Here is a 57,671-nt window from a genome sequence, read left to right on the forward strand (position 1 = left end):
CCAACACGCCTACCATTACCAACACCCCCACCATCACCAACACCCCCACCATCACGCTGACGCCTTCGAAGACGCCCACGCGCACACCCACTCCCACGCGCACCAACACGCCTACCCCGACGAACACCTTCACCCCCACACCCACCCTGCGGTTCACGCTGACCTATACCATCGCCCCGACCAAGACCCAGACGCCCACCCCCACCAAGACACCCATCACGCCTTCGCCCACCATCGGTTGTCCGCCCGACCTGCCGTGCCCGTGATGAGGTAATCACTCCTTCAGGAGTGTTCCCCCGGTATTCTCCGGGGGAACACTCCCCCGAAGGAACCAGACTACTTTTGATAGAAAGGCAGACTCACCCGCCGGGGCCCTACTCCGGTGCCACAGGCTGTGCCCATGAACCAGGCCCTTCCGTCGTACAGACTTTCCTCACTCACCGTGCCCGTCATCGCGGCAGGGCTGGCGGTGGGGGCCGGTTTGCTTGCCGCCCCGCACCTCCCGATGCTCGAGCTGTTCCACCTGCTCACTTCACTGGCTTATCTCCTGCTTCTTTTCAGCGTCATCACACTCGCCACGGCGCTGGGCGCGTTGCGCGCCCGCATCGGCACACCCTTTTCCTTCCCCCTCCTCCTTCTGCTGGGATATGCCCTGCCTGCTCTGGCCGGCTGGCTGCCGGTGCTCCTGCTGGAGCGCCCCATTCCCCTGGCCGGGCCGGGCCTGCTCTGGATTCCGGCCACCCAGGCCGCCGCGCTGACGCTCCTCTTCCCGCTCCTGCCTCCCGCTCCCGTCGTGCCGGAAAACCGGCCTGCGGGGTCTTCAGCCCGGGCGCTTTTCTGGGGGCTGGGGTTAGGGCTGGCATTCGCTTTCCTCTTTCAGCTGGCCGGAACCGGGTTACCCGCCCTCACCCCGCCCGGAGAGCGGCTTTCAGGCCTCCATCTGACGCTGGCGCTTCTGGCGGCGGTCGGGATGGCCTTTCACAGCGCGCGGTTACTGCGCGGGCAGTGGCTGCGCCGTCCCGCCGGTTGGTTGCCTCACGCTCTGCTGGCAGGCGCGCTTACCTTTCGGCCTCTGACCTTCCTCCCGGCGGCGGTCGCCGCCTGTCTGTTTTCCTGGCTGGCCGGTCAGGAAGGCCAGGTGTGCCCGGCCATGCTGGCTCACCTGGCCTTTAACCTGAGCGCATTGCTCCTGTCCAGCTCTTTGATCCATTGAATCCGGAGTCGAACCCATGCGATTGAAAATCTCATCCTCTCACCTCTTCCGCGTCCTGGCGGCGGGCCTGCTGGGTGCCACCCTCACCTCTGCCCTGCCCGCCCGGGCCGCCCCCGCATCCGCACCCACCCCGCCTTCTCCGGCTCCCATTTATCTCCAGGGAGGCCCTCCCCTTGCCGACCTGAAGCTGGGGATGTACTCGGGCTTCACCCTGGGTGATATTGATGGCGACGGCGACCCCGATGCGCTGGCAGGTGAGATGAGCGGCCGCCTGGTGCTTTACCGCAACGCCGGCGGTCCCAATGTGGGCGCCGCATTTTACCGCCTGCCCGATAACCTTTACCCCGGCGGGCTCCTTGCCATCGACTACGCCCCTCCGGGCTCTTCCACTTACGTCCACCCCGAGCTGGTCGATAACGACCGCGACGGCGACCCCGACCTCTTCATCGCCGCGGTAAACCGCACCCAGTCACCCCCAAAACTGGTCATCGAGTATTACCAGAACGACGGCGGCACCTTTAATAAAGTCTCCGGCACCACCCCCAATGTACCTTCTATCGTCGGCATCACCGAAACCGGTTCACCCGGGCTAAACTGCCGCATCACCAGCCCACCGGAATACGATAGCAACAACTGGAGCAAAGAGATCATCACCCTGGCCGTCGGCGATCTCACCGGAGACAATATTCTGGATGCGGTCGTGGGAGTGATTTATTCCACCGACACAGGCGCACAATACGAACTGCTCATTTATAAAGGCGTGGCGCCAGGGGTCGACCGGCGCTGCCCGGTTTTGATCAGCAATTACACCAGCCAGCCGCAGGAACTGCGCCTGCCCGGCGCGCGGCCCTTCCCTGAGCTCTTCGACGCCGATAGCGACGGCGACCTGGACCTCTTTGTGGGCCTCGCCAGCGGCGTGGTGCGCTACTTTGAGAACACCGGCACCCCCACCAGCCCCACCTTCACCCTGCGCACCGGCCCTGCTAACCCCCTCAACCCCCCCGGCACCACCGACCCCCTTGCCGAGCCCGACTTTGGCGCCTACGTGGTGCCCGAATTCGGCAACCTGACCCTCGACCGCCACCCGGATTTCGCCGCCCTCTCTGGCGATGGCCAGGTCTTTGCCATGCGCTACGACCCCTCGCCAGAGGTCAAGCACTTTGTCCCCTGGCTCACCCCGGCAGATTTTCTCATGCCGCTCGATTCCGGCGGGCGCATCTTTGGAGTGGATGAAGGGGCGGGTATGGTCACCTTTGCCGACCTCGACGGTGACGGCGACCCCGATGCCCTCACCGGCGGCAAGGACGGGGCCATCCGCAATTACAGGAACCTGCTGAAGGAAACCGGCGAGCGCCGCTTTGTAGAACTGAAGGGCAATGCGCGCTGGTTCCCCGCCGACCCGGGGGCTTTCCCCTATGGCGCACCTCTCCTGGCGGACTTCGACCACCAGCAGGGAGGATTTGACGATTACGACCTGGTCATTGCCGCCCAGTTGCCCGATGGTCTCTGCCCGGCGATCTCCACCGCGCCAGCGGGCACCGGAGGCCTGCCCGGCAGTACGGGCGCACTTGCCACCGAGGGTTTCTCTCTCTCCACCGAATCGCGCCAGGCTTCCCCCCTGCCACCGGATGTGCCGCTTGCCACCGGGGTTACCGGCGGGGTGACAACCCAGGGCACAGGCGTCTGGCGGCTGTGCTACTACGAGAACGAGGGCACCGCCTCTCAGCCCAACTTCCAGTTGAACGCATCCGATAGCAGCGGGCGCTACGACCCGTTTGTTGACCCCAACACTGGCCAGCCTCTCTCCATCTCCGGCGAGTACCTCGCCCCGGCCGCAGTGGCCGCCGACGATTACGAAACCTACCCCGACCTCATCCTTGGTACCAGAGCCGGTGGATTAATTTATCTGCACAACCTGGGTGGAGACGATGGCCCCCTCTTTGAAATCGGCAACCCTGCAGACCTCGGCCTGGACACACTCTCCATTCCCTTCGGCACACCTGTCTTCCAGGACCTCGATGGCGACACCAGCCCTGACCTGGTCATCGGTACTGCCGATGGCCGCGTGCGCGTCTTCCACAACGACCAGACACCCGATGATCCCGGCAGCAACGCCAATTACCCCATCGGCCCCTTCACCGAGATCACTGGTGCCGATAACCCCTTTGCTTTCCTTGAACTCGGGCAGTACGCCGCCCCCACCTTCGCCGACCTGGATAGCGACGGCGACCCCGACCTGATCACCGGCAGTGTGCTCAACACCTTCCGCTTTTATGAGAACGTCACCCCTGCTGTGCCGCCCGCCAGCCCCCTGGCCTTTGTGGACTACCGCTTCAACCCCCTGGGAGCGGTTATCCCCCCCAACCAGTACGAAGCCTTCTATTCTCGCTCGGTCAACTTTGGCGACGTGGACGGCGATTCTGATCTGGACGCCTTCGTGGGCAGTGACAGTGGTCTTGATTACTATCGCAACCTCGGCACACCCACGCGAGCGGTGTTCCGCCTTCAACCCCCGGAGCGCAACCCGCTTTCCTCCATTCCCACTCCTTTTGGGGTCAGTAACGTTACTTTTGCCGACACCCACCCCAATTACCCCGGAACCGAGGCTTATGTCAGCGGTTACTTGAATGGGAAAGGCTATATCCGCGGATATTATTACGATACCAGCGCCGGGAGCTTCACCCCCCTTCCCAGCCAGCCCTTCCCTTCCACCAGCACATCTTTCGGGTTCTACACCAATTACGAGGTCGGCACGCGCATCACCTTTTTCCCCAGCGAGAGTTACCCCTGTCTTGACGCCTTCATCACCCTGGGGTCTTTTGCTTCCAGCGGATACAGCTCCTATTATGCCGTGACCCAATTCCTCTGCGGGGGATTGGACTCGAACAGCGAGCCAATCTATACCCTTCCAACAAGCGTCTCGGAATTTGAAGAAAATATTGCTGTGGTTTCTAACCCCTTCTACTACCTCAACTGGCGCCCGCAAAATACGCAAGCTCCCTTCAACAACCAGCCCTATTTCGACAACGGCGAATGGAACGGCACCCTCGCCGGGCCTTCTACCTGGTGGTTTGGCAACAACCTGGGCGAAGTGCAAACCCTGCTTCACGCCTTCTACGATGCGAACTCCGACGCCTATTACATCAACCGCGTGACCGACAACCGCGATCCCTTCCGCGGCGTGCGCCTCCCCAATCCCACCGTGCCCACCGCCGCCGATACCAACGGCGATGGCTTTGTGGAGGCTTACATCGGTTCAGCCAGCGGCGCCATCCTCTACCTGGAGGGGAGTGCCACCCCGCCGCCTTCCGAACGGAACGTGTACCTCCCTCTGATTCGCAAATAAGCCGGAGGGAATGGCAAAACGGTGGGGCGCCGTGACCATACCAGGGCAAAGCACCGCGCCCCACCACTTACAGCTATAATACTTTTTATGGCGGCTAACCGATCTCCTCGTCTGAATCTGCCGGTAGCCGGGCTGGTTTTTCTGTTCATCCTTTACCTGGCCTGGCTCCTCTGGGCAGATCCTGACCCCCGGCAGGCTTTTTTAACCGGAGGGCTCACCCTGTGCTTCACGGCCAGCCTGCCGGCAACCTTCGCCTGGCAGACGTGGCGTGTACTTCCTTCCGGGCGTTTGCGGCGTGCCTGGAGATGGGTCGCCTTCGGGCTGGGGTTGTGGGCACTGGCTGCCGCATTGCGCCTGGGAATGGCCGCTCTCTGGCCGTCAGGGGTGAGTAACCGCTTCTCCCTCCCCGATATCCTCTGGGCTGGCGGGAATGCGCTCCTGGTGGTTGGCTGGCTGCTCTGGCCAGAGCAGAGTCGCTCTCTACACAGCCGATTGCAGTCTCTTTCGGCAGGGGTCATCACCTCGCTTTCAGCTCTGGCGCTGGCCTGGCTGGTGGTTCTTAAACCGCTTGCCAACGTCCCGGCACCGCGCCTGCTTTATCCTGCGCTTGATCTGGCACTCCTCATCCTCCTGCTCGATCTTTCTCTGCTTAAACGCGGCCCAACCTCTGGCCTCAGCCTGGCCTGGCTGGTTTCTGGCCTGGTTGCGCACACCATCAGCGATTGGAGCCTGGCTCTACTCACTGCCGAAACAGGTTATCCCTTTGGCAGTCCCATCGGCATCGGGTGGGTGCTGGGCAACCTGCTCCTGCTGGGGTGGGTGTGGCAATCTGCCCGCGCCGTACCCGCCAGTGAAGAAGTTCCCGCGGGTCAACCCTTCCTCCAGCGTACCCTGGCCGGAGCGCAGGCCCTCGTGCCGCTTGTCCTCACCATCACCCTCGGCTGGTACACCCTCATCGAATGGCAGATCAACGGCCAACCCGACCCCATCGGGCTGTGGGGTACCATCCTGCTGGGCATGGCCCTCATCGGCAGCCAGGGACTGCTTGCAGGCGAGCTGGAATACCAGAAATATGCCCGCCTGGTAGAAAGCCTTGCCGAGCCAGCCTTTATTTGCAGTGCCACAGGAGAACTCAGGCTGGTCAACCCCGCCTTTTTAGAGGTCTGTGGAGCCAGCCCGGAAGCACGCCTGCTCGGCCTTCCACTGGGGCAATGGGTGCAGCCCGCGCAGGCCGTGCCCGCCATGCTTCAGGCCGGTCTGCGCGGAGGCTGGTCGGGTGAGGTAACCCTGCAACGGGCAGATGGCACGCCTGTGCCGGTGATGCTCTCCCTGCGCCCCCTGCTGTGGGGGCGGCGTGAACAACTTGCCCTCGCCGGCACCGCCCATGACCTGAGCGAGATTAAACGCCAGCAGGCCGCCCTGCAGACCGCCTATGAACAGGTGGCCAGCGCCCACGCTGAACTGGGCCGCATGAACCTCATCCTCGAGGAGCGGGTGGCCGAGAAGACCGCCAGCCTCACCGAAGCCTATGCTCAACTGGAACGTCAGAACCTGGCCCTGCAAAACCTCGACCGGTTAAAATCCGATTTCGTCTCCCTCGTTTCACACGAACTGCGCGCCCCGCTCACCAACATCAACGCTGGCATCGAGCTCCTCCTCGCCCGCCCCCGCAATCTGCCCGTCGCTGTACGCCGCACACTCCAGCTGGTGCAGGCCGAAATTCGCCGCCTGACGCACTTCATCGAAACGATCCTCGATCTTTCCGCTTTAGACGCCGGTCGCGCTCCCGTCTACCCTGCTCCGCTGGATATCCATTCTGTCGTCAGCGCCATCCAGCGCCAGATGACCCACCTTCCCGGCGCTGAGCGCATTCACTGGAATCTCCCCTCCGCCCTGCCAGACTTTCTAGCCGATGAACGCGCTCTGACCAGTGTGCTTTTCCACCTGGTGGATAACGCCCTCAAATACGCTCCTGAAGGGCCGGTGGAGGTCACCGCCGGGATGCAGGACGGTCTGGGCTGGCTTTCTGTGCGCGATCACGGCCCGGGTATCGCCGAAGCTGACCTTCCCCTGCTCTTTACCCGCTTTTTCCGCGCCCGCTCTTCCGATGCGCAGACCGTCTACGGCCACGGGCTGGGTCTGTACATGGTTCAGCGCCTTCTGGAAGCGATGAATGGTACAATTAGGGTAGAAAATCATCCCGAAGGGGGTGCCCGTTTTATCTGCTGGCTGCCCCTCGCCCAGGAAGAGGAATCAGGGGAAGAACATGAGCTGGAAAATTCTGGCCGTGGATGACGACCCCACCCTGCTGCGCTTTCTGGAGGATTACCTCCGCGGGGAAAAATATGAGGTCTTCATTGCCAACAACGGCCCCGATGCTCTGCGCATCGCCTACCGCGAACATCCTGACCTGGTAGTGCTGGATGTGATGATGCCTGTCATGGATGGCTGGGAAGTGTGCGCGCGCCTGCGCGAACTCTCCGATGTGCCCATCATCCTTCTCACGGCCAAATCCAGCGAAGCCGATAAACTCCGCGGCTTTCAACTCGGTGTAGATGATTACGTCACCAAGCCTTTCAGTTTTGCCGAGCTGACGGCGCGCATTCAGGCTGTGCTCTCCCGCACCCGCGCGCGCCAGACCAGCGAACGCCGCCTGCTTTATTTTGGTGAGTTCACCCTTGACCTTGACAAACGCGAGGTCTATCGGGGCAGTCAGCCTGTTCCGCTCACCCCCACCGAATATCGCCTGCTGGAAGTGCTGGTGCGCAACAAAGGGCGGGCAGTATCCGAAGACGAACTCAGCCAGCAGGTCTGGGGAGATTACTATCAGGGCGAACGCCCCGCCGTGCGGCGTTACATCTGGACCTTGCGCCAGAAATTTGAGGCCGATCCCAGCCACCCGCGCTGGATTCGCACCGTGCGAGGGTTTGGTTACCGTCTTGGCACTGGCACGGGTACCCTCCAGTTACCGGAAGAACCATGAAACAGGAGTGCTATGAACTTAACGTTACACAACACCTTCCCGGACAGCCTGGAAACCGACTGGAACCGGCTGGTCGAGCAGAATCACGTCCACGTTCCCTTCTTACGTTACGGCTACCTGCGCACCTGGTGGCAAACCCACGGCGGCGGAGAATGGCCCGAAGCGCAACTCGCCCTGGTCACCGCTGAGGAAGACAGGCGCCTGGTGGGGATTGCCCCGCTCTTCTACACTCCGGCGCATCAGGGTCTTGCCCGGTTGATGCTGGTAGGCAGTGTGGAAGTATCCGATTACCTCGACCTCATCGTCGCCCAGGGAAGGCTAGAGCCTTTCCTCCAGGAGCTTTTACCCTTCCTCAAGACAGCCAACCTGCCAGCCTGGCAGGCGCTCGACCTTTATAATATCTTTGATGACAGCCCCACCCTGCCAGCGTTGAAAAACGTCGCCAGCCACCTCGGCTGGAGCTATGAAGCCACACGTGTCTACCATTGCCCCTACATCCCCATCCCCGGCGACTGGGAAGCCTACCTGGCCAGCATTGATAAAAAACAGCGCCATGAAATCAGGCGCAAAATTCGCCGCCTGGAGACTTCGGGCCTGCCCTTCCGCTGGTACCTAGTAAACGATCCGGCCACGCTGGATGACGAAATCACTGCCTTCCTCGCCCTCATGGAACAGGACGAAGAGAAAGCGCGCTTTCTCACCCCACCCATGCGCCAGTTCTTGCGCTCGGTCATCTGGTGGGCTTTCCGCGAAGGTTGTTTACATCTGGCTTTTCTTGAAATTGCGGGGCAAAAGGCCGCCTCCCAGCTCGCCTTTGACTACCTCAACCGTCTATGGGTGTACAACTCGGGTATCTCCGTAGCCCATATTGAATTCTCCCCGGGCTGGGTGCTGCTCGGCTACCAGCTTAAATGGTGTAACGAAACTCACCACGAAGCCTTTGATTTCATGCGCGGGGATGAGGAATACAAATACCGCTTCGGCGCCATCGATCGCTTCCTGGAACGCGCCATCCTGACCCCGCCCATTTGAGAGACCGGGCCGGGAGCCTCAGGGTTTCCCGGCCTTCTTTTCTTCTTTCTGAAGCTCCTCTAAAAGCTGTTCTTCCTGACGCAGGTTACGGTGGCGCACCACCAGGCTGACAATGTAGATCAGCATGACGCCAAAGATAACCGCATAACCGGCGATCATGTAAGCCACTGTATTGGCAGGTGTATCCATAAAAACCTCTTTTCGCTTTCCCGTGCTCACTCAGTAAGCTTCAACTTCATCTGTTCCACCCGTGCACCCAGCTGCCCCAGGCGAATGCGGTGCCACAGCAGGCTGGCAAAGAGGAATGAAAACGCCACCAGGCTTACCGCAAACGTCGCCCCCATGGCCGGAGTCATGGAAAATGAACCCGAAACCGTCGGGTCACCGCCGCCGATTACCACCGGGTGAATGGTGCGGTAAATGCGGATCGAAAAGAAGGTAAGCGGCACACTGATGAACCCAATGATGGCATACACCGCCCCAAAACGGGCGCGCCGTTCGGGGTCTTCAATGCCCTGGCGCAGCATCAGGTAAGCCGCGTACAGCAGCTCCATAATCGTGGCAGTCGTCAGGCGCGGGTCCCACGTCCACCAGGTGTTCCAGATGGGGCGCGCCCAGATGGACCCCGTGATGATGTTAATCAGCATGAAGGTGAGCCCAATTTCAATTGCTCCCAGCCCCACCAGGTCCCAAACCGGTTTGCGTGAGACGAGGTAGGCAACCCCGGCAACGACCGCAGCCAGGAAACCAAGCATACCTACCCAACCAGCGGCCACATGGAAGTAAAACACTTTCTGCACTGCGCCCATCACCCGTTCGATGGGGGCATACCCGAAGACCATGTACGTGGCAACCGCCATCACCAACACGGTTACCACATCCAGGCCGATGAGTAAACGAGGTTGAGATTTCATTCATTCCTCCACAACAGACTCAAACACCATGAAAGCAATGGAAGTAAAGATCACATCATAGGCCAGCAGAAGCTGTAACCAGGGGAGAATTTCTTCCATGGGCAGGCGCTGAAGATACCCACTGCTGGCTTTCACAGCCGCCACCAGCACCGGAATCACCACCGGGAACAACAGAATCGGGAGCAGAATATCGCGGGTGCGCGCCTGCACCGCCATGGCGGCCAGCAGTGTGCCCACCGCGGTATATCCTTCAGCACCCAGGAAAATGACCCACAGTAGCCCCCCCTGCGCAAAGAGGTTGACGTTGTAAAGAATGCTGTAAACCGGCAATACGATGGCCGCCACCACCAGCATGAAAACCAGATTTGCAATGGCCTTGCCAAAATAAATCGCCGTGCGATCTACTGGTGCCAGCAGCAAGCCATCCAGGCAACCCCGATCTTTCTCCACTGCCAGCGACCGGTTGAGCCCAAGCGTGCCGGCAAATACAAAAGTCACCCACAACACCCCTGAGGTAACGTTTGCCCGCGCGACCGCATCCAGTTCCAGCGCAAAATTAAAGATGAAGATCACCAGCAAGGCAAAAACAAGCATGGAAGAAAGCAATTCCCGGCTGCGTAATTCAGCCGCCAGGTCTTTCCACACCACCGCCCCCAGAGCCCGCAGGAACCCCCTCATAATGCCTCCTCCACCGGGGGGGTCGCTTCAGCCAGGGCACGGCGATAAAAGGCGAGCAATCCATCGGGGGGGAGGGCATCGCGCCGCACACTGGAGCAGATTCTCCCCCGGCTGAGCACATCAAACCGCGAGGCCATTTCCTCCACCCGCGCCAGGTCATGCGAGGTCATCACCACCGTTCGCCCTCGCGCTGCCACCTGCATGAGCACCTCATCCAGCATTTCACAGGCATCCTGGTCCAGCCCTGTGTGCGGTTCGTCCAGTAAAAGCACCTCCGGGTCATGAAGAATGGCCCGCCCGATGGCCAGGCGCTGCTGCATGCCTCTGGAGAATGTCCGCACCAGGTCGCGTCGGCGTGAGGTTAACCCCACCAGGGTAAGCACTTCGCCCACCCGTTTTTCGAGGGCATCAACGCCATACATGCGGCCGTAAAAGCGCAAATTCTCTTCAGCGGTAAGATCGCCATAAAGGAGAGGAAGGTGCGAAACAACCCCCAGCTTCTGGCGCACTGCGGTGGCCTGGCGGGGCAGGTCGCAGCCCGCCACACTCACCCGCCCGGCCGAAGGCGCCGAAAGAGAAGCCAGAATACGCAAAAAAGTGGTCTTTCCGGCGCCATTGGGGCCTAAAAGCGCCACAAATTCGCCCTGGCGTACATGAAAATCCAGCCCGCGCAGAACAACCTTCGGCCCAAAACGCTTCAGCAACCGGGAGACTTCAATGAGGGTAGAATCTTGCATGGGCTAAATCAGGTCAGTGGGTGCCACGCAGCCGGCGTAAGCGTTCTTTGAGTTCTGCCCGGCGCAGGGTGTAGGCTTCTTCAGGTAATTTACCGGCCTGGTACAGATCGTCCAGCGCCACAATGGCATCCAACAGGCTCTCTTCACTCTCCTCAGGCGGCTCAACCTCATTCTCCACCACAGGTGTAGCAACCCCCTTCTTCTGGCGCAACAACCATACCCCTGCCCCCACCAGAGCCAACCCAAACGCTCCCAGCCCGATCAAGAGGCCAGTGTGACCATTGCCGTTTGCCGGGGTTCCAGCAGCTTTGCCTGAAAGCCGCATCCGCAAAGGATCTTTCGCCGAAAGCCCGGAGGCGGTGTATAGTTGAACGGTCATTCCCTGTACATCCCGTGAACCTGCAGCCATCAGCTGATCACTTTCCAATTTTACCCCGCCCGGAGGCAGCATGACTACCGCCGCATTCACAAACAGAGGCAATGGAATCGCCAAATCGAGCTTACGGTCGTATGGAAGATCATAAGAAAAGAGAACCTGGTGCGGCTGTGAACCCGGAGCAATGGGTGCCAGATCGCCAAAGCCATCGGCCGTTTGGACGAATCGATCTCCCAGGGCACCGCCGTCAAGCTGAAGGTTGGTTGCCCCCTCCGGCAAAGAGAAAACCAGCGCGGGTTGGTCTGGGGCCGCTGGCACAATCAACTTATCGGTCGGGTTAGCGATGATAAACAATTCCACCACCTGCACCTTGCCGGCCAGGCTGAAATCAAAGAATACATGCAGGCGGTCAACCATCAACTGCGAAGGATCAGTGCTCGTCTCATACACGGTTACTGGCAGGTCGGCCACCTCTCCGCTGACGTCTGAGGGATGCAAAATATCCGAATTGAAGGTGTAGCCGTCTTTCTCAACCCGCACCATGAAAGCCGTCCCCGGTTTGACCTGGACATCTTCGAATTGATAACTCCCGTCCGCGCCGCTCACCGTCGTCGTTTCCGAAACCTGGTTCATGCCTTCGAACCCTATTAAGGTCACCTTGAGGCCAGCCGGAGGGGTCACGCCTCCCGGGCCGGTAATCCTCCCCCGAATGGTGAGGCTGCGTGTTGTTCCCGGGGTGCCCTCCGCCACAGGAGCTTCTCCCTGAGGGGTTTGCTTCGCTTCAGGGGTAGTCTGCGCCTGTTCCCCTCCCCCGCTACTGGCATAAGTCAGGGAGCGAATGTAAGCCACCACGGCGGTGCGTTCACTCGCCGAAAGCTGATCCCCGAAAGCCGGCATACTCCCCTGGCCCTCGACCACGGCCTTTTCCAGTTCCTCGTCCGACAACCCGGCCAGTCTTTGCTGGTTGGTCCAATCAGGTGCATTCTCTGCACTGCCCTGCCCGCGATCGCCATGACAGGAAGCACAACGCGCCTCGTAAACCTGCTTTCCTGTGCCCAGGTCAATCGACTGTCTGCTCAGCGTGAACACATAGGCCACCACATCCCAGCGCTGACGATCATTGAGGCTGCCCGAAAACCCCGGCATAAAGCGATCAAGCCGGCCCTCGCTGACCACCGTGAACCAATCTGCCGGGCGTGCCTTGCGTGCCACCTCAGGGCTACCTATGGCTGGTGGGGTGGCAGGCAGATTACTCGCCTGAGGACCGTCTCCCATGCCCGTCGATCCGTGGCAGGGTAAACATTTTTCTTCATAAATCACCTTCCCCTGCGCAGGATCCGGTGGCAGAAGCGGAAAAGCCGTGCTGACGGCCTGCACCTCTGAAGGCTGGGCCGCGGTCGCATTTTGAAGGTTGGGCGGAGGGGTGATATCTTCTGCCAGTGAAATTCCACCACAGCCGCTTATGAACATCAGCGTAATCAGGCCGCCGAGCAGCCAGAACCATTTTCTCATCATTCTTTTCCCCTGAAGCCGCTTAATCATGGAGCCTGGTACCACAGTTCGAACAGAAAGCATCCGAGCGCTGCACCACCTGCCCGCATTTCGGGCAAAAACCGGCGGCCTTGTCCTTCCGTTGCGCCCGCCGGCGGGCAATTAACTCTTCCAGTTCATCTTCTTGAGGAATGGCGTTCTCTGCCGCTGCCACCCTCCTTGAAGCCGCGTCAGCGCGCCGTGCGGCCACCTCGCGCTCGATTCGCTCTTCCACAGCAGCCTCGGCCGGGTGACCTTCCAGAGCATCCAGTTCGCGCAAGACCCCAGCCGCATGGCGCAGCAATTCCGCCCGTTGCACGGGATAATCTTCCTCTGGGATTTTCCCCAGCGCAAAATCAAAATCCAGGTCCTGTAATGCTGAAAACAACCGATCTCGTTCGGCAAGTAACGCCGAACGACGGTGCTCCACGCTATCTACCCGGGCGGTATCCAGTAAGGGAGTTCGGTTGTTGAATGAACGGAAAAAAGGCTGGCTGATGAACAAACCCACCAGCACAGCCAGTGCCAACACAAGAAAAACCGTTCCGATATCCATGCCGCGGTGAACCCTTTTCTAGTGGATCAATGGTTGAATGGTTTGGATTATCTCCTGGGTTGACTGGAAGGGGCCAATTTTCACCGCCGCCAATCGCCCATCACTTCCGATAATATACGTCTCAGGTACGCCGCGAATGCGGAACATCTGCGAGACGGTCGTGCGTAGATCGGGGCCATTGGGGTAAGTAATGCCGAATTTTTCCAGGTAGGCTTTGGAATTTGGCTCGGTGTCCACATAGGCCAGCCCCAGGAAAACCACCTTTCCCGAATCCTTGAAATACTGGTAAGCCTCTTCCAGCTCGCGGGCTTCCTGCTCACACGGCTTGCACCACGAAGCCCAGAAATTGACCACGATGACTTTCCCGGCCAGGTCGCGGCTGTGAATCGTCTGCCCATCGAAGGTGATCATTTGAATATCCGGCACCCGGTCTCCCACGCTGATCGGACCGCTCATAGAACGCCGCAACCCCCAGGCAATCAGCGCCAGAAACCCCAGAAGAAGAACAAAAGCCAGCACAATCACCACCGTCGGCAGGCGCCGCGGGGTAGTCTCTGACACACTCATAACCTCTCCACGATCCATCTTCCTCACCTCCCGGACTTTTCCGCCCGCTTCAGCTCTTCTTCAACGCGCTTCAGATATTCATCCTCCGGTGAGAGGAGAACCGCTGGAGCAGCCTCTGCCGGTGTGGGCTTTGCCTGCATCCTTCGCAGGATGCGGATCACCAGCACCGCCCCGGCCAGAATGGCTACCGGCGGCAGGACATAAATGAGCCAGTTTAAACCGCGCTGTGGCGGCTCGGCCAGCACCCGGTCTCCGTATTGCATGGCAAAGTATTCTTTGATCTGCTCATCGCTCCAGCCTTCAGAGAGCTTCAGCCGAATCAGTTCCCGCCACTCCTGACAGGCCGTGGTCGGGCAGACGTCCAACGGAACATTTTCACACACCGGGCAATAAAGCTGTCGCGCCACCCGGTTGACGTCGTTATCCGAAGGGGTCGGTTGTTGTGCCTGCACCCTCTGGGCCAGCCCCCCCACCAGCGCCGCAACCATCATCAGAAGAGAAACCAGCAGAAACACCTTCTTACTCATCAAAAACGTGCCTCTCATTCCTAGGCTGTCTGCCGAGCCAACCGCTCACGCCCCACTGTGCGCGCCTGTTCTACCTCGGGGTCACGGTCGGGCCAGGCAGCTACCAGGGTACCAAAGATCAACCAGATACCGCCAATCCATACCCAGTTGACCAGCGGGTTATGGAACACCTTGAAGGTAGCCCCTTCTGCCGAAATCGGACGCCAGTCTACCAGCAACACATACAGGTCGTCCTCCAGCGTACTGCGTACACCGGGGATGGTCATGGGCTGCTGTGAGGCATAATAGTAATCCCGCCGGGGGTGAAGCTCTCCCAGATAACGCCCGCCACGAGAAACATCAACCACCGCCCGGGCCACATTGCGTCCATCGGGAGCATCGAACTCGTCCAGCTTGCGGTAAGTGACCGTATACCCCGCCAATTGAATCGAATCTCCGGCTTTGAGTGTGCCTTGCGTCTCCTGCTGGAAAATTTCAATCCCGATGATCCCAATCGCCATGAGTACGATTCCCAGGTGAATGGTGTACCCACCATACCTGCGCCGGTTCCGCCCGGCCAGATTCCAGAAGGCCATCCACAGGTTCTCGCCCGTACGCCGTGCGCGCGCCAGCACCGCCCGCCCATACTCATACAACGTCACGGAGGCGGTGAAAGCCACCAGCCAGAAGCCCAGGAGCGCCCCAAAGGAACGCACCCCAGCCAGCAAAACCAACCCGAGGACTACCACAGAGACGAGCGCTGGCTTCCATAAAGCCCGCCCCAGCGTGCGGATGGTAGAATGCCCCCACGCCGAGAGAGGCGCAACGCCCATCAGGAACAACAACCCCACAAAAAGCGGCGCTGTAGCCCGCTCATAGAAGGGGGGGCCAACTGTCACCTTCTGGCCAGTAAGCAACTCCGAAACGAGCGGGAAAATTACCCCTGAAAAGCAAACTACGAGGATACCCATGAAGAGCAAATTATTAAAGAGAAACAACGACTCGCGGGAAAGCAGCGAGTGCATGTGACCTTCGGCTTCCAAATCGGTCCAGCGGTAGAGAAGCAACGCCAGTGACAGGATAAACATCACCCCGATGAAACCAAAGAACATCGGGCCGATGGCGCTCTGAGCGAAGGCATGCACTGAAGACAACACCCCCGAACGGGTAAGGAACGTGCCGAAGATCACCAGGCAGTAGGTCAGGATAATCAGCACCATGTTCCATCGCTTGAACAGCCCACGCTTCTCCTGAATCATCACCGAATGCAAAAAGGCCGTCCCGCTCAGCCACGGCATGAAAGCGGCAATTTCTACCGGGTCCCAGCCCCAGTAACCGCCCCAACCAAGCACGTCATACGCCCAACGCCCTCCCAGCACCAATCCCAACGAGAGGAACAACCAGGCCACCAACGTCCAGCGCCGCGTGAGGCGAATCCAGCGGTCATCGGTGCGCCCCGTCACCAATGCGGCAATGGCAAACGCAAAAGGAATGACAAACGATACAAAACCCAGGTAAAGCATCGGTGGATGAATAATCATTCCCGGATGCCGTAATAATGGGTTAAGCCCGCGTCCGTCGGACGGGAAAATCGGCACACTGTTGGCCGGCTGGAAGAAGGCTTCCACTTCACCGGTTGGGGTAGCCCAGAAGCGGTTGAACGGGTTCTCAAAGAAGATCACCAGCGCCAGGAAAAACGCCACCGTCACCAGACTGACCACAATCACCCAGGGAAGAAATTCGCGGTCGCGCTCCCAACGGCGCAGGGTGACTGCCGTGGTAAACGCAGAAAGCAGCCAGATCCAGAAGGTGAGTGAACCGGCTTGCCCACCCCACCAGGAGGTGATCTTCAGATAGAGCGGCATGGCATTACTGGTGACGGAATAAACAAAACTGACCTCATAATGCCCCGTAACAAGCAAATACACCAGCGCCCCTGCCGCCAGACTGACCAGGGGGAAAGTCAACTGCTGAGCATGCCGTGCACTTTCTACCCAGGCGGCCTTCCCACTGCGCACCCCATAAACCGCCGCGCCAATGCCATACAGGGATACAAGAAAGGTAAGCACCAGCACGCCAAAACCAAAGCTAGCAATCATGGAATTCTCCTCAACCTTAAAAAGGTTTCGATGAGTTACCGTCCATCAAAACCTTTAAGGATCCATCCTCTTACCAGTAGAAACGAAGGAAAACTCACTTCCCTGCGTCAACCTGGCCGGGAACGGCCTCTTCGTATCGCGTAGGGCATTTGAGTAAAAGCTCATCGGCGTAAAACAGCCCATCTTCGCCCATTTTGCCCGTCACAATGGCCTGGGCTTCATTACGAAGCAAGTCAGGCATGACCCCGTGATACACAACCGTCAGCCGGGAGCGGGCAGGGTCAACCACCGCCGCATGGAGCACGGCCGCCATCCCCCCCTGCGCGTCGACTTCTTTCTGGCTGCCCGGGGTATGAGCAATGGTGAAGGTCAGCTTCAGGTTTTCGGAGTCGTATTGAATGGTATCGCCAACTACCGCACCCGACACCCGTAACTGCCGCCCCACCAGAGCGCTCCCTTGGGCCTTCACCTCATCTACCGTCATAAAATACTGGGCATTGGCCGTAGCCGATGTCCAGATCAGATATACAATCGCCGCGACGATCATCAGTCCGCCGATGAGAAATTTCCATCGACCCGCCGCCGCAGGCCTGGAAGAACTGCCCACCTTCAAAGCTGACCGTTCCGCAATATCCATGTCAAAACCTCCGACGATAGCCATTAAGGATCATCATGATTTCATTCTGTCAGATCAGGATTAATTCAGAGTGAGAATCGGGCGTTATTTTTCACTCCGGGTAGAAATCAGGAGCCCTCTCCGCTGCCAGGTTCCTCACTCGCTGAGAGGAAACCCTGACACCCTTTGAATGCCTCCCGGCCATTCCTGATGTCGGCGGAATTATACCAGATACAGGAGTGAACTGATCAGATTAATCGCCTAACGTGTGGATCTCTTCGAGTTTTTCTGCACGCGTCTGATCTGCCCCACCTGCATTTCTACCGGCATATACCTTTTACTGAGCAATTCGATCAACACACGCACCCGCTCTGTGCCCGGCAGGCGAACATCGAAAATCGCCTCATAACCAGCAAAGGGGCCATCAAAAATGTACACCCGCGACCCCTTCTCCATCTCCTCAAATTCTATGCCCCCTGCCTCATTCACCTCTTGCACCCTCTGGCGGATCGCCTGAATCAGGTTCTCTGGCACCATCGCCGGTTCGTGATCAAAAGCCACCATCCCCCGAGAGAACGGCATATACTGAAAGAAAGAATAACCGACCTTTTCCAGGTCAACATGCACAAAAAGGTAGCCAGGGAAATAGGCTTTGATCTTCCTGGCCCGTGGATTAACCGGGTTGACTCGGATACGCGGGAAAAAAGCTTCCACCCCGCGGGTTACCAGTTCTTTATACAGCGCGTCCTCGCGGTTGGGCTTACTTTGCATTGCGTACCAGTGCTCAGCCATTTTTATCCTGTAAAAAACCTAACCACACCTTCGTCCAACACCCCTGCGCTTAATGAAACACCAGCCTGAAGTCCGTAGTCTCCTCCAACCATCCTTCCCAGGTCCATTCCCCAGGCTGTGGGCCGCTACGCCACCCATCCGCAGGCTTCATCTTCATCCCTTCCGGAATCTGAACGATCAGGCGTAGCCCCGACCGCACCACCCCAGGTTGCTTTTGGACTCGCAACTCATAAACCCATCCTTCTTTTGTCTGCCGTACCACTCTTGAAGGAAGTCTCCAGCTCAGAATGGCTGTCTGGCGGTCACCCGCGGGGAGCACCAGAAGCCCGGCAAATGCTATTGTACCGCCTTCTGCTGGAGATGATTGTACCATTCCATCGTACCCTTTTTGGTTCAGCATCCTTTCAGGTGGCACAGCAGGCACCTGGGCAAAAAGCAGTTCACTATCCTTCGGCACCAGAACCCGCCAGTAATTCCAGTAACAGCGGTTTTGTAAATCGGCATACGTAAGCCCGTACATTTCCTTGTGCACACAGGCCACCCCAGGTTGAGCTCGACTGGTATATTCCAGAACAAGCGTCGCCTGAGGGTTCTGGAGTACACGGGCATCCACCCGGTAGGTAACCGTTCTCTCAATCAAAGCATCGGCTTTATTAAATCCGATGTTTGAATCGACCGGCATGAGAAAATCCCCTTCACCAAGACGAACAGCTCCATCTAACCCGGCCTTTGCCAGCGCCATCTGCGCCCCAGAATCTTTTAAATACATCAGCAAATGTCCCTGCCTCAGCATCTGAAAGATCACCGTTCCAGTTTTAAAAAGGGTCCTCCCATCGCTCGTACCTGTAAGCCGTTTGAGAATGGCCGCTCCGAGATGCCCCATAAAATCCTTCCGTTGAGACCACCACTCCCCTGTTACCCCTTCCTTCGGGTCAGGCTCCCACGCTTGTTGCATCCAACGTACCACATTCTTTGCATGAATCGCCTCAGAGGCACCTTCCACCGTAAGCGGGCCAATGGCAGCCAACAGCTGAACAATAACCTGCTGATCGATAGCCAGCACGCCATCGACCTCTACCCCGGTAGAGAGCGTGTAAAGGTGGGCAATCTCCTCTGCCGCGGTTGGAAAATCCGGCGACCAGTTTGCATCGCGCGGCACCCAGATGCCAGCCAGCATGTAGGTTGCCAGAGGTTCAGGAGGAAGAGGATACCCGGCTTCCAGACGATCTACCGAGTAGGAATCTTTCACATCAAACCGCACAACCTCACCCCTGCGCACCTGAAGCAAACCAAAAGCAGAAATAAAGCCACCTGTGGCGCGTAATTCATCGCTGTTTTGCACCACCAGTAAATAGGTCTGTCCCCGTTCCTCACCAGCCAGCGCTGGTAAATAGGGCAACAGCCCCACCCCGCCAGCTACAAGCGAAAACTGCCGATCCATAGAGCGCAGTCTCTCCCCCAGGTTTCCTGACAGGAGATTAAAATCGAGCCCTGCGCGTGCCTGAGAAGCCGCTTCAACCGCTTGAAGGGCTTTTCTGAGGTTCTCCTGGTGCGTCTCCACGTGGTTTAACCACTGTCTCTGAAAGACCCCCCCGTTTGCCGGAAATTCTAATCCATCCAGGAGCCAGAATCCCACCTCAGCCAAACCTTTCCCATACAACAGCAACGCCTCGGACTGAGACAGATACCCTCCTACCCCCGGCACCCAGTCTGTATTGTGGAAGACCGGAAACAACGGTGCCATACCCCAAAGCAAATGATCGGCATGGCGATTGATTCGCTCCAATTCTTGCACTGCCACCTGCAAACTCTCATCACTCACACCATTACCAACCGTACGTTGGATCTTCCGCAATGAAATCATCAACCCGGCCCCATGCCACGTGAGTACCCCCAGCCATATCAAAATTCCCCCCATCACCCCCAGGAGTAACCAACTCCGTAAAGCGTTCTTTTTGAAAGGAAATTGCGACTCTTTCACTGTATCACCCCTTATAGAATCATGCTATTATTATGACACGTTTTGTAAACGGATTTCAGGGAGCAGAACAATATGGCGGGGAGAAAAAACCAGGTCTTTCTGGCCGTTGGCATCATGGTGCTCATTCTGACGTTGGGAGCCATTACCGGCACAGGTGAAGCGAGTTTCCGGGGACAGACGGTCCCCACGCTCAGCCCCACATCGACCCCTCCCCCACCCGAACCGACCAATACCTCTCAGGTCATTGAACCCACCCAGGCGACTCAACCCACTGTTGTCCCAACGCTGGCGCCAACTGAGCCTCAAACGGCATCAACTGCAACCACAGGTTCTCAACCTGCCGCTACAAGCACCACGGCAGGGCAAATTCCGGCCACCCCCACCCTCGGCCTTGAACAGCAACCATCACCAACCCCTGTGCCTTCTGCAACTCAGGGCACCCTTAAAACCGTATATTTTCTTGCCTGTGGTTTAGGGTTAATTGTAGCCATTGGGCTTATCCTGCTCCTGGCTATTCGAAAGCCTACAACACCGCCATCCGGTTCCAATCATCCGTAATCCCATACCACCCTTTCTCAGGGTGAGGGGGCAATTTCTTTGGGGGATGTTCCTATGAGAAGAAAATCTTTTAATTTCTTGGCCTTGGTTGTGGCAAGCCTTCTGCTTGCGTTGCTCCTTTTCAATCGATCTCAGACGCCTGCGCTTGCCCAAGATCCAGATCCTTCTAACGTCTACCTTCCGTTGATCATTAAACCACCCGTTGTTCTTTGCCGGTTTGGGATTGCCGCCGTATCTGGATTACCAGGCTACAATACCGATCTCGGCCCGCTGAAGGTTGGGGCTTTCATCGACTGGGGCACAGAACCAGCGCGCTCTTTGCCCCCAGAAGTAGATTACATTCACGTCATCAGTGTTCGCGGAGACAGCTTCGATGACACAGACAGAGCGGCACAGGCAGCTGCTCTGGCTGCCGCCAACCCTGGTGATTACTGGCAGGTTGGCAATGAGCCAGATACCTCGTATTACGGGGGGAATGGGATCACACAGGACAACATCACCGCCGAAACCTACGCCCACCGATTTAGAGTGATCGCTGAAGCCATCAAGAATGCCGACCCAACGGCAAAAATAGGTTTTGGCTCCATCGTCCAACCTACCCCCATTCGTCTGCGTTATTTAGACCGCGCCTGGACGGCTCTGCTCATTGAAACCGATTCCTACGCTAAAACCAATAGCCTGGTTGATTTCTGGAGCATCCATTCCTTCATTCTCAACGAAATTCCCGGCCAATGGGGCACAGGTATTCCTAAAGGTTTTGAAGATGACTACTCCGATGCTGTAGCCATCACCAACTTTGCCGATACTTACTCCATCTCTCTGTTCCAGGAACGGATTCTCGCTATGCGCCGCTGGATGCGCGACCGCGGGCAACGTGAGAAAGCCTTGTGGATCACCGAATTTGGCAGCCTCTTTCCACCTGTTGACCAACCCGGCGGCCCCAATAACGTCAACGTTCCAGATTCTGTCACAGCCAATTTCATGGTGCAGACATTTAACTACCTGAACACCGCCACCAGTTCATCTCTGGGGCTACCCTCAGATGGAAATCGCCTGGTACAGCGCTGGTTTTGGTATAGCTTGAATGATCACCGCTATTACTTCGGTGGCAGCCTTTACGATCCAGACGACGGAGGTGCAATCACCCCGGTCGGAAACAAATTCATTCAGTATGTTACTCCGCTCACACCAGAAATGAACTGCAAACCATAAGTCAAGCGGAGAAAGTTGCCAGGGCAGGCAACCCCTCCTCCAATTCATGAAACTGCTCAGTGACCCGCTGTTTGAACCAAAGCGGCACTGGCTGTTTCATCGGCGGGTCGGGGTTGCCTTATTCCTTTTCCGATTGGGGCAAAATGGGAGGTGGAGAGATTACCGCCCAAAGGATTCCCATCATCAACGCAAGCGCCCGCACTAGCGTCATCGGCAGAGCCAGCCAGAGCACGGGCCAATCATAACCGGCAATAAAGGCGAGAAATGGAAAATTGCTCATCAAAAATGCCGCCAGGCTGAAGATACTCACCCACACTGCAGGATGAAAAACCACCCCGACGACCGCCGCGGCGAGGGATAATCCCAGAAGGATGATCTGCCAGCGTTGTGAAGGTGGAGTGTGAGAGTCACCCAAGGCTTTTTCTGGCAGCCACTTAAGCATCACCGCTTTCCAGTAACCGATCCCAAACTTACGACGGGCATACTCACCCACGTGCCGGTCATGGCGGTGCAACACCACCGCCGCGGGGCAAAAGGCCAATCGATACCCCTGCCGCGCCAGACGGAAGGAAAATTCCTGATCTTCTACCGATGGGACGGGAAAAACCGGATTGAACCCCCCATGTTGCAGAAAAACCTCCCTTCGATACGCCGCTGAATACGTGTCAATAAAATCAATGGTTTCTTGCCTGGCAAGACGTTGATATTTATAGGCATACTCGCACTGCACAAACCGGGGTACCCACCCCTTCTCAACCGTTTGATAGATACCCTTGGCCCCCGCCACCCGTGCATCGGTGAAAGCTCCCATCAACGCCTTCAGCCATCCCGGCGTGGGAATACAATCGGCATCTGTGAAGACAAGCAGCTCACCTCTTGCCTCTCTTGCACCATGGTTTCGCGCTGAAGCCGGCCCCGCATTGGCCTGTCGGGCTACCCTGACCCCCATGTTGGCCGCAATTTCTGCGGTAGAGTCTGTGGAACCATCGTCCACAACGATCACCTCATAATCTACCCCAAAGCGCAACCCATCCTGGTGGAGAACCCCTTCCAGGCAGGCAGATAGAGTCTGTGCGGCATCTTTTGCCGGAATAATTACCGAAATCACTATCCTCCTCGTTTCAACCACCGGCTCACACCCACAAAAACCCATCCTAGCAAAAGCGGTGGGAGAACAACAATGGCGTGCAAAAGCACGGCAAATGCCGCCCGTTCTGAAGTGCCAATTCCGAACGGAGCCAGAGCAAGCATGGCCAAATAATAAAAAGGCCCCACATTCCCTGGCATGAGGGCAGGTGCCAGTCCAAGATAAACCAGAACCAGCACCAACCCCCCGGTTCGCAAATCCACCGGAAGGCTTAAAGCCTGCAGAACAAAGAGATTGGTAGAAAGCATGACTCCCCAGAGAATCACACTAAACACCATCAGAGTAAGCACCCTTCTGTCAGACCTCAGCAAACGAAGGCTGCGTACCCAGCTTTCAATTCGTTCCGCCAGACCAGCCCATCGCTTCGGCCATCTCTGGCTGATCTGTTCCCAGAGAAACGGTGCCGCCCACAGCCCGGCTGCCAGAGCTAAAGTTGCCCCCGCGCACAGCGGCACCAGCCAGCTTCGGCTGGTGATCAGGGCCTCCACGGGCAACACCGGCCCAAGCCAGGTGACCAACCCCAGAAGAATGACCAGATCAAAATATTTTTCGAGAAGCACTGAAAAGGCCGTTAAGAAAGCATCCTGTTGATCATTCACAGATAGCCACCCCACCCGGGCAAGTTCCCCGGCCCGCAGTGGGAATAAAATATTAACCGCCTGACCAATAAAAAAGGCCCCCCCGAGGTGTAAAAAACCCGGTTCGCGCTGGATTCCCAATCCGAGCAACAACCAGCGCCAGCGCAAGATTTTCATGAATGAGCTGACCAAAACACTTAACAAAGCAATCACCAGCCATCCACATTGAGCATGAACGAGGTGATATACCAGGCCTCCCCAGTCCACCTTCCAAAGCGAAAGTGCCAGCAAAGCCAAGCCAAGAAACAGCCTGAGAAACCTTTCCAGAACCAGCCAGAAGGTCTTTCTCTGGGAGGCATCAGCGACACTCATACCGCACCTGTATTTGATATTCTCTTTCCACATGAGTACGGCAAACCGGGCGCCCGGCATTCAGCCCTGGTAAGGCCTCTCCCCAGGCACTCCCAGCCAGATCATCCGTCGATGGCCAGTGCAGATCGGGGTAAATATGCCGGAGCGTTTCTCGATACCACAAAAACTGGGTCAAAGGAAGAACGATGATCTGCACATCCGGTCGCTCACCCAGCCCAAAGTGCGCATACCAGAGAGGGAAGGTATCTTCATCAGCCTCGGTGAGAATTAACGCTCCAGTCGGCGCTTTTTGAAGAACTTCTCTCGCAAACTGTTCCACTTCCGTTTCCATTCGCGGGTCAACCTGCCGGGCTGTCTCAGGAAGGCGCCCCAGCAGAAAGACCAGCATCCCGATGCTAACAAGCCAGCCCAGCCGCCAGCCACGCCAGTGCCATTGAAAAGTCAGCATAGCACCCTTCCCGACCCATACGGCCCCGGCCAGAAGAGCAGGGATCAGATACACCAGAGAGTCCGGCGTGTCATAACCTATGGCAAAGGCTGAAAACGAACCAAAAACCCATAAAAGCAATCCCTGGAAACGGTCAACCTTATCATGATCAGAAATGACAGCACCCAATACCCCCAGCACCAGGCCGGGTAATCCAAATTGCTCCAGCAAGATTCTCGCCCAGGCTGAGATTCTTTCCAGCATTCCTTCCACGGAAGTATGAAAAACCAGTCCCCGGTATGGCTGTCCACTGACGACCCACCAGAAACCCTCCCAACTTTGCGGGTTGCCCCAGTTTATCGGCGGGTACATCTGGGCTCTCAGGGGTAATAATAAGTACACCGAAGCCCCGAGGAGGAAAGTCAAACCCTGAACCAACCAGAACTTAAGCTTTTGCCGTCCTCTAAAGTCTTTTAAGATCAAAGGAAGAATGGTCGCTATCAGAGCAGGAATGAACAGGAAAATGGTGAGATGATTCCCCAGGCTCAAGCCGGCGATCCAGGAGAGGAACGACACCCCTCCCGTGTGACGAACTCCTTTGCGAAGAAGAGTCACCCACCACAACCAGATAACCGCCATCAGTGCCTGTAACCCATGCACCTCTACAATCACCGCCTGCGACCAGACCAGTGGTGCACTCCCCCATGCCAGCCCGGCAATCAGGCTGATCACCTGGCCGGACAGGCTATGCGGAGAAAGAAAATGCCAGACCCACAGGCTCACCAGCCCTCCGGCAAACGCTGTTGAGATGGCCGAAAGCAGAGCACCCCGCCATGGAATCGTCCCCAGCGGAATAAACTGAAACGCCTCCCCCAGCAGAAGATAGGTGGGGTAACCGCCGGGATGAGCAACTCCATGGGTAAGGATCGCCGCGAGAAAGTCTCCCCCATCGCCCCCAAAATTGGCCCGGGTAAGTTCCAGGGGTAAAAGCGGGATATAAAGGGTGGATAACACCAGAAAAACCACCACTGCGCTATAAGGAAACTCTAGCCCTGGCGAACCTCGCCCGTTGGAGTGAAATAAATGGCGGGGTGAAACCCGAGAATCACCCCGCAACTTCATCCAGCTCACAGAGAAACCTTACTTCTTGGCCTGCCAGCCAATGGCAAAGAAACCCCAGTTAATTGTCCGACAAGAAAGCCGCCCGTGGAGCCCGGCTTCTTTATCAAAAATAACCTCCGGGCAGGTCTCCCAGGTGCGCGTCTCCGGGTTGTAGTTAAAAAAGCCGAAGCGATCTTTAAAATGATCGTACATGAAACGTTCATAAGCTGAAAGGTCAAAGTAAACCATCTTTGGAGAGCACGAAGGGGTTGAGTCCACTTTGCCGTCAACCTTTTGATAAACCTGCACCCCCTGCCGGTAATAATGGAGCTGGGCCCGCTCAGGTAAATAACGCACCGGAACGATGCAATAGACTTCGTACGCCTCCTGACAGGCAGAACCTGAGGGATTGAGCACCCCTCCCCAGCGGGCTGTGCTGCGGGTATTAGGAAAGCGCAATTCGAACAGATCCATTTCTTTGGCAGGGTTAATGCTTGCCCCAATGCAGGTTATTTTTGGAAAAGGTTCGGGCAAATCGCCCGGGCTTTTCGTCGCCGTAGGTTGGGGAGCCGGAGGCACGGTAGGAGCCGTCGGGATGGTAGGCACCGTGCCCTGAGCATAAGTCTGACTCCAGACTCCTCCCAGGAAACCAAGTGCCAGGATAACGGTTAAAACAAATCCCGCCAGAAACGATCGTCGGATATTCATTGACCCCTCCAATTCATCCAAATCGTGCGCCACCTGCCCATTAACTTCCCCTGCGGGAAGGTCGGCAAGCCAGGCCGACCCAAGGTGGCAAAAGTATTATAGCATAGCAGGGAAAGGGTTCAGGTTGCAATTCCGATGAAAAATTCCAGGTTCGGCAGATCAATGGATCGTACTTCCACCAGGCATTCTTCCCCCACTTCCAGCCCTCCGCCCAGATGAGCCCTGGCCTCAAGGGCAAGGTCGGGAATCAACCAGATTTCAGTGGCTCCCCGCCGCTCCACCAGAACCGCCCTGCCTTTCCAGTCAGGGTGCTGGCACAGATACACCAGAGTCCAGTGCCTCTCAGAAAGCACCTCTGCCTGCCTTAACGCCGGAAGAACGGCTTCCAGCATTCCAATCCGTTCAAGGATTTCGCTTTCCCCCAGAAGGTGCTCCCCTTTCAGGTAAGCGCGAAGTTGCTGATGAGCCACCACATCCAGATAACGCCGCAATGGGCTGGTGGCCTGAATATAACCCGATAACCCCAGGCCACTGTGCCCTCCGGCCACAGCACGATATTGACTGCGCTTCAGGTATCGTCGCATGGCAAACATCCCCACCAGAGTGTCGTGGGGAACGCGGGCCTCCGGTTCCTCCTGCACACTGAATGGCATGGCAAGGCCATATTGAAGGGCAAACCTCGCAGTTGCTTCGCCCGTCAGGATCATCGCTTCTTCTACCATACGGCGGCTTCGCAACGACCGCACCGGATCAACGATTACCATTCCATCTGAATCCACGTGAATTTTCACCTCCGGTAGATCGATCTCCACTGCCCCGTTCATAAGCCGAAGCTCACGGTGTACATTCAAACGTTCTTCCAGTTCCCTGAAAGGTACCTCATCCATGCGCAGATTGGCTTCTTCATACGAGAGCCGCGTAACTTTGACCCACGATGGCAGGATTTCCACCCCGGAGATCCCTCCCTGAGCATCCAGCTCAATCCCGAAAGAAAGCGCTGGCGAAACCGGTTGGATTCCCAGGCCCAGCCGGATCGTCATTTCGGGTGGAAACAATGGAGTGATCCCCTCCGGTAGATGGAGCGTTTCTCCCCGGTTTTGCGCTTCAACATCGAGAGCGCTTCCTGGTGTGACGATGGCGGCCACATCAGCCACGTGCACCCAGAGCCGATTTCCATCCAGGCTGATGGCATCGTCGGGGGTATCACTCCCTTTATCATCAATCGCATACGCCGGAAGGTGCGTCAGATCCACCCGTGGTTCGTCGGGTAAATCGGGCAGGGGAAGATCAGGCGGAGAAAGCGGCAGGCGCAATCGCCGGGGGTGCGGGTTGACCGTTGCATTCCAGATACCCAATTCAAGCAACAAAGCATGGGCATTTTCAGGGGTCTCGGCACGCCCCAGCTCTCGCAGCACCCGACAACGGGAAATACTTCCCAGCGCCATCTGTTCCACTTCCTTATAAAAACGTTCATCACTGGAAGATCGCTCCCCCCGGCGGGCACGTTCCAGAAAGGCCCCCCACGCGCGTTCTTCTGCCTCGCGCGCCGCTCTCTCGGCTTCCTGCGCCTGAACTTCTTCAAATGTCAAAGCTCGCACGGATGCAGGCGTACCGGTGAAATAGAGACCCTCAGCCACAAACTGCCACGCCGCCCAGGCCGTAGCTGGAGTATATTCACCAAACGCCAGCTCAGCCAGCTCGGCCAGGGTGGTGGTTGTTCCAGCAAGAATTTCCCAGGCGGCCCGCATTTCACCGGGTAAAGGTCGAAGCTCGCTCAGGGTTTCGACTGGGCCGGGATGAAGTAATTCCACATCCTTGGCACGAACTCGCAGCCTCTCTCCATTCAGGTCGATCTCAAGCTTTTCACCAGCCTGAACGACCCGCGCTGCACGTTTTCGGTAGAGCACCAGGGCTCCGGGACGAATGCTTTTTTCCGACTCTGTCATCGTAGATTCTCTCTAATCCCTCTTTTATGCTACCTATCCATTGTACCCATGTCTTCCGATGGTTCGAGAAAACGATGTACAATAATCCCCAGACTCTGAGAGATCCTGCTGATGGTTAAACTGACCCCTGCTCAACATCACCTTTTGAACCAACCCTTCGAAAAGCGGATTTTCCTCGAAGGCCCCGCCGGCAGTGGAAAAACCACCGTCGGAGTCGTCCGAATGCTCCAGCTACTTCATGCAGGTGTACCCGGTGACCAGATGCTCGTGCTGGTTCCCCAGCGCGCGCTTGGCATCCCCTACCTCCGCGCGCTGGCCTCACCTGAGGCGCCCCCCGGGGGGCAGGTCTCTGTGCTCACTGCTGGCGGCCTTGCCCGCCGAATGGTCGATCTCTTCTGGCCGCTGATAGCTCGCCAGGCCGGCTTCGCCCACCCCGAACGTCCTCCCGTCTTCCTCACCCTGGAAACGGCTCAGTACTACATGGCTCACCTTGTCCGCCCGCTACTTGAGGAAGGTTTCTTCGAATCCATCAGCATCGACCGCAACCGCCTCTACAGCCAGATTCTGGATAACCTCAACAAGGCTGCCCTGACCGGCTTCCCCATTGAAGAGATCAGTGAACGCCTCTCAGCAGCCTGGAACGGTGAGTCCAGCCAGCGGCGTGTGTTTGCCGATGCCCAGCATTGCGCCATGCTTTTCCGCCGCTACTGCCTGGAGCATAACCTGCTCGATTTTTCTCTCCAGGTTGAGGTCTTTCGAAACTTCCTTCATCCCTCGTTCCTGTGCCGGGCCTACCTGCACGATTCAGTCCGCCACCTCATCGCCGATAATATTGAAGAAGACACCCCCTTTGCTCACGACATCCTCCGCGAGTGGCTCCCCGAGCTGGATTCTGCTCTGCTGATCTTTGATCAGGATGCCGGTTATCGCCGATTCCTGGGCGCCGACCCCGAATCGGCCATCCGCCTGGCCGCCGCCTGCCACGAAACACTTCTCTTCACAAATTCGCTGGTGACTCGACCCGGCATGGAAACCCTTGGCGAAGCGCTTGGCAACGTGCTTTTGATCTATTCTCCCCACCATTCTCAACCGACACCCCCCCAAAAAAACGACTGGAAAGAAATTCTGAACTTCCCCCCTCAAAGCCTGCGTTTCTATCCTCAAATGCTCGACTGGGTAGCCGACGAGGTCGCCCGTCTGGTCGAATCCGGAACCCGGCCGGGTGAAATAGCCATTCTTGCACCCATCCTCTCCGATGCGCTGCGCTTTTCGCTTGCCAACCGTCTCGATGTTCGGGGAATCCCTTATCGGTCGCACCGCCCATCACGTTCTCTTGCTGACGAACCCGCCGCACGCTGCCTGCTCACCCTGGCTCGATTGGCCCACCCCAAGTGGAATCAACCCATCGAACCAGAAGAGGTGATCCACGCTCTCTTCATTGCCATAGACGGTCTGGACCTGGTCCGGGCACGGCTCCTTGGGAGTATTGTCTTCCGTAAACACAGCCGGCAACTCTCCTCGTTCACCCAGATCAAACCTGAGATGCAGGAGCGCATTACCTACTCTGTGGGAAACCGCTACGAAACCCTGCGCACCTGGCTGAGTGATTACGCCGCTCAACCCGAAATGGAACTGGACCTTTTCTTTAGCCGCCTGTTCGGAGAAGTTCTATCTCAACCGGGCTTTGGCTTCCATACTGACCTGGATGCCGGACGGGTAACCGCCAACCTCATCGAATCGGCGCAGAAGTTTCGCCAGGCCGTAGAAAACGCCGGAGGCATGGAGGGCACCTCGCCGGGTTGCGAGTACCTGGCAATGGTACGGGATGGAGTTATCGCTTCAACCTATGTGAGCAGCTGGCAACCCCCCGTAGAAGATGCCGTATTCATCGCCCCGGCGTACACCTTTCTGCTTTACAACCGCCCGGTCGAGCACCAGTTCTGGCTGGATGCCGGCTCGAACGCCTGGTTCGAGCGCCTCTACCAGCCCCTCACCCATCCTTATGTGCTCAGCCGCGGCTGGGAACCAGGGCGGCTCTGGACAGCCGCCGAAGAATACCAGACCAACCGCGAAACCCTTTTCCGCCTTACGCTGGGGTTACTTCGCCGATGCCGCGAGAAGGTTCATCTGGCTTTCAGCGAGCTCAGTGAAGGCGGCTTCGAACAACGCGGAATGCTCCTGCGCAGTATTTACCAGATTCAAATCCAGGAAACACGGCATGGCTGAAAAACGGCAGCTGCGTTCCAGTCAATCCAAAATCCTCACCTACCGCAGCGGCTGGATGGGCATTTCAGCCGTCCCCGGTGCCGGGAAGACGTACACCCTCTCCCGCCTGGCTGCCGATATTCTGCTGCGCGGAGAGATCGCCCCCGATCAAGAAATCCTCATCGTCACCTTAGTCAACTCAGCTGTGGATAACTTTTCAGCGCGCATTGCCACTTTTCTTCAGGAAGCCAACGTCCTGCCGGGTATGGGGTACACCGTCCGCACCCTGCATGGGCTGGCGCATGATATTGTCCGCCAACGGCCCGAAGCAGTAGGACTGGCAGAAGATTTCTCCATCATCGACGAGTCTGAAGCCACACGCATCCTTGAAGAGATTGCTGCGGCCTGGATGCGTTCCAACTTCCATCTAATAACCGGTTATCTTTCTCCTGACCTTTCGGAGCAAAAGCTGGAGGATGTGCGCCGCAATAACCTTCCCCGGCTTGTGCAGAACATTGGCCTCCAGACGATTCGCTACGCCAAAGACCAGGAACTCTCGCCAGAGGCACTGCGACTGGAACTCGACAGACTTCCCATGCCTCTTCCACTGGCCGAAATGGGCTGGGCGATCTACGCCGATTATCAGCGGGCGCTGCGTTACCGCGGTGCCGTGGATTTTGACGACCTGATCCGCCTCGCTCTGCTTGCCCTCAAGCTGGATCCTGCCCTTGTGAAACGGTTACGCTATCAATGGCCTTATATCCTTGAGGATGAAGCCCAGGATTCCTCTCGCCTTCAGGAAGAAATCCTCCGCCATCTGGCCGGGGCGGAGGGAAATTGGGTGCGGGTGGGCGACCCCAACCAGGCCATTTACGAGACCTTCACCACCGCCAGCCCGGACTACCTGATCAACTTTCGGAGAACTCCCGGTGTGATCTCCCGCGAATTACACGAATCGGGCCGTTCTACCCTGAGCATCATCCGTCTCGCCAACCACCTCATTGAGTGGTCTAATCGCCTCCCCCCTGAAGATCTCCTGTCCAAAGGGCTGGCTTATCCTCTCATTCGGCCCACCTCCCCTGACGATCCCCGTCCCAATCCACCCGATCAGCCGGAAAAAATTACCCTCCACAGCCAGGCTTTCTCACCCGCGGAAGAACTCCAGAAGGTAGCAAAATCGATTGCCAGGTGGTTGCAAGAACCCGAAAACCAGGGGCGAACGGTGGCAGTACTGTCCTCCAACAATAAACGCGGGTTCGATATGGTCGATGAACTGCGCAGGCAGGGTGTCGATGTGGTGGATAGTCTGTTGAGAAGCACACAGGCCACCCGCGCAGCTGCATCCGCTTTGAGCGATCTGTTAAACTGGCTGGCCGAGCCCGATTCTCCCTCGTTGCTCAGCAAAGCCTACCAGGCCTGGCGCACGCGTGGAGACCTCTCGAAGGAAGAAAAAATGCAGATCCCCCGGGTGGCTCGCCAATTACAGGCCTTACGCAGGGTTGAGGATTTCCTGGCTCCTCAACCGGGCTCAGGCTGGCCTCAGGAATCGCTGGCGCGCGAAGATCCTGGCCTCTATGCCGAACTCATCCGTTTTCGAGACCTCCTCCAGCGCTGGCAGTCCGCCGCCACCTTACCCCCGGATCAGCTCACCCTCACCCTGGCGCAGGATCTTTTCACCGAACCCTCCGATCTGGCTGTGGCTCACAAGCTTTCCAGCCTCATCCGCCAGAGCGCCAGCATCCATCCTGACTGGCACATCAAACAGTTCAGCGCTGAGGTCGCGGTCATTGCGCGCAACCAGCGCCGGTTCATCGGCTTCAGCGACGAAGATACCCGGTTCGACCCTGACCGCTACCCCGGAAAGGTGGTCGTAGCGACCATCCATAAGGCAAAAGGGTTGGAATGGGATCGGGTTTACCTGCTGGCAGCAAACAATTATGATTTTCCTTCCAACGAGTACGATCCATACATTGCCGAGTGGTGGTATCTTCGCGACCAATTAAACCTCGAAGCCGAAGCTCTGGCCCAGCTTAAAGCCGCGCTTTCTAAAAATGAGTATGATTTCTACCAGGAAGGAGAAGCCAGTCGCCAGGATCGCCGCGAATATGTGCGTGAACGCCTGCGTTTGCTTTTTGTGGGCATCACGCGCGCCAGGCGCGAGCTGGTCATCACCTGGAACACCGGGCGCAATGGCAATCTTACCCCGGCGCGGGCCTTTCAAGAATTAATTGCCTTCTGGAATAAGTCCCATGGATAAATCAAGGTCTCACCCCGAAACTCTGAGAGAAGTGCAACCTTTTACCTTCAGCCAGTCCAGCCTGCAAGATTTCAGCGACTGCCCGCGACGATTTCAATTGCGCTATCTTTTTCAACTGTCCTGGCCAGCCCCCATAGCCGAACCTATTCAAGAAAACGAGCGCCTCACGCGCGCCGGAGAACGCTTTCATAACCTCGCCCGCCAGGCACTGCTGGGGGTATCTCTAGATGCCCTGCATGAAAGTGTCCTGGCCAGCGGAGAGAGCAACCTGCCTCTCTGGTGGCAACATTTTCTCCAGCTCATACCCCTGTTGCAGGTCGGCGAATGCCGCCCGGAATACAGCGTCAGTGTTCCCATGGGCGAGCACCGCCTGCTCGCAAAATTCGACCTGGTTCAATACTTCGCCACCGAGCAGCGAGCGGTAATCTGGGACTGGAAAACCTCTCTCCATCGCCCCCCAAGGGCCAGGCTTGAGAAACGCTGGCAAACACACCTGTACCCCTATTTGCTTGCTCGAACTGGCCTACCGCGCCTGGGGAACGCCTCACTCACGCCTTCGGGCATCGAAATGGTTTACTGGTTCCCCCATACCCCCGACCAGCCAGAACGCTTCCTTTACAGCGAAGAACAGTTCCAACGGGATGAAGAAAGCCTGCAGGCCATCCTGGCTGAAATCAACCGTAGGCAACCCTCGCAGTTCGAGCAGACTGCCAACGAACGGCACTGTCATTTCTGCGTCTACCGATCCCTTTGCGAGCGGGGCATTCAAGCTGGCTCGCTGGAAGAGATGGAAGGCGACATCGATGCTCCAGGTGAAAGCTCTCTTGATCTGAATTTTGATCAAATTGGCGAAATTGCCTTTTAATTCCTTACCTGCGAGTGGCCTGACGCGTGAGCAGATTCATGATTTCCATTAACCGAAAATTCACTGTATTCAACAACACACCGAGAGAAGCCAGGTTGATCCCCAGCATCATCAAGCCCACCGCCAGGATCGCCTTAGGCACACTGTATACATACTGAAACCTGAGATACTCCACCACAGGGAAAACCCCCACCAGTACAGAGGCCATCCCACAGAGCAGCCCAAGCCCTCCGAAAAAGGTCAGAGGCTTATAGGAACGGAGGATACCCAGGATTTTCAACAATACCAGGGCCCCATCACGATAGGTATTCAACTTTGACCGGCTTCCCTCCGGGCGCGCCCGGTACATAACAGGCACTTCATGGATCACAAAATTGAGGTGGAGGAGCTGCAGGGTCATTTCAGTTTCAATGTCGAATCCCCGGGCCGTAATTGGCAAGGAGCAAGCCACCTCCTGGGTGAAAGCACGGTACCCCGACATGGGATCCTGGAGTTGAGCGTTAAAGATCATATTCACCAGCCAGCAAACCAGATGATTACCAAACACGTGCAGTGGACGAAAAGCTTCTTTCTCATAAACAGCCAGACGTTGCCCCACCACCATATCCGCTTCATCCGCCAATAGAGGGGCCAGAAGTTCATGCACCTGTTCAGCCGGATAAGTATCATCCCCATCCACCATCACATAATAATCAGCCTCCACCCGCCGAAACATCGAGGCCACCACAAATCCTTTACCCTGGCGTTTCTCCCGAATCACCCGCGCCCCTGCCTGCCGGGCAAGCATACCGGAACCATCGGTGCTATTGTTATCAAATACATAAATCTCCGCCTCTGGTAACTCACGCTGAAAATCGGAGATAACCTTTTGAATGGTAGCGGCTTCGTTGTAGCATGGAATTAATACCGCGATCGTGGGCGCCTCAGAAGAACCCTTCATAAATTTTCCCTCTCCGAAGGATATTTAACAACTGGCATCCAAAGCAAAGCCAGGCTAAACAACCCCATCAAATACACCGGATACTGGTATCGGAAATCCGGCGCAATGGCCACCACCATCAACACCAGCGATTGGATCGTCGCCGGAACACCCGCCAGGAGCGCAGTGAATGTGCGCCTTCTCAACGCGAAGACGCACACCGCGAAAAGCGTTAAGTACAGGTAAAGTGCCGGCCCCCAGATCCACGACATACGCGGCCATCCATCGCTCCACCGCAGAAAACGAAAGAGCGGTTCGACCATTCCGGGCAACTTCGAAGCCTCATGAATACCAAATGGATTAGTCTCGACCCAGCGTACTTTCGCATCTTCATCCCGATAAATCATGAGATGCGTCGTTTTCAAGGGATCGAAAATCCGCCACACAAAGCCGCTCACACACTGCCAGTGTCTCAGCTCCACCCCGGGGTCTCGTACCAGCAAGTCCAGAAAAATTTTCAGGTTCTTACTGGAATTAGCTGCAAACAATTCTCCATTAAATTCAGGAATGAAAAACAGAGAGTTAACACTCCCGCAGTAATAAACCCAGTTCGAGAGCGGGTTAAGCGCATTGAGATAGCCCCGTTCCTCATCGGTTAAAGGTGTGCCGCTGGCCACGTGCGCGCCGATATGGTGTAAAAAGATCGTGTCCCTCAGCACGTTACTCACCCGCTTTACTCCTGCCCATTGGTAAACCGGGCCGCTCACCACTCCAAATACCAGAAGGAACAGCACCCCTGCCCCGGCGATCCTTTTCCAGGCACGCCGAAAGATCAGCAGTGTTATTATGAGGCAACCGACGGCCAGGGCAATCCCGTTGTGCCGGAAGAGCGCCGTGAGTGCACTCACCAGCCCAAACGCCACCCAGGCTCCCGGCCGTTCGATCCATTGTCCTCTGGAAAGTACCATCTTCAACATCAGGAGGAACAAGATCATCGCAAAAATGGCGTACCAGATATCTTTCCACAGGGTGATACTCATGATCCCGTTGACCGGAGAGAGAGCAAACAATCCGGCCACCAGCCAGGCCGCACGGAGCGGAAGCCCGTAAGCCACCAGTTCGCCCAACCCCCAGGCCACGACGAGGCTCAAAACACCCATTTGCACCAGCGCCACAATCGCCGGTGAATTCCAGAGCGCCAGCAACCCCTTCATCAGGAAAGTATGAATGGGAGGATGCCAGTCAATCACCGCTTCCAGCCCATAGAGCATGCGAAACTGATGAATCGTATCCGGGGAAAGTACGCCCGGAAAGAAAACCAGCAAATAACCCAGCCACACGGCGAACATCGGCAGGGCAAAACCGAGTGCTTTCCATCCCAGGTGTACCCTTGCTCCTTCACGGGGTGGATGGCTGGCAAACCATAACAAACTCACCAGCAACCAGAATCCAATCGCAGTGGCATATAAGCAGGCCGCCAGCCAGAAGTATCGCCCCGGTAGTCCCGGACCGGGTAGTTTAATCACCTTGAGTGTCCTCTCGGGGGTATAGAGGTCAACCTCCTGGGACTCGCCCTTCCAGGTGATGCGCACAATCCCTTCATCGGGACCGGTCAGCAGGCCCAGGTAACCCCGCCCGAGCAACCCTCCCCGCCAAACCAGGGGCTCTGCATCCTCTCCGCTGGAGTAGATCATTTCCGGAGCAAAAGTCCAGCCTCTCGCCTCATCGAAGGTACGCAAATCGATAGCTTCCCGTGCCCCGTCCCTCCAGGAACGCACCCTCACCACGTTGCCCGACGAGGCCGGGTTGCGTTTTCCTGTAACCTCGAGCTTCAATTCGTTGGAAGGAGGAAAATAACGCATCGGGGTCCGGGTAATCGGGAGAATCCACAGAGACGCAAACCCTGCCAGGAGGCACCCGATGATTAACCCCCACTGCGCCATCCGAGAAAAAGCATTTAACCACAGAGCAAGCCACCGCTGAATCAACCGGTGTACGAAACATGTGATCGCAAGCCAGACTGCGATCAGAAGGATGAAAACCCAGAAGCCCCTGATCACGACATTCTGGAACACCCCCAGTGCCGAAAAAACCGAAGCCCCTCCAACCCACATCGAGAGGAGAATAATGGGAAGATCTTTCCGTTGCATAGAGACCAGCCTGGCCGAAAATTTAAGAAATTATATCATTAAGGTATCAGCGCCCGGCCTCCGAAGGCTTTCCTTTTACCAGGGCTTCGGGTAGACTCATCGTATGCGCTGGATGACTATTCCTGCCACTCAGCCACCTCCAGCCCTCATCGAAGCCCTCGATGGGCAGGCCCTCCTTGCCAATTTGCTTGTCCGGCGGGGCCTCCATGACCCATTTACCGCCCTGGCATTTCTTGACCCACGGCATTATACCCCCGCTCCGCCCGATGCCTTACCCATGATGGATACAGCCTGCCAGCGCATCGAATCCGCCCTGGCCCGTGGTGAACGCATCTGGGTGTGGGGCGACTTTGATGTGGACGGTCAGACGGCCACAACCATCCTGGTTTCAGCGCTGCAACGGCTGGGGGGTGAAGTAAAATATCACATTCCGGTGCGCGCCACCGAGTCACACGGGGTCAACCTCCCTCACCTGCAGGCTATTCTCGCAGAAGGCGCCGATTTACTCATCACCTGCGATACCGGCATTACTGCCCACCAGGCTCTGGAGTTCGCCCATCAGCAAGGGCTGGAGGTGATCATCACCGATCATCACCTCCCCACCGAGACCCTCCCTCCGGCTCTGGCCCATCTCACACCCCGGCTTCTCCCGCCCGGCCACCCCCTGGAACATCTTCCCGGCGTGGGTGTGGCGTATAAACTCGCCGAGGCCCTCTTCCAGCGAATGGGCCGCCCAGAGTTTGCCAGAGATTACCTCGATCTGGTCGCTCTGGGGATCGTGGCCGATGTTGCTCAACAGAAGGGCGACACCCGTTACCTGCTTCAGTCCGGCCTTGAAAACCTCCGCCAGGCTCAGCGCCCCGGCCTTCGGGCCATCATGCGGCTAGCGGAGTTGCATCCATCTCGGCTCAACGAAGAACACATTGGTTTTGCCATCGCCCCGCGCCTCAACGCCCTGGGCCGGTTAGGCGACGCGAACCCCGCTGTCGAATTGCTTACCACCACCGATGAACAACGCGCCCTTCAGCTGGCTGAGAAGCTAGAGTTGCTCAACACAGAAAGGCAGCTCCTTACCAGGCAGGTCATCCAGGCAGCCATAAAACAGATCGAGCACGATCCAGCCCTCCTTTCAAATCCCGCGCTCGTGCTTGCCAACCCGGAGTGGCCAGCCGGAATTCTGGGAATTGCCGCCAGTGCCCTGGTCGAACGTTACCATCGTCCCGTCATCCTCCTCACCAATCCTCCGAGACAACTGGCGCGCGGTTCAGCGCGTTCTGTGGAGGGAATCGATATTACCGCCTGCATCGCCAGTCAGGCATCCATGTTACACACATTCGGTGGGCATCCCATGGCTGCCGGTCTTTCCCTGCCATCCGAATCTCTCCCTGCCTTTCGGCGCGGCTTCTTCCGCGCAGTGGAACAGGTTATCCAGCAAATGGGCGGAATTCCCGAACCCACCCTCACACTGGAGGGCGATCTGCGCCTGGATGAACTTTCGCTGGAACTTGTGGAACAAATAGAGCGCCTGGCACCTTTCGGGCCGGGCAACCCGCCCCCCATTTTTGCTATCCGCAATCTTTCAATTGTAGAAACCCGCTCAATTGGCCGTGATCATGAACACCTGCGGCTGGTGGTTCAAGACCGCTCTGGCCACCAGCAAGCCGTCCTCTGGTGGAACGGAGCCAATCTGCCCCAGCCTGAAGACCGCTTCGATCTCGCCTGCCTGGTTCGCGCCAGCAACTACCGGGGTGAACCCGAAATCCAGCTGGAGTGGGTGGATTTCGCGCCGGTCACCGGGGAGAGCCTTGCGCTCACCGGTGCCCCGCTCAGACTCATTGACCTGCGCACCGAACCCCATCCCCGTGCGCATGTAGAATTGCTCCGTGCCCGCGAAAAGGCGATCATCTGGGCCGAAGGCGAGGGACGTGACCGCCTGGGAGGGCTTGCGCGATACGACCTTTCTTCGGCAGAGACCCTGATCATCTGGACCGCCCCCCCTGGATACCCCGAGTTAATAAAAGCCATCCGGCAGGTACAACCCCGGCAGGTGGTGCTTATCGGCCTGCCGCCCGAAACCGATGAGGTTGAGACTTTTCTAAACCGCCTGGCCGGGTTGGTTAAATTTTTACTGAACCAGGGCAATGGCCGTGCGCCTGCCAGCCTGGAGCGCCTGGCGGGTGCAGCTGCCCAGCGCGAGCCGGCAGTACGCCTGGGGCTTGCATGGATGGCAGCCCGGGGCGATATTATCCTCCAGGAAAATGACAAAGGCCAGCTTTTCATCCTGCGCGGGCCCGGCACCCCTCAGAGCGACTTTGCCCCAATTCTTCGACAAATCAAAGCCCTTCTGGATGAAACCGCAGCCTACCGTCAGTTCTTCCGCACAGCACCCATTGAAGCTCTGGGGATTGAATAGAGAGTAACCCACCTCGCAGTCTTATTCCAACCGCTCCAGGTAATAGACCCCCTTCTCACCTTCCATAACCCACCCACTGACACTTCCATTCGAGGTCTGCATACGCCACCAAACGCCTCCATCTTTACACTGCGGCCCTTCAAGGATGAAAACCTCTGTGCCTTCTGGAATGGTCTTGAGCACCCGGCTGCTCTTCCCTGGCGCTTCACGCACTCGTAAGGGTGTTCCGTCTGTGAAGGTAACCCGTGCCCGCAAGGCTACTGCCAGACGGGTGGCCAGCGCACCCGGGCAATTGAATTCAGGAACTGGAGGGGCCTTTAACGTAATAGATGGGGTGACCATCAGGCTCATGATCAATGTATCAAGCTGTTTGAGATCAGGCGAGAACGCTTTTCCCCCGGCAGACTCAAGCGTCTGCTTGACCTTCTCCAGATACTGCTGATACTGAGACATATCATAACTCTGGGATAATGCCTGCCATTGAGAGGTTATCTCAGCAGAGTGCAAATCGGGCATAGCTACCGGTAGAATTGCCGCAATGTAATATAACCCATCCTGTGTCAGTCCCTGGAAAGTATAAAAAAGGCATTCTTCATCGACAGGCACCATGGCCTGGGCATAGCACGTCAGATAGCGCAGCCCTTTTCCGTTCTGAAAAAAGAGAACATTCGTTTGCGCATGGAATACCTCCCCGGCATTCCACATGGGGAGGAAAGGGAGAGAGTCCCCCGCGCTTCTCGCCTCACGCAACGAAGCATTCAACTTTGCCGCAATTTCACCGACCGGCGGGTTGACAGCCGCATACTCCCGGACAGGATATACCAGAATTTTCGGCTGAATCCAGGGTGAAGCCAGAGCATATCCATTCAATTCAAACTGGTAATATTCAGGAGACGATCCCATCCACCCCGTCTCCCCTGCCTCACCCGTTTGAAGAGAAACGATGGTGGCATTCACATCTCCAAAAACTTCCGCAATCCGATCAAAGCTTACCCCAAAATATTCCACCCGGCCCGGAACAGCCCCGGAAGTCGGCGTAAGGGTAGCTTGAGGTAGAGTTGCTATGGTCGTCTGCGTTGGGGTTTCGGCAGGCACCTCCAGAGCAGTCATGGAGGGTAAAATGCGCGGTTCGTTTTTTACCGGGCTATTACACGCCAGAATTGCTGTCACCATCACTATTACCACCGCCCCCACACCGTATGAAATTCTTTTCTTACCCATGTTCTGATCCTTTGCCTTCCCCTCTCGAGGAGCCCACCATCCTGCCTTCAGGCAATACCCATGTTGAACGACGGTATCCCCCGGGTTTCGACACCCTGTAGATTTTTCATTATAGACCGGATTCTCCATCCTCGCTGCAATTCAGATCACTGAGAGTCAAATGAGTATGAAAAAGGGCTGGTCGGTTCCCGGCCAGCCCCGCTCACGGAGGAGATGGTTTCAATCTGAAGGCGTGACCTGCACTGGCACCAGCGCCGGTTCCTGCGCCTCATCGCTCCCCTGAACCGTCGGGAGGTCATCCAACGTCCGCACTGCCGGAATAAGAAATCCCGCCACTCCCATCAGGAGGGATACCCCCCCTGCAATATAGAACCAGAACCGAATACCCAGCAGATCGGCTACCGGGGCGGCCAGGGCCAAACCTACGGGGCTGGCCGCTGCTGCAAGGCTGCTCACCAGAGTAAAGACCCGCCCCTGCATCTCAGGGCGAATACGCGTCTGCAAGAGGGCAAAGAGCGGGCCGTTAGTAATGGGGTTCATGAACCCAGAAAGGGCCATTCCTGCCATAGCCATGAAGAACATACTGGCCGGTGCACTGGCCAGCAGCATCGTTCCCAGGCTCATCCCGATGATACCGGTCATGGAAGTGTAAATTTTCCGCCGGAATCCACCCCACGCACCCAGCACCAGCCCGCCCAGGATCACCCCGGCCCCCCAGGCTGAGTTAATCACCCCCAGTTGCATTGCCCCGCCTTTGAAGATGCGGGTGATCATCAATGGCAACAGGCTGAAGGCGGGGTTGAAGAGCATATTGATCATCGTGGCCATTCCCAGCAAAATAATCATCCCGGGCCACGAAGCCAGGTATCGAAGCCCCTCACGCACATCGCGGAAGAGCTGACGGGGGCTAACGACCCCTTCCAGCTTTTTCGAAGGTTGAGGAATATGCACCAGAGAAAGTGGCAGGATCGCCATCATCGCAGTGACAATGTCAATCGCCAATACCGAATAAATGGGGAGCAAACCCATCAAAAAAGCACCCAGGGGCGGGGCAATAATCCCCAGCACTCCCTGCATGGCCTGGTTAACCCCGGCAATGCGTGAAAGATGTTTTTCGGGCACCATTAACGACGTTGAGGCAGACATCGCCGGCCAGTGAAAGGTGCCGCCCAGAGCACGTACAAATTCTGCCACGTAGAGGTGCCACACCTGAATTTTCCCGCTCCAGAAGAGGAACACCAGCACCAGGGTCGCCAGAGCCGTCACCCCATCGGCCACGATCATCACCCGTTTTCGGTTCCAGCGGTCTACCAGCGCACCTGCAAAAGGCCCTAGGAGGATCTGCGGGAGAATGGAAATCACCGTTGCAGTAGCCAGAACCGCCGCAGAGCCAGTCTTTTCGGTCATCCACCACACCAGGGCAAACTGCACCAGCATACTGCCGATCAGTGAAAAGGATTGCCCCGTCCAGATTAAAAAGAAAGGCTTCTTCCAGTTGTTAGAAATTGCGATCTCTTGCGTCATTACCCCTCCGGCAAAGCCAGGCAAAGATCAGGCAGGCCAACGCCTGCCTGGAATATCGATGCAGGTAGCATTAATCCGTTGTGGCTATTCCAGGAAGACCTCGACGTGCTCGCCGTCTTTCTCGTCGAATACATCCACAATCTGACCGATCTCTCCCGATTCGATCAATTGCATCAATTCGTTCGTATCCAATCCCTCAATCTCAGGAGCAAAGCGCGTCCCCATCTTTAACCCGATAGAAACCATGCTGAGCGGCAGGCGCACATTTACTCGCGGACGCCCCGAGTCGGAATCGGTCACCCGCACCCGGAACCACCGCGGCTTACGCCCCGTCACCGTGGATTCCATGGAAGGTGGGGGTGGAGGCGCTGTAACACGATCAACCCGCGCGCTTTCTTCGAGGGCTTCCAGCAATTGTGCCGCCTCTTCAGCCGAGATCTTTCCTTCCTGCACCATTTCTAAAATTTTGATCCGTTCCTCAGTGGTTGCCATGCTTTCCTCCTGATTCAACCTTCCTCTCCACTACCATCTGTTCTAACTTCTTCCCGAATACCCTTCAAACGGCGCCGGGCTTCCTGCAGGGTAATAAGCCCTTTATCCAGATCATCCAGAATTCGCTTGCGTTCTGCCGGGCTGGGCAGGGTAACCGCTGGCTGAGCTTCTTCACGCGCCGGTTCATAACCCATGGCGCGCAAAATTTCATTCATCCGGTTGCGGAGGGTGGGATAGGAAAGGGAAAGTTCCTCTTCCATGCGGTTAAACCGACCCTCACAGCGGATAAATGTAAGGATGAACTGAAGCTGGTCGTTATTAAGCCGCGAAAAGGGCAACAACCATTTCAACTGCTCTGGAGTAAAAGCTCCCTGCAGGCTCCCTCCAACCGGTTGAAAACTTCCCTCGATGGTCGTTTCACAGGTCGGACAGGACAGGCGCGTGACCACCAGGTCGCCGCCACACACCGGACATTTGGTCAGCATCGGATTCATCGTGGCTCCCTTTCAGGCTTTCCTGCCAAAAAATCAAATGACTTCACATGATCACCCGGATAACCCTTTCAGACTTCTCGTGTTCGATTTGCGAAGAAAGACTGTTTTTTCTTTACTTATTTTACTCCAGGCTTGATATTTGTCAATATATTATTTTGAAAAATTCAAGTATCGCTTAATTATTTTGAATACACCGCGATTAAATTAAAAAAAGGCAGGCGGTCAGAACGCCTGCCTTCTCTAAAAGAGCACGTTTAGCCCCATTCAGAATAGAGCAGCCACTTCCCTTTACGGTCGTCCACATCCCCGGGGGCGCGATCGTAATACAGTTCAAAAATTCGCCCACCCTGAACACGCACCCGAAAATGAAATCTTCCTACCCCCCACGAACCACGCATCTGTGCCCTGGAGGCATGTTCAGGGCGCATATTTTGCGTCATCCGCCCGCGACGGCGAAAATCCTGCCACGCTTCCAGAAGCTCAACCACCCGAAATTCCTCCCCCCGCCAGCGAAAACCATCCGGGCAGGGAGGCGACTTTTCGAGCAGGGGCGGATGATCAAACAGTGGCTCCAGGGGTTCATCGTAAAAAGCAACAGGTTGGTACGCCATGTCTTCTCCCTTGCTCTCATGATCCCGATGACCGATTCCCCTGGTTTACCCCCACAGAGTCGGTTGCACTGCCGGTCGGTGCCCATCCAGTAAGATAAACGGTGCGGCCCGTGTCGTGACGACACCCAAAGCCCACAGATCTTCCAGCGAGCGCAGACGTGTCTGCCGCCGCGCCTTCAGGATGGCCTGCGCCCCTCGTGGTCCAATCCCGGGAATGCGCAACAACTCCTGGCGCCCGGCCCGGTTAACTTCGATGGGCGCCTCGGCCAGGTTTTGCTTAGCCCACGAAAGCTTGGGGTCTACATCCAGGGGCAATTGCCCTCCTTCTTGAAAAGGCAGTTCTTCAAGCTCAAAACCATAATCGCGCAGCAGAAAAGACGCCTGATACAAACGATGTTCACGCCATGGGTTGCACGGAGGTAACCCCTCAAAAGGTGTTCCGGGTGTGGGCGAAAATCCCGAGAAATAACCGCGTGCCAGACGCACCGTTTTGTTGAGATATGAAACCGTCGCCAGCAATTCCAGGTCGCTTTCTCCGACCGCGCCCACTACAAACTGGGTGGTGCTCGAAGGCCAGCGTCCCTGCCAGCCCTGCACTGGAGGAAGCTTCCGGCGGATTTCCTCTACCCACCGTAAAGGCTGAAGCAGTTCTTCCATGAAAACCTTCTGCGGTGCCAGCGCTTCTAACCGGCGTGGGTTGGCTCCCTCTAAATTCACCGATACCCGATCGGCAAGCTGCATGGCACGCAACACCTGGTCATACTCAGCGCCGGGCATTAACTTCAGGTGCAGATAACCCCGGTAATGGAACTTGTGGCGAAGAATCTCTGCCGTGGCAATCAGGCGATCCTGCGTACGGATGCCGCCTCCGGCAATGCCGGAGCTGAGAAACGCCCCTCGAATTACCCCCCTCTCGGTCAGACGGACAATGGCACCTGCCAGCTCATCCGGTTGAAAGGTCACCCGGCGCAGGTCGCGCCCGGAACGGAAGGGACAATAATAACAGTTACGTTCACAGGCCGAGGTAAGAAGCGTTTTCAAAATGGGCATTCGCTGGCCGTTGGGCAGAGCCGCCATGGTAATGGGTAACCCTTCCGCCGGGTCTTCGCAGGGTGCAGGCGCTCCTCTCCCTGCTGAAGGCACCATGCGCACATCTTCAGCCACTTCTGTCTGCACATCCTGCCGAATGCTGGCCAGCCTTTCGATCACATCCATGTTTTCATTATAGAACAACCGTTCTTTCCGTGCAAGAGCCTCTTTTCCCCGTTTTTCTGAGAATCTCACTCTACGCTATAATCATCCTATGCCCACTCTTTTTGAAACCATCCAAAAACCCACTTTGCTCCTCAACGAGCAAACCGCCCGGGCGAACATCGCCCGCATGGCTGCCCGCGCACGCGAAAAAGGCGTGGCTTTCCGCCCCCACTTTAAAACCCATCAATCTGCCGAAATCGGTGAGTGGTTCCGCGCTGAAGGCGTGACCGCCATCACCGTTTCCTCGCTAGACATGGCCGAGTATTTCGCTGCCCATGGATGGACGGACATTACCCTGGCGTTTCCGGTAAACCTGCGCCAGGCCGCCGCAATGAACTCCCTTGCCGGACGCATTCAGCTCGGTTTGCTGGTCGAGTCCGTCGAAGCCATCGAAACCCTGAGCCGGGTGTTGACCAACCCCGTGCAACTGTGGATCAAAGTGGACAGCGGCGCCCGGCGGACGGGGATTTCCTGGAAAGATACATCTCTGGCCGGTCAGATAATTTCGCATACCCTGAAGTACCCGATATTTCATGTGCAGGGGCTTCTCACCCATGCAGGGCATACCTACACAGCCACCTCACCTTCGCAGGTGGTCGCCCGTTTTTACGAAAGCACGGCCAGGCTGGATTCTCTCCGCCGCTCCCTGGAATCGGAGTTTACCCTGCCCCTGCGTGTTTCTGTCGGAGATACCCCCGGCTGTTCCCTGGCAACGACCTTTTCACCGGCGGATGAAATCAGGCCGGGGAACTTTGTCTTCTACGACGCTGAACAATACCTGATGAACATCTGCTCCTGGGAGAATATCGCAGTTGCCCTGGCCTGCCCGGTGGTTGCGTTACATCCTTCCCGCCAGGAAGCGGTGATTTACGGCGGTGCCATCCACCTCTCGAGGGATTTTTACGAACAGGATAGTCAGCGCATTTTTGGGCTGGTCAGTCTGCCGCTTGAGCCCGGGCCGGGAACGAAACCCGGCTGGAGCGCCCCCCTGCCCGGAGCACGGGTTGACCGCCTTTCTCAGGAACATGGTGTGGTGGTTCTACCACAGACGGCCTTCGAGCGGCTTCACCTCGGTGATCTTCTGTGCATTCTACCTGCACACTCCTGCCTCACGGCCCAGTGCATGGGCGGCTATCTCACCCTTGAGGGTCATACTATTGGAATGATGGGGTGATCAGTCAGGTTATCCTCTGGTGGGTGGTTACGGGCATCCTCGGCTGGCTGGCATGGCCGGTGGGGTTCTGGCTTTTTCAGCGCCTGCCTGGCCGGGGTTACGCCTTCAACCGCATCCTGGGCCTTTTTGTGTCCAGTTATCTCTTCTGGGCAGGGGGTTCACTCCACGTTATACAGAATGACGCGGGTGGCATTCTTCTGGCACTCCTCGTCCTTGCCGGGGTTTCAGCCTGGCTGGTCTTTCGGCCTGGCGGTTATGGCAGAGAGATGAGTTCCTGGATTCACCAGCATCCGCGTCTGATCTTGACCAGTGAACTGCTCTTCGCCTGTTGCTTCATCGGATGGAGCATCCTCCGCGCCTTTGCCGTCGGAAAAATCATGCCGGTAGGCGGTGAAAAATTTATGGAAATCGCCTTCCTCAACGGCATCCTCAACAGTCAGGCATTTCCACCCCTTGATCCCTGGCTCTCAGGCTACGCCATTTCCTATTATTATTTCGGTTATATCATGATGGCCCTGCTCACCCGGCTGACAGGCGCCCTCCCCGCCGTAGCATTTGATCTCTACGATGCCCTGCTCTTCGCCCTGGGCGCCTGCGGAGCCTTTGGCTTGGTTTATGAGCTGGTGAGCAGCAGCGACCGCCATGAGAAAGGTGCTCTTCCGGCCGCACTGACCGGGGCAATCTTCACGGTTTTGCTGGGTAACTGGCAGGGTTTCCTTGAGATCCTCTACACCAGGGGCTGGCTGCCATTTTCTTTGGCAGCCTGGACGGGGGTTCCCAATTTTCCGGGTGCCGCCCAGGTGACGGGCACCTTCAACCCCGGCTCCTTCTGGGGGTGGGGCTGGAGGGCTTCGCGGGTGCTCAGCGATAGCACCCTGAGCGGTCAATCTATCGACCTGAATCCCATTACTGAGTTCCCGGCTTTCAGTTTTCTCCTTGGAGATAACCACCCGCATGTCCTGGCACTGCCATATATCCTGCTGGGTGCGGCAATCGCTTTTCAGGTTCTCTGGATGGCTCTCCTCCGCGAAGAGCCTCATCTCTGGCGGAGCATGGCCTTTGGATGGATCGCCGGAGGGCTCCTTTTCCTCAACACCTGGGACTACCCCATCACCATCGCCCTGATCCTTGGAGCCTGGCTGGCGGGGAGCACCCTCTCCACAGGCCTGCTTTCCAATCCGACTCTCCGCTCCACCCTGCGCCTCGGACTGACCTGCCTGGCCTCAGGTATTCTCTTCTACCTGCCTTTCTTCAGCGGGTTTTCCTCTCAGGCAGGTGGAATATTGCCCCATCTCCTACCCCCCACCCGGCTCATCCAATATCTGATCATGTTTGGGCCTTTCATCCTGGTGCTGTCTGGCTTCCTGCCAACGTCATGGGCACAGGAGTGCTTTCGTTCAGGCCGCAGGGTGGCCCTTCGGCGCTGGCTACGCTGGTGGAGTCGGCTTGTCATCGCCCTTCTTTTCCTTTTCCTTGTCCTGCTGGCGCTCGCCGCTCTAATCCTCTGGCTGGATGCCGTCCGTGGCGGGAACCTTACCGCCACCCTCCTGCCCATCCTGGAGGGACGTACCCCTGGTGAGGCTGCCTTCCTTGCCTTTGCGTATCGTCTCCGCCGCCCGGGGGTTTTTCTCCTGCTCACCGGCCTGCTTTCGCTGGCAGGGGTAAGCCTCTGGGAAGCCCTCGAACATGGGAAAGAAGGGGCAACCGATGATATCTCTCGCACTTACGCACAGGCTCCTGATCCGGGGTTAATCTTTAGCCGCCTGCTGGCCATAGGGGGACTGGTGCTCACGCTGGTGGTCGAATTTTTTTACCTGCGCGATGGCTTTGGCGTCCGCATGAACACCGTCTTTAAATTTTATTTTCAGGCCTGGCTGTTGATGGCCGCCGCCTCAGCGTATGGGGTCTGGTGGTTCTTCCGTTATGGCCAGCAGGTGTGGGGGGGCTTCCCTGCTCTGATTTTGAAAGCGGGTATGCTCACCGGGATCCTGGCCGGAATGGCTTTCCCCGTGGCGGGCATCATCAGCCGCACCGAGGGTTTTAGCGCCATCCCCAGCCTGGATGCCGCCAGCGAATTGCACCGCGATCACCCTGAAGATTGGGCCGCCATCGACTGGCTGCTCACCCGGCGGGCAGAGGGAGCCACACCGCCCGTTCTTCTGGAAGCCCCCGGCAAATCGTATACCTACGCAGGGCGCATAAGCGCCTTCACCGGGTTTCCTGCCGTGCTTGGTTGGTCCCTTCACGAGATGCAGTGGCGCGGCACATATACCGAACAATCGCGCCGTGAAGCGGGTATTGCACAGGTATTCAGCGCTCCTTCCAGCCCTGCCGCCCGGGAATGGCTGAAAACCTGGCAGGTGGAGTACATTATTCTGGGAGAAGCCGAGCACACCTATATCCACGAACTCTGCTCGCGTGTGGAGCAACCCTGTAACCCGGTTCAGGTGGAAGAAGAACTGGCCCATCTGTACCAGCCGGTTTTCCATCAGGGTCAGACCACCATTCTTCGCCTTCCCTCATCCCTCCCCTGAACCTCAAAATTCCGGTAAGATTATCCCTGTTTACCGGCCCCTGCTGGTGCCTGTGAACCCTGTACTGGATATCCCTTCATGGAGGCAGGATGAACCACCTTGTCATCGATACGGACCCCGGCGTTGACGACGCCCACGCTATTCTGATGGCGCTTGCCAGCCCCGAAGCTGAAGTGGTTGCCCTGACTACAGTCGCCGGGAATGTAAACCTCGACCTTGCCACCCGAAATGCTCACATCATTGTCGGCGTGGCTCAAAAAGAAGTCCCCATCTACCGTGGCTGTGAAGATGCACTGGTGGTACCCACCGCGCGCCGGGCCATTTCTCATGGCACCGATGGCCTTGGGGAAATTGACTTTGCTGGTTCAATCCCGGCAGCTTCCACTGAACATGCCGCCCTGGCGCTCATCCGGCTGGCCAGCGAAGCCCCCGGAGAGCTTACCCTGGTTGCCCTCGGGCCGCTGACCAACGTTGCCCTGGCCACCAGGCTTGATCCCCAGCTTCCGCAAAAATACAGGCGTCTGATTATTATGGGAGGGGCCGTCTATGCTCAGGGAAACTCCTGGGAACGCACCTCAGAATTTAATTTTTACTGCGACCCCGAGGCAGCCGCCATTGTGTTCTCACGATGGCCTCAACTGACCCTTATCCCCTGGGAAACAGCCCTCCGCCATGCGTTAACCGCCGATCAGGTGGAGGCACTCCTCCAGATTCCCTCCCCCCGCGCAGAATTCTTCCGCCAGACGATTCGCAATCGCATGGCCAGGAACCCTTCTGGTCAAAAGACCCTCACCGAACCCGACCCGCTGGCCATGGCTGTAGCGCTCGATCCTCAGATAGTCACCCGGGCTGAACATCTCCATGTTGAAATCGAACTGGCGGGGAACTTTACCCGGGGGCAATGTGTCGTCGACTGGTCAGGGCTCATGCAACGCCCAGCCAATACCCAGATCATTCTTGAAGTCGATCAAAAGCGCTTCTTTAACCTCATGCAGCAGGCGCTGAGATAGTTAACCGGGGAGTGCGGTATAAGGAAGGCCTTCCCCCTATGCTATAATCTTTCAAGAGAGGATGAATTATTATGAGTAAAATTTGCGTCATTGGGACAGGTTATGTCGGACTGGTGACAGGAGCCTGCTTTGCTGACCTGGGTAATTCGGTAACCTGCCTGGATGTTGATGAGAACCGTATTAATAAACTTAAAGCTGGCATTATGCCCATTTACGAACCCGGGTTAGAGCAGCTGGTTGAACAAAACGTTCATGCCGGGCGACTCACCTTTACCACCAGTTACTCAGAAGCTCTCAAAGATGCCGAATTTGCCTTCATTGCCGTGGGCACACCCTCCGGAGTCGATGGCGAGGCTGATCTGCAATATGTGCGCCAGGCCGCCGAATCGATTGCCGACCTGGTAGAATGGCCGATTATCGTGGTTAATAAATCCACAGTGCCTGTTGGCACCGGTGACTGGGTAGCCGATGTCATCACCCGCCGGCGCAACGGGCGCCCCCTGGAATTCAGTGTGGTCTCCAACCCCGAATTCCTGCGCGAAGGCTCAGCCATTAACGATTTTATGTATCCAGACCGGGTAGTGCTGGGTTCAATGCACGCTGAAGCCGCCGAAAAGGTTGCCCGCCTCTATCTCAGCCTGCGTTGCCCCATTATGATCACCGATTTGCGCACTGCTGAGATGATCAAATACGCTTCCAATGCCTTTCTGGCCACCCGTATTTCGTTTATCAATGAAATTGCCACGATCTGCGAAGAATTGGGTGCCGATGTCCGTGAGGTTGCCCGCGGCATGGGACTGGACAAACGCATTGGCCCCTCTTTTCTGGATGCAGGCCTCGGCTGGGGGGGAAGTTGTTTTCCGAAAGACGTAAAGGCCCTGGCCCACATGGCCGTGTTACATGGCTCACATCCTCAGCTCCTGCAGGCCGTGATGGATATCAACCGCAATCAACGGCGGCGAGTGGTGGTAAAACTGCGCCGCGCTCTGGGCACCCTCGATCAGAAAGTGATCGGGGTGCTGGGACTTTCCTTTAAACCTAACACGGACGATATCCGTGAAGCCCCCGCCCTTGAAGTGATCCATCTTCTTGAAAACGAAGGCGCTACCGTCAGGGCGTATGACCCGCAGGCCATGCCGAACGCCGCGGCCGTCCTCCCCCGCCTGCAACTGTGCCAGACGCCCTACGAAGTGGCCGAAGGCGCCGATGCCCTGGTGCTGGCGACCGAATGGAATGAGTTTAAACAACTGGATTTTGAGCGTATTTACCGGGTCATGCGCACCCCCGTGATTATGGATGCGCGCAACCTGTGGGAACCCGACCAGATGCGCCGCATTGGCTTCACCTATTTCGCCATCGGAAGAGGCAACCAGACCGGCGGTCGTTAAACCGGTCTATATCAGGCAGGGGGAAGAAGTGCTTCCCTGAAAGATGGTGTGCCATGTCTGAGAGAGGAGAAAACCTCTATCCATCGGCCAGCGAAGACTTTGAACGGCGAGCCGCTCGGCTTTCGCTGCTCATCCACGTTGGCGAAGTCATCAATTCGGCTCTGGAACTGGATCGAATCCTTGAAAAGGTCGTCCACTGGCTGCAAAAAAGCTTCGGGTATTACTATGTGGGCCTCTTCCTGCCCGATGAGACGCATGGCACGCTGCGCTTGACTGCACGCGCCGGGGCTTTCGCTTCTCTCTTCCCCCCTGATCATTGCCTTAAAATAAATCAGGGACTCGTGGGCTGGGCCAGCCAGCATCAGACCACCGTTTTAGCCAACGATGTTCAGGCCGACCCACGGTACGTCAATTTTTATCCCGATCGCATCCTCACCCGCTCTGAGCTGGCTGTTCCCATCGTTGCTGACGATCATCTTTACGGCGTCATTGATGTACAAAGCCCGGTACAAGATGCATTTGTGCCAGAAGATATCCGGGTGATCGAAACCGTAGCCCATCAGCTGGCCATGGCCATGATTAATGCCAGCCTTTACGCCGAAGTGCGCAATCGGCTGGCTGAACAGGAGCGGGCCGAAGCGATGATGCGGATTCAGCGCGACCTGCTCGCAGAGCTCACCCTGGTCCACGATTACCAGGCGATGATCGAGGCCATTGTCCGCTCTCTGGAGAAAGTTTCAGCCCTTGATTGCGGTAGTATTTTTCTTGTGGACAACGAGGGCGGCCTGGATTTAATCGCCCATTGTGGGATTTCTGCCGCGTTTGCCGGGGTGGTATCTTACCATCCTCCCGAAGCGCCAAAATCACGCTTCGTCCAAAAAGGCAAACCGCTTTACCTGCCTTATGCCAGGCTCGAGCTCGACCCGCGCATCCCGTCAGAAATTCGAAATCAAGAAAACATCCTTTTCCTCGTCGAGGTGCCCATTGCTCATCAATCCAGGGTGATTGCTAACCTTACGTTAGGGTCGCACACCCGCACCGACCTGCCCCCTAACATCCGTGAGTTGATCGAATCGATCGCCGCTCACCTCGGAGCCATCATTGCACGGGTTCAGGCTGAGCATGCCCTCGCCGAGAGCCAAGCCCATCTTTCAGCTCTACTTGAAGCCCTCCCCGACCTGTATTTTGTGGTTGATGGGCGCGGGCGATTTCTGGGTTGCAAAAAATCTACAGAGACCGGCTTTTTCGTCCCTCCCGAACAGTTTTTAGGCAAGACAGTAGACGAGGTGCTCCCTCCAGAAGTGGCTGGCCCTGCCCTGGAGAATTTACGCCTCTCTCTGGGGAGTCATAGCCTTCGCGAAATGAATTACCAGCTTTATTCACCCGCCCACCAGCGCGAGGAATATTTTGAGGCGCGTATTTCTCCAGTCAACGATGACACCGCCATTATCCTGGTGCGCAACATCACCGCACATGTCTTAGCCGAGCAGGAACGAGAAAACCGTGAGCGCGTGTATCGAGCCCTTTTTGAACAGAACAAAGATGCTGTTTTGCTCATGGATATGCAGGGACGATATATCGATGCCAACCGTGTGGCCACCGAACTAACCGGCTACACCCGTGAAGAACTGCTGCAAATGACCTTTCATCAACTCGTCCATCCCACTGAAATGTCTCTGGCGATCAGCCGTTTTGAAGCTCTGCTGGCCGGTGAACAGCTTCCTGTTTATGAACGCCTCTTCGTTCATAAAAATGGCGAGCCCATTCTCTGTGAAGTCAACACAGCCAGGGTCGATGATGCCTCGGGGAAGCCCCTTCACATCCAGAGCATCCTGCGCGACATTCGCCACCGAAAATCCCCCCCCTCGTCCCCGCCCGCTTTCCCCAACCAACAGCAGGAAGAAACTGATTTATAATTCGATTATTCTGTATCCTTCCGCGGAGGCTCACTCATGGAGATTACCCACACTCAGTACAAGCACTGCGATCTGGTGAAGGTGAAGGGCAGGGTCGACAGCTACACCGCCCCTCAACTTTCTGAAACTTTCAATAAAATCACTGAAGAGGGGCGTTTTAAAATAGCCCTGGATATGAGTGAACTGGACTTTATGTCCAGCGCCGGATTGCGCGCCCTCATCAACACCCAAAAAGTTTGCAAACGATACAATCGTGGTGAGCTTGTGCTGGTGGCCGTGCCCGAAAACATCCGCGCCGCCCTCGACCTGGCCGGCTTTATCCCCCTGTTCAAAATTTACGATGACGTACTCACCGCCATTGGAAATTTTTGACCGCCCCACCACGCCGTTGATTATCACGCGCTCTTTTCCTGGCCGTTACGATAGTCTGGCCTCCATCGGTGATTTTGTCCGCGGAATGTCTGAAAAGGCCGGGCTGGACACTTTTGCCGTGTATACCGTGGAAATGGCGGTGGATGAAGCCTGCTCCAATATCATCGAACATGCCTACCAGGGTGAGGATATTGGCCCCATCGCGTGTACCTGCAAAATCAGCAACGACGGACTGACGATCATCCTCGAAGATGAAGGGCGACCTTTCGACCCGAACGCCGTGGCCCCACCCGACCTCACCAGCAACCTGGAAGATCGCCCCACACACGGGCTCGGGCTGCACTTCATCCGTCAATGGATGGACGAAGTACACTACGAATTTCAGCCCGGGCGCGGAAACCGCCTGACCCTCTATAAAAAACGACCACCCGCTCTTAAGAAGAACAATACCCGAAAGCGATGATCCCCCTGAATCCATCCAGGCCCTCCAGGGAACCCGAATGGAAGCAATTCCTGCGCCTGGGTGAGCAATTAATCCGCCAGAGCCTCACCTCGGCGCAATGTCAGCTGGTTGAAGAGACCGTGTCTCAGATGCTCGGCGGAAGTGCCCACCTCTGGCTCGCACGCCCCTTCTACCCTCTCCCGGGAGAAACCGACGGGCTGGATTTACTTCCTTCTTCTCCAGCGCCGGATATGGTGTATCGCGCTCAGCTCGAACGGGAGATCTTCCTTTCAGATGGCGAGCAGATCGTCCCTCTCTCACAGGCCAGCGCCCTTTCCGGATGGATGGTGGCCATTCCTCTCCTGGCCAATGAAAACCTGCTGGGGGTTTTACTTCACCAGCGTTCAGAAAAGCAGCCCTTCCACGCCGTGGATCTGGAGTTTCTGGAGGGGCTGGCATCGCACGCCGCCACTGCCCTGGAAATCTCCCGCCAGCAGAAGCTCAACCGCTGGCGTTTAGAACAGCTTAGCCTGGTACGAAAAGTCAGCGCGCAGATCGCCGACGTACTCGATCTGGATGAACTTTGTAACCGCGTCACCGAGCTTATTGCCAGAACCTTTCATTATTACTACGTGGCCATTTTCACCGCCACCGGTGACCCTCCGGTACTGGAATTTCGCGCCGCCGCCTCACAGACTGAAAACCGCCTTTCTCTGGCCGGGATGCGCATCCAACCCGGGGAGGGGCTGATCGGCACAGCCTTTTCTACCGGCAAGCAAGTGGTCGTCCCCGATGTGCTCATCGACCCCCGCTTTCGCTTTCTGGATGCCCTCCCCGAAACCCTCTCTGAAGCCGCCTTTCCCCTGAAAATCGAGAAGCGTGTCCTGGGCGTGCTCGATGTTCAGAGCGACACCCTGGACGACTTTCACGAGATCGACATTCTGGTATTAAGTGCCCTGGCCGATAACGTCGCTCTGGCCGTTCAGGCCGCATGGCTTTATACCGATCTCGAAAGGCGCGCCAGCCAGCTTTCTACGGTTGCAGAGATAAGCCAGGTGCTGGGGTCGATCCTGGAACTTGATCAGCTCCTCACCGAGGTGGTACATCTCATTCAACGCCGCTTCGGGTATTCACACGTCTCCATTTTCTCTGTCCACGAAGGCCGTCGCCTGATCTTCTTCCAGGCGGGCAGCGGCGAACGCAGCGCCGCCATGTACGAAACCGAACTCGCCTACTCTCTGGATGCACCGACTGGCATCATCCCCTGGGTGGCCCGGAATGGCCGATCCATGCTGGTGAACGATGTACTCAATGAGCCCCTCTACCAGCCTTCTCCATTGCCCCCCGAAAACACCCGCGCCGAACTGGCCGTCCCCATTCTTTATGGTCAGCAGGTGCTCGGCGTGCTCGACATTCAGAGTGAACAACCCGGGGCATTTACCGATGCCGATCGAACCCTCTTTGAGACGCTGGCCTCTACCATTGGCATCTCGTATCGCAACGCCACGCTTTATCGCTCCGAACGCTGGCGCCGCCAGGTGGCTGAAAGCTTCCGCGATGTAGCCAATCAAATGACCAGCGGGGTCGATTTACCCACGCTTTTGAATACCATCCTCGAACGGTTGGAAAACAACCTTCCATGCGAAGCCTCGGCCATCTGGTTATTGGATGAGCATGACAACGGAGAAGCCCCTCATCAACACATGCGCCTTGCTGCGGCTCGCGGGGTTGATTCTCAGCAACTTAACCGGGTGCTGAATGAAAAGCCAGAGACTGCCGCATTTCTGAATCGCGTCCTCCAGCTGGGTCAGCCTTACATCCGCACCACCGAAGACCCCCCCGACCCTCTTGGCAGTGCCCTGGGTTTCGAAAGCCATTACTCATCCCTGACGGTACCGATGGTTTCCGATAACCGCGTGGTGGGATTACTTTCGCTTGCTCACCACACCTTTGGACGTTACGGAAGCGAAGCCTCGAGCATGACCGCGACATTTGCCAGTTACGCCGGGGTAGCCATACAAAATATCCGCCTTTACAACGAAGCGCAAGACCAGGCCTGGGTGGCCACCATGCTGGTTCAGGTGGCTGAAGCCAGCCAGAGTGTGCTGACCGTTGACGATCTGCTGGCTACCATGTTACGTCTTACCCGGTTGCTCGTAGGGGTGCGAAAGTGTGCATTTCTGCTTAAAGTCGAAAATCGCCCTTACTTTGAACTCAAGTCCTGGTATGGGTTCGAACCTGGCATTAACAGTTCTCCGTTCTACCCGGCCACTTTACCGGCGCTGGCAAGGCTCTCAGAAAACCGTTCCATGCTGACCCTCTTCGATCCGGCGGTTGAACTGGCTCTCCCCGAGTTCTGCCTCAACGGAGGCGCCAGCCTTTATATCATGCTGCCCCTTCTCCTGCGCGGTGATCTGACCGGCGCGTTTCTTGTGGCCATCGAAAACGAGCCTTCTTCTGCCCACCAGGAACCCCATCTTGAACCCAAAGCCCATGCCATTTTACAGGGAATTGCTCATCAAACCTCGATCACCGTAGAGAATCTACGTTTGCTCGAAGCCCGCCAGGAAGAAGCATATGTGACCGCGGCCCTGCTTCAGGTGGCTCAGGCGGTTGTATCAACCCGTGAACTATCCGAGGTTCTTGAGAACATCGTCCATCTGCTCCCCATCCTGGTGGGGATCGATGTGTGCCTGATTTACCGCTGGGATGAAGACCTGCAAATCTTCCGCCCCACCAATGTCCATGGAGAAAACCGCCGCCAGGAATACTTCCTGCTCGATAACATTTACCTGCCCGGGGAGCACCGCCTCCTGGATGCCGTTTTTAAACGGGGGCAGGCACACATCTGCCCGATGTCAGAGGTTGGCCTGCCCGCCGAAGACTGGCCGATGCTTCCCTGTATGCCACTCGAAGAATACCTGCAAAGTGCCCATCAGGCCGAAGGAGATTGGCTCCTCGGCTTTCCGCTCATCGCTCAGGAGCAAATTCTGGGGGTTCTGATAGTCCGTGAGCGCAATCAATCCACCGCCTTCCGCGAACGCAGGCTCGAAATTCTCAATGGTATCGCCCAGCAGACCAGCCTGGCCATTCAGAACGATCTTTACCGGCGTGAACTGCTCCAGAATGAACGCGTCGAGCAAGAAATTCAACTCGCCCGGCAGATTCAGGAAACCTTCCTCCCCGATCATATTCCGTCCATACCCGGCTGGGAAATCAGCATCCGCTGGCAAACCGCCCGCCAGGTAGGTGGAGATTTTTACGATGTCTTCGAACTCAAGGATGGACGGGTAGGATTGGTGGTAGCCGATGTCTCTGATAAAGGCCTGGCGGCGGCATTGTATATGACCGTCGCCCGCACCCTGATTCGCGCCAGCGTGCGCGATCATGCCGATCCAACCGAAGTGCTGGACGAAGTGAACACCCTGCTTTTTACCGAATCGCCTGAGTCGATGTTCATCACCGCCATCTACGCAGTACTCAATCCGCAAACCGGTGAACTGGTTTACGCCAACGCCGGGCATAACCTCCCCTTCCTTTACCGCGCCTCCACAGGAGAAGTGGAGCAATTATCAAAAGGCGGCATGGCTATGGGCGTGTTACCGGATTTACCCATTGAAAACCACCGCTTATTCATGCAAGCGGGGGACTGTCTATTGCTGTACACCGACGGCGCCTGTGACACGCTCTCTCCTGCCGGCGAAGATTTCGGTGAAGCTCGCCTGCGCGAAGTGGTGCACGCCACAGGAGGAAAACCCGCTGACGAATTACTCTCAGAGATCGACCGCGCCATCTCGGCTTTTCGGCAGAACACCCCCCTGAGCGATGACATTACCCTGGTAGCGGTACGGCGTACCCCCTGAAGATTCAAAAAGAGCTGGCTCAATATCGTTGGCCAGCCCTCCTGCCTCGATACTCTGCCTGGTTCTACGGCTCAAAAAACAGTGCCCACCAGACCTGCCAGTTTTGTACCGGCGCCGGTGCCGCCGGGGTGCTGACGGGAGTTGGGGTTGGGTTGCCAGCCGGAGTCAGCGGCACTACCAGTTTTTCACCCTCGCGGATCATGTGAGCATTTCGCGCAAAATCCTCGGCGGCCAGATCAGACTGAGCATAAGCCATCTGAGTTACCAGCGCCTGGTAGGTGGAAGTCAGCTGTATCACCTCAGTTTTCAGGCGATCCCGTTCGGTACTCAGGCGGTAGTACTCTCCAAGGCGTGCGTTGATATTCATCATCACCAGCGCCAGAATCACCACCGCCACCAGTACAAGCACCTGCCGAACCATCTTCTCTGGCTCGGCGAGCTTTACTCTGGGCAATCGCGCCAGGAGGGCCTTCAGAGCAGGGAACTGGATGGCCGGTAATTCAAGGATTCTGCGCTTCCGTCGCGGCATAACTTCATCTTACCCTGAGTAAGAAATTCGGGCAAGCCCCTAAAAAGAAAAAACCCCATGAAC

45 protein-coding genes and 1 pseudogene are annotated in these 57,671 nt (G+C 57.0%); 20 read left to right on the plus strand and 26 right to left on the minus strand.

Features of this window, described 5'->3' with window-relative positions:
• The 6 genes and pseudogenes from ATHL_RS12245 to ATHL_RS12270 all read left to right on the plus strand — a co-directional run.
• Window positions 1-266: pseudogene (locus ATHL_RS12245) on the plus strand (DUF5979 domain-containing protein); the annotation flags it as partial.
• A 134-nt stretch (window positions 267-400) separates the two neighbouring features.
• Window positions 401-1,213 (plus strand): hypothetical protein, encoded by an 813-nt coding sequence (locus ATHL_RS12250; RefSeq protein WP_062194139.1) that lies wholly within the window; start codon window positions 401-403, stop codon window positions 1,211-1,213.
• A 16-nt stretch (window positions 1,214-1,229) separates the two neighbouring features.
• A complete protein-coding gene (locus tag ATHL_RS12255; protein ID WP_062194142.1) occupies window positions 1,230-4,559 on the plus strand; it encodes an FG-GAP repeat domain-containing protein in 3,330 nt (1,109 codons plus the stop codon).
• An 87-nt stretch (window positions 4,560-4,646) separates the two neighbouring features.
• Window positions 4,647-6,854: a sensor histidine kinase gene (locus tag ATHL_RS12260; protein ID WP_062194145.1), complete on the plus strand. Its 2,208-nt coding sequence runs from the start codon at window positions 4,647-4,649 to the stop codon at window positions 6,852-6,854.
• On the plus strand, window positions 6,826-7,542 hold the full coding sequence (locus tag ATHL_RS12265; RefSeq protein ID WP_062194147.1) for a response regulator transcription factor: 717 nt from the start codon (window positions 6,826-6,828) through the stop codon (window positions 7,540-7,542). Before ATHL_RS12260 ends, ATHL_RS12265 begins: the two co-directional genes overlap by 29 nt.
• Before the next feature lie 12 nt (window positions 7,543-7,554).
• Window positions 7,555-8,574, plus strand: a complete 1,020-nt coding sequence (locus tag ATHL_RS12270) for a GNAT family N-acetyltransferase (RefSeq protein WP_062194150.1) — start codon at window positions 7,555-7,557, stop codon at window positions 8,572-8,574.
• A gap of 18 nt (window positions 8,575-8,592) precedes the next feature.
• On the opposite strand, the gene ATHL_RS18930 is transcribed toward ATHL_RS12270, so the two are convergent.
• The 12 genes from ATHL_RS18930 to ATHL_RS12325 all read right to left on the minus strand — a co-directional run bounded on the left by ATHL_RS18930 (window position 8,593) and on the right by ATHL_RS12325 (window position 19,926).
• The gene (locus ATHL_RS18930) at window positions 8,593-8,763 is read right to left on the minus strand and encodes a hypothetical protein (RefSeq protein ID WP_162787695.1); all 171 of its coding nucleotides are present in this window, start codon (window positions 8,761-8,763) and stop codon (window positions 8,593-8,595) included.
• A gap of 26 nt (window positions 8,764-8,789) precedes the next feature.
• Window positions 8,790-9,488, minus strand: a complete 699-nt coding sequence (locus tag ATHL_RS12275) for a cytochrome c biogenesis protein (protein ID WP_062194152.1) — start codon at window positions 9,486-9,488, stop codon at window positions 8,790-8,792.
• On the minus strand, window positions 9,489-10,166 hold the full coding sequence (locus tag ATHL_RS12280) for a heme exporter protein CcmB (protein ID WP_062194155.1): 678 nt from the start codon (window positions 10,164-10,166) through the stop codon (window positions 9,489-9,491).
• On the minus strand, window positions 10,163-10,903 hold the full coding sequence (gene ccmA, locus ATHL_RS12285; protein WP_062194158.1) for a heme ABC exporter ATP-binding protein CcmA: 741 nt from the start codon (window positions 10,901-10,903) through the stop codon (window positions 10,163-10,165). The genes ATHL_RS12280 and ccmA overlap by 4 nt, the downstream gene beginning before the upstream one ends.
• 13 nt (window positions 10,904-10,916) lie before the next feature.
• On the minus strand, window positions 10,917-12,794 hold the full coding sequence (locus ATHL_RS12290; protein ID WP_162787696.1) for a c-type cytochrome: 1,878 nt from the start codon (window positions 12,792-12,794) through the stop codon (window positions 10,917-10,919).
• 19 nt (window positions 12,795-12,813) lie between these two features.
• Window positions 12,814-13,365: a zinc ribbon domain-containing protein gene (locus ATHL_RS12295; RefSeq protein ID WP_062194162.1), complete on the minus strand. Its 552-nt coding sequence runs from the start codon at window positions 13,363-13,365 to the stop codon at window positions 12,814-12,816.
• An 18-nt stretch (window positions 13,366-13,383) separates the two neighbouring features.
• Window positions 13,384-13,932 (minus strand): TlpA family protein disulfide reductase, encoded by a 549-nt coding sequence (locus ATHL_RS12300; protein ID WP_162787697.1) that lies wholly within the window; start codon window positions 13,930-13,932, stop codon window positions 13,384-13,386.
• Window positions 13,933-13,955: 23 nt separating this feature from the next.
• Window positions 13,956-14,459, minus strand: a complete 504-nt coding sequence (locus tag ATHL_RS12305) for a cytochrome c-type biogenesis protein (protein ID WP_062194175.1) — start codon at window positions 14,457-14,459, stop codon at window positions 13,956-13,958.
• 20 nt (window positions 14,460-14,479) lie between these two features.
• Entirely contained in the window at window positions 14,480-16,537 is a 2,058-nt protein-coding gene (locus tag ATHL_RS12310; RefSeq protein ID WP_062194178.1) for a heme lyase CcmF/NrfE family subunit, read from the minus strand.
• Between the two features lie 94 nt (window positions 16,538-16,631).
• A complete protein-coding gene (locus ATHL_RS12315) occupies window positions 16,632-17,174 on the minus strand; it encodes a cytochrome c maturation protein CcmE (RefSeq protein ID WP_062194180.1) in 543 nt (180 codons plus the stop codon).
• A gap of 240 nt (window positions 17,175-17,414) precedes the next feature.
• The gene (gene nusG / locus ATHL_RS12320; protein WP_062194183.1) at window positions 17,415-17,945 is read right to left on the minus strand and encodes a transcription termination/antitermination protein NusG; all 531 of its coding nucleotides are present in this window, start codon (window positions 17,943-17,945) and stop codon (window positions 17,415-17,417) included.
• Window positions 17,946-17,994: 49 nt separating this feature from the next.
• Window positions 17,995-19,926 carry a DUF4012 domain-containing protein gene (locus ATHL_RS12325; protein WP_062194185.1) on the minus strand — a complete coding sequence of 644 codons (1,932 nt, stop codon included), beginning with the start codon at window positions 19,924-19,926 and terminating at the stop codon, window positions 17,995-17,997.
• Window positions 19,927-19,998: 72 nt separating this feature from the next.
• Here ATHL_RS12325 and ATHL_RS12330 point away from each other — a divergent pair, with 72 nt between their 5' ends.
• A complete protein-coding gene (locus ATHL_RS12330) occupies window positions 19,999-20,484 on the plus strand; it encodes a hypothetical protein (protein ID WP_062194188.1) in 486 nt (161 codons plus the stop codon).
• 84 nt (window positions 20,485-20,568) lie between these two features.
• On the plus strand, window positions 20,569-21,696 hold the full coding sequence (locus ATHL_RS12335; protein ID WP_162787698.1) for a glycoside hydrolase family protein: 1,128 nt from the start codon (window positions 20,569-20,571) through the stop codon (window positions 21,694-21,696).
• Window positions 21,697-21,814: 118 nt separating this feature from the next.
• Here the strand turns inward: ATHL_RS12335 and ATHL_RS12340 are convergent, their stop codons facing one another.
• The 5 genes from ATHL_RS12340 to ATHL_RS12360 all read right to left on the minus strand — a co-directional run bounded on the left by ATHL_RS12340 (window position 21,815) and on the right by ATHL_RS12360 (window position 27,975).
• Window positions 21,815-22,804: a glycosyltransferase family 2 protein gene (locus ATHL_RS12340; RefSeq protein ID WP_062194194.1), complete on the minus strand. Its 990-nt coding sequence runs from the start codon at window positions 22,802-22,804 to the stop codon at window positions 21,815-21,817.
• The gene (locus ATHL_RS12345) at window positions 22,804-23,793 is read right to left on the minus strand and encodes a lysylphosphatidylglycerol synthase transmembrane domain-containing protein (RefSeq protein WP_062194197.1); all 990 of its coding nucleotides are present in this window, start codon (window positions 23,791-23,793) and stop codon (window positions 22,804-22,806) included. The genes ATHL_RS12340 and ATHL_RS12345 overlap by 1 nt, the downstream gene beginning before the upstream one ends.
• Window positions 23,780-25,246 carry a protein O-mannosyl-transferase family gene (locus ATHL_RS12350; RefSeq protein ID WP_162787699.1) on the minus strand — a complete coding sequence of 489 codons (1,467 nt, stop codon included), beginning with the start codon at window positions 25,244-25,246 and terminating at the stop codon, window positions 23,780-23,782. The genes ATHL_RS12345 and ATHL_RS12350 overlap by 14 nt, the downstream gene beginning before the upstream one ends.
• Window positions 25,247-25,360: 114 nt before the next feature.
• Window positions 25,361-26,029 (minus strand): hypothetical protein, encoded by a 669-nt coding sequence (locus tag ATHL_RS12355; RefSeq protein WP_062194202.1) that lies wholly within the window; start codon window positions 26,027-26,029, stop codon window positions 25,361-25,363.
• Window positions 26,030-26,148: 119 nt separating this feature from the next.
• Entirely contained in the window at window positions 26,149-27,975 is a 1,827-nt protein-coding gene (locus tag ATHL_RS12360; protein ID WP_062194205.1) for a ribonuclease catalytic domain-containing protein, read from the minus strand.
• A 111-nt stretch (window positions 27,976-28,086) separates the two neighbouring features.
• Between ATHL_RS12360 and ATHL_RS18935 the strand changes: the two genes are divergently transcribed.
• From ATHL_RS18935 to ATHL_RS12380, 3 genes are read left to right on the plus strand one after another with little or no spacing between them, the layout of a single operon-like run.
• Window positions 28,087-30,201, plus strand: coding sequence for a hypothetical protein (locus ATHL_RS18935; protein WP_062194207.1), 2,115 nt, complete (start codon window positions 28,087-28,089; stop codon window positions 30,199-30,201).
• Window positions 30,194-32,437, plus strand: a complete 2,244-nt coding sequence (locus ATHL_RS12375; protein WP_062194210.1) for an ATP-dependent helicase — start codon at window positions 30,194-30,196, stop codon at window positions 32,435-32,437. Before ATHL_RS18935 ends, ATHL_RS12375 begins: the two co-directional genes overlap by 8 nt.
• Window positions 32,430-33,302 (plus strand): PD-(D/E)XK nuclease family protein, encoded by an 873-nt coding sequence (locus tag ATHL_RS12380; protein WP_062194213.1) that lies wholly within the window; start codon window positions 32,430-32,432, stop codon window positions 33,300-33,302. Before ATHL_RS12375 ends, ATHL_RS12380 begins: the two co-directional genes overlap by 8 nt.
• A 4-nt stretch (window positions 33,303-33,306) precedes the next feature.
• Here the strand turns inward: ATHL_RS12380 and ATHL_RS12385 are convergent, their stop codons facing one another.
• Complete coding sequence (locus tag ATHL_RS12385; RefSeq protein WP_062194215.1) at window positions 33,307-34,242, minus strand: glycosyltransferase; 936 nt, start codon at window positions 34,240-34,242, stop codon at window positions 33,307-33,309.
• The gene (locus ATHL_RS12390) at window positions 34,239-36,371 is read right to left on the minus strand and encodes an ArnT family glycosyltransferase (RefSeq protein WP_062194218.1); all 2,133 of its coding nucleotides are present in this window, start codon (window positions 36,369-36,371) and stop codon (window positions 34,239-34,241) included. The genes ATHL_RS12385 and ATHL_RS12390 overlap by 4 nt, the downstream gene beginning before the upstream one ends.
• 103 nt (window positions 36,372-36,474) lie before the next feature.
• On the opposite strand from ATHL_RS12390, the gene recJ reads away from it, so the two are divergent.
• Entirely contained in the window at window positions 36,475-38,784 is a 2,310-nt protein-coding gene (gene recJ / locus ATHL_RS12395) for a single-stranded-DNA-specific exonuclease RecJ (protein ID WP_062194220.1), read from the plus strand.
• Window positions 38,785-38,805: 21 nt separating this feature from the next.
• On the opposite strand, the gene ATHL_RS12400 is transcribed toward recJ, so the two are convergent.
• The 6 genes from ATHL_RS12400 to ATHL_RS12425 form a co-directional block, all read right to left on the minus strand.
• Window positions 38,806-40,005 carry an SH3 domain-containing protein gene (locus ATHL_RS12400; protein ID WP_062194222.1) on the minus strand — a complete coding sequence of 400 codons (1,200 nt, stop codon included), beginning with the start codon at window positions 40,003-40,005 and terminating at the stop codon, window positions 38,806-38,808.
• Between the two features lie 219 nt (window positions 40,006-40,224).
• Window positions 40,225-41,529, minus strand: coding sequence for an MFS transporter (locus tag ATHL_RS12405; protein ID WP_062194225.1), 1,305 nt, complete (start codon window positions 41,527-41,529; stop codon window positions 40,225-40,227).
• An 84-nt stretch (window positions 41,530-41,613) separates the two neighbouring features.
• Window positions 41,614-42,021: an SHOCT-like domain-containing protein gene (locus tag ATHL_RS12410; protein ID WP_062194227.1), complete on the minus strand. Its 408-nt coding sequence runs from the start codon at window positions 42,019-42,021 to the stop codon at window positions 41,614-41,616.
• Between the two features lie 14 nt (window positions 42,022-42,035).
• Window positions 42,036-42,515 (minus strand): DUF2089 domain-containing protein, encoded by a 480-nt coding sequence (locus tag ATHL_RS12415; RefSeq protein ID WP_062194230.1) that lies wholly within the window; start codon window positions 42,513-42,515, stop codon window positions 42,036-42,038.
• Window positions 42,516-42,769: 254 nt separating this feature from the next.
• Entirely contained in the window at window positions 42,770-43,126 is a 357-nt protein-coding gene (locus tag ATHL_RS12420) for a DUF6504 family protein (RefSeq protein ID WP_062194232.1), read from the minus strand.
• 45 nt (window positions 43,127-43,171) lie between these two features.
• Entirely contained in the window at window positions 43,172-44,341 is a 1,170-nt protein-coding gene (locus ATHL_RS12425) for a radical SAM protein (RefSeq protein WP_162787700.1), read from the minus strand.
• A gap of 88 nt (window positions 44,342-44,429) precedes the next feature.
• Between ATHL_RS12425 and ATHL_RS12430 the strand changes: the two genes are divergently transcribed.
• From ATHL_RS12430 to ATHL_RS12465, 8 genes are all read left to right on the plus strand, one after another.
• Window positions 44,430-45,554: an alanine racemase gene (locus tag ATHL_RS12430; RefSeq protein WP_062194236.1), complete on the plus strand. Its 1,125-nt coding sequence runs from the start codon at window positions 44,430-44,432 to the stop codon at window positions 45,552-45,554.
• Window positions 45,551-48,088, plus strand: a complete 2,538-nt coding sequence (locus ATHL_RS12435) for a DUF2298 domain-containing protein (protein WP_062194247.1) — start codon at window positions 45,551-45,553, stop codon at window positions 48,086-48,088. Before ATHL_RS12430 ends, ATHL_RS12435 begins: the two co-directional genes overlap by 4 nt.
• A gap of 89 nt (window positions 48,089-48,177) precedes the next feature.
• Window positions 48,178-49,098 carry a nucleoside hydrolase gene (locus ATHL_RS12440; protein WP_062194249.1) on the plus strand — a complete coding sequence of 307 codons (921 nt, stop codon included), beginning with the start codon at window positions 48,178-48,180 and terminating at the stop codon, window positions 49,096-49,098.
• A 71-nt stretch (window positions 49,099-49,169) separates the two neighbouring features.
• Window positions 49,170-50,486, plus strand: a complete 1,317-nt coding sequence (locus ATHL_RS12445; RefSeq protein ID WP_062194252.1) for a UDP-glucose dehydrogenase family protein — start codon at window positions 49,170-49,172, stop codon at window positions 50,484-50,486.
• A gap of 53 nt (window positions 50,487-50,539) precedes the next feature.
• Entirely contained in the window at window positions 50,540-52,402 is a 1,863-nt protein-coding gene (locus ATHL_RS12450) for a PAS domain S-box protein (RefSeq protein WP_062194254.1), read from the plus strand.
• A 36-nt stretch (window positions 52,403-52,438) separates the two neighbouring features.
• Window positions 52,439-52,774, plus strand: a complete 336-nt coding sequence (locus ATHL_RS12455; protein WP_062194257.1) for an STAS domain-containing protein — start codon at window positions 52,439-52,441, stop codon at window positions 52,772-52,774.
• On the plus strand, window positions 52,743-53,237 hold the full coding sequence (locus tag ATHL_RS12460) for an ATP-binding protein (RefSeq protein ID WP_084001417.1): 495 nt from the start codon (window positions 52,743-52,745) through the stop codon (window positions 53,235-53,237). The genes ATHL_RS12455 and ATHL_RS12460 overlap by 32 nt, the downstream gene beginning before the upstream one ends.
• Window positions 53,234-57,079, plus strand: coding sequence for a GAF domain-containing protein (locus ATHL_RS12465; RefSeq protein WP_062194263.1), 3,846 nt, complete (start codon window positions 53,234-53,236; stop codon window positions 57,077-57,079). Before ATHL_RS12460 ends, ATHL_RS12465 begins: the two co-directional genes overlap by 4 nt.
• A 64-nt stretch (window positions 57,080-57,143) precedes the next feature.
• Here ATHL_RS12465 and ATHL_RS12470 read toward each other — a convergent pair whose 3' ends face one another.
• The gene (locus ATHL_RS12470; RefSeq protein WP_062194267.1) at window positions 57,144-57,608 is read right to left on the minus strand and encodes a hypothetical protein; all 465 of its coding nucleotides are present in this window, start codon (window positions 57,606-57,608) and stop codon (window positions 57,144-57,146) included.
• Window positions 57,609-57,671: the final 63 nt, after the last annotated feature.

This window comes from Anaerolinea thermolimosa (assembly GCF_001050195.2).
In the GTDB taxonomy this organism is placed as follows: Bacteria; Chloroflexota; Anaerolineae; order Anaerolineales; family Anaerolineaceae; genus Anaerolinea; species Anaerolinea thermolimosa.

What these genes read in the sequence shown, in the direction of transcription:
- ATHL_RS12250 (WP_062194139.1), top strand. Translation starts at nt 401, where the DNA reads ATGAACCAGGCCCTTCCGTCGTACAGACTTTCCTCACTCACCGTGCCC.
- ATHL_RS12255 (WP_062194142.1), top strand. Translation starts at nt 1,230, where the DNA reads ATGCGATTGAAAATCTCATCCTCTCACCTCTTCCGCGTCCTGGCGGCG.
- ATHL_RS12260 (WP_062194145.1), top strand. Translation starts at nt 4,647, where the DNA reads ATGGCGGCTAACCGATCTCCTCGTCTGAATCTGCCGGTAGCCGGGCTG.
- ATHL_RS12265 (WP_062194147.1), top strand. Translation starts at nt 6,826, where the DNA reads ATGAGCTGGAAAATTCTGGCCGTGGATGACGACCCCACCCTGCTGCGC.
- ATHL_RS12270 (WP_062194150.1), top strand. Translation starts at nt 7,555, where the DNA reads ATGAACTTAACGTTACACAACACCTTCCCGGACAGCCTGGAAACCGAC.
- ATHL_RS18930 (WP_162787695.1), bottom strand. Translation starts at nt 8,763, where the DNA reads ATGGATACACCTGCCAATACAGTGGCTTACATGATCGCCGGTTATGCG.
- ATHL_RS12275 (WP_062194152.1), bottom strand. Translation starts at nt 9,488, where the DNA reads ATGAAATCTCAACCTCGTTTACTCATCGGCCTGGATGTGGTAACCGTG.
- ATHL_RS12280 (WP_062194155.1), bottom strand. Translation starts at nt 10,166, where the DNA reads ATGAGGGGGTTCCTGCGGGCTCTGGGGGCGGTGGTGTGGAAAGACCTG.
- ccmA (WP_062194158.1), bottom strand. Translation starts at nt 10,903, where the DNA reads ATGCAAGATTCTACCCTCATTGAAGTCTCCCGGTTGCTGAAGCGTTTT.
- ATHL_RS12290 (WP_162787696.1), bottom strand. Translation starts at nt 12,794, where the DNA reads ATGATGAGAAAATGGTTCTGGCTGCTCGGCGGCCTGATTACGCTGATG.
- ATHL_RS12295 (WP_062194162.1), bottom strand. Translation starts at nt 13,365, where the DNA reads ATGGATATCGGAACGGTTTTTCTTGTGTTGGCACTGGCTGTGCTGGTG.
- ATHL_RS12300 (WP_162787697.1), bottom strand. Translation starts at nt 13,932, where the DNA reads ATGAGTGTGTCAGAGACTACCCCGCGGCGCCTGCCGACGGTGGTGATT.
- ATHL_RS12305 (WP_062194175.1), bottom strand. Translation starts at nt 14,459, where the DNA reads ATGAGTAAGAAGGTGTTTCTGCTGGTTTCTCTTCTGATGATGGTTGCG.
- ATHL_RS12310 (WP_062194178.1), bottom strand. Translation starts at nt 16,537, where the DNA reads ATGATTGCTAGCTTTGGTTTTGGCGTGCTGGTGCTTACCTTTCTTGTA.
- ATHL_RS12315 (WP_062194180.1), bottom strand. Translation starts at nt 17,174, where the DNA reads ATGGATATTGCGGAACGGTCAGCTTTGAAGGTGGGCAGTTCTTCCAGG.
- nusG (WP_062194183.1), bottom strand. Translation starts at nt 17,945, where the DNA reads ATGGCTGAGCACTGGTACGCAATGCAAAGTAAGCCCAACCGCGAGGAC.
- ATHL_RS12330 (WP_062194188.1), top strand. Translation starts at nt 19,999, where the DNA reads ATGGCGGGGAGAAAAAACCAGGTCTTTCTGGCCGTTGGCATCATGGTG.
- ATHL_RS12345 (WP_062194197.1), bottom strand. Translation starts at nt 23,793, where the DNA reads ATGAGTGTCGCTGATGCCTCCCAGAGAAAGACCTTCTGGCTGGTTCTG.
- ATHL_RS12355 (WP_062194202.1), bottom strand. Translation starts at nt 26,029, where the DNA reads ATGAATATCCGACGATCGTTTCTGGCGGGATTTGTTTTAACCGTTATC.
- ATHL_RS12360 (WP_062194205.1), bottom strand. Translation starts at nt 27,975, where the DNA reads ATGACAGAGTCGGAAAAAAGCATTCGTCCCGGAGCCCTGGTGCTCTAC.
- ATHL_RS18935 (WP_062194207.1), top strand. Translation starts at nt 28,087, where the DNA reads ATGGTTAAACTGACCCCTGCTCAACATCACCTTTTGAACCAACCCTTC.
- ATHL_RS12375 (WP_062194210.1), top strand. Translation starts at nt 30,194, where the DNA reads ATGGCTGAAAAACGGCAGCTGCGTTCCAGTCAATCCAAAATCCTCACC.
- ATHL_RS12380 (WP_062194213.1), top strand. Translation starts at nt 32,430, where the DNA reads ATGGATAAATCAAGGTCTCACCCCGAAACTCTGAGAGAAGTGCAACCT.
- ATHL_RS12385 (WP_062194215.1), bottom strand. Translation starts at nt 34,242, where the DNA reads ATGAAGGGTTCTTCTGAGGCGCCCACGATCGCGGTATTAATTCCATGC.
- ATHL_RS12390 (WP_062194218.1), bottom strand. Translation starts at nt 36,371, where the DNA reads ATGCAACGGAAAGATCTTCCCATTATTCTCCTCTCGATGTGGGTTGGA.
- recJ (WP_062194220.1), top strand. Translation starts at nt 36,475, where the DNA reads ATGCGCTGGATGACTATTCCTGCCACTCAGCCACCTCCAGCCCTCATC.
- ATHL_RS12400 (WP_062194222.1), bottom strand. Translation starts at nt 40,005, where the DNA reads ATGGGTAAGAAAAGAATTTCATACGGTGTGGGGGCGGTGGTAATAGTG.
- ATHL_RS12405 (WP_062194225.1), bottom strand. Translation starts at nt 41,529, where the DNA reads ATGACGCAAGAGATCGCAATTTCTAACAACTGGAAGAAGCCTTTCTTT.
- ATHL_RS12410 (WP_062194227.1), bottom strand. Translation starts at nt 42,021, where the DNA reads ATGGCAACCACTGAGGAACGGATCAAAATTTTAGAAATGGTGCAGGAA.
- ATHL_RS12415 (WP_062194230.1), bottom strand. Translation starts at nt 42,515, where the DNA reads ATGAATCCGATGCTGACCAAATGTCCGGTGTGTGGCGGCGACCTGGTG.
- ATHL_RS12420 (WP_062194232.1), bottom strand. Translation starts at nt 43,126, where the DNA reads ATGGCGTACCAACCTGTTGCTTTTTACGATGAACCCCTGGAGCCACTG.
- ATHL_RS12425 (WP_162787700.1), bottom strand. Translation starts at nt 44,341, where the DNA reads ATGGATGTGATCGAAAGGCTGGCCAGCATTCGGCAGGATGTGCAGACA.
- ATHL_RS12430 (WP_062194236.1), top strand. Translation starts at nt 44,430, where the DNA reads ATGCCCACTCTTTTTGAAACCATCCAAAAACCCACTTTGCTCCTCAAC.
- ATHL_RS12440 (WP_062194249.1), top strand. Translation starts at nt 48,178, where the DNA reads ATGAACCACCTTGTCATCGATACGGACCCCGGCGTTGACGACGCCCAC.
- ATHL_RS12445 (WP_062194252.1), top strand. Translation starts at nt 49,170, where the DNA reads ATGAGTAAAATTTGCGTCATTGGGACAGGTTATGTCGGACTGGTGACA.
- ATHL_RS12450 (WP_062194254.1), top strand. Translation starts at nt 50,540, where the DNA reads ATGTCTGAGAGAGGAGAAAACCTCTATCCATCGGCCAGCGAAGACTTT.
- ATHL_RS12455 (WP_062194257.1), top strand. Translation starts at nt 52,439, where the DNA reads ATGGAGATTACCCACACTCAGTACAAGCACTGCGATCTGGTGAAGGTG.
- ATHL_RS12460 (WP_084001417.1), top strand. Translation starts at nt 52,743, where the DNA reads ATGACGTACTCACCGCCATTGGAAATTTTTGACCGCCCCACCACGCCG.
- ATHL_RS12465 (WP_062194263.1), top strand. Translation starts at nt 53,234, where the DNA reads ATGATCCCCCTGAATCCATCCAGGCCCTCCAGGGAACCCGAATGGAAG.
- ATHL_RS12470 (WP_062194267.1), bottom strand. Translation starts at nt 57,608, where the DNA reads ATGCCGCGACGGAAGCGCAGAATCCTTGAATTACCGGCCATCCAGTTC.